Annotated in this window: 46 protein-coding genes and 1 riboswitch (2 of these 47 cut by a window edge); of the genes, 18 read left to right on the forward strand and 28 right to left on the reverse strand. The window is 55.2% G+C overall.

Going from position 1 to position 57,671, the window contains the following annotated elements; translation table 11 throughout:
* From uvrA to VH413_04140, 6 genes are all read left to right on the forward strand, one after another.
* Nucleotides 1-2,565, forward strand: the 3' portion of a protein-coding gene (uvrA, locus tag VH413_04115; protein ID HEX3797864.1) for an excinuclease ABC subunit UvrA. 366 nt of this gene lie to the left of the window's left edge; 2,565 of the gene's 2,931 nt are visible here — the last part of the coding sequence; its start codon lies beyond the left edge, outside the window; its stop codon occupies nt 2,563-2,565.
* A 7-nt stretch (nt 2,566-2,572) separates the two neighbouring features.
* Entirely contained in the window at nt 2,573-5,284 is a 2,712-nt protein-coding gene (locus tag VH413_04120) for a tetratricopeptide repeat protein (GenBank protein HEX3797865.1), read from the forward strand.
* Between the two features lie 87 nt (nt 5,285-5,371).
* Nucleotides 5,372-5,722, forward strand: a complete 351-nt coding sequence (locus tag VH413_04125) for an iron-sulfur cluster assembly accessory protein (protein ID HEX3797866.1) — start codon at nt 5,372-5,374, stop codon at nt 5,720-5,722.
* A gap of 155 nt (nt 5,723-5,877) precedes the next feature.
* Nucleotides 5,878-8,172: a glycoside hydrolase family 95 protein gene (locus VH413_04130; protein HEX3797867.1), complete on the forward strand. Its 2,295-nt coding sequence runs from the start codon at nt 5,878-5,880 to the stop codon at nt 8,170-8,172.
* Nucleotides 8,173-8,427: 255 nt separating this feature from the next.
* The gene (locus VH413_04135) at nt 8,428-11,253 is read left to right on the forward strand and encodes a glycosyl hydrolase 115 family protein (GenBank protein HEX3797868.1); all 2,826 of its coding nucleotides are present in this window, start codon (nt 8,428-8,430) and stop codon (nt 11,251-11,253) included.
* A gap of 20 nt (nt 11,254-11,273) precedes the next feature.
* Nucleotides 11,274-12,734, forward strand: coding sequence for an acetylxylan esterase (locus tag VH413_04140; GenBank protein HEX3797869.1), 1,461 nt, complete (start codon nt 11,274-11,276; stop codon nt 12,732-12,734).
* A gap of 12 nt (nt 12,735-12,746) precedes the next feature.
* On the opposite strand, the gene VH413_04145 is transcribed toward VH413_04140, so the two are convergent.
* Nucleotides 12,747-14,708, reverse strand: a complete 1,962-nt coding sequence (locus VH413_04145) for a sialate O-acetylesterase (GenBank protein ID HEX3797870.1) — start codon at nt 14,706-14,708, stop codon at nt 12,747-12,749.
* 165 nt (nt 14,709-14,873) lie between these two features.
* On the reverse strand, nt 14,874-15,950 hold the full coding sequence (locus VH413_04150) for a mannonate dehydratase (GenBank protein HEX3797871.1): 1,077 nt from the start codon (nt 15,948-15,950) through the stop codon (nt 14,874-14,876).
* A gap of 314 nt (nt 15,951-16,264) precedes the next feature.
* On the opposite strand from VH413_04150, the gene VH413_04155 reads away from it, so the two are divergent.
* The 5 genes from VH413_04155 (at nt 16,265) to thiC (ending at nt 24,974) form a co-directional block, all read left to right on the forward strand.
* Nucleotides 16,265-18,562 (forward strand): glycoside hydrolase family 3 N-terminal domain-containing protein, encoded by a 2,298-nt coding sequence (locus tag VH413_04155; GenBank protein HEX3797872.1) that lies wholly within the window; start codon nt 16,265-16,267, stop codon nt 18,560-18,562.
* Between the two features lie 17 nt (nt 18,563-18,579).
* Entirely contained in the window at nt 18,580-20,100 is a 1,521-nt protein-coding gene (locus VH413_04160; GenBank protein HEX3797873.1) for a glycoside-pentoside-hexuronide (GPH):cation symporter, read from the forward strand.
* A gap of 52 nt (nt 20,101-20,152) precedes the next feature.
* Complete coding sequence (locus VH413_04165) at nt 20,153-21,298, forward strand: endo-1,4-beta-xylanase (GenBank protein HEX3797874.1); 1,146 nt, start codon at nt 20,153-20,155, stop codon at nt 21,296-21,298.
* Between the two features lie 163 nt (nt 21,299-21,461).
* Nucleotides 21,462-22,844, forward strand: coding sequence for a magnesium transporter (mgtE, locus tag VH413_04170; GenBank protein HEX3797875.1), 1,383 nt, complete (start codon nt 21,462-21,464; stop codon nt 22,842-22,844).
* 48 nt (nt 22,845-22,892) lie between these two features.
* Nucleotides 22,893-22,993: riboswitch (TPP riboswitch) on the forward strand.
* A gap of 58 nt (nt 22,994-23,051) precedes the next feature.
* Nucleotides 23,052-24,974 (forward strand): phosphomethylpyrimidine synthase ThiC, encoded by a 1,923-nt coding sequence (gene thiC, locus VH413_04175; GenBank protein ID HEX3797876.1) that lies wholly within the window; start codon nt 23,052-23,054, stop codon nt 24,972-24,974.
* A gap of 65 nt (nt 24,975-25,039) precedes the next feature.
* Here the strand turns inward: thiC and VH413_04180 are convergent, their stop codons facing one another.
* The 8 genes from VH413_04180 to VH413_04215 all read right to left on the reverse strand — a co-directional run bounded on the left by VH413_04180 (nt 25,040) and on the right by VH413_04215 (nt 31,076).
* The gene (locus VH413_04180; protein HEX3797877.1) at nt 25,040-25,411 is read right to left on the reverse strand and encodes a hypothetical protein; all 372 of its coding nucleotides are present in this window, start codon (nt 25,409-25,411) and stop codon (nt 25,040-25,042) included.
* 87 nt (nt 25,412-25,498) lie between these two features.
* Entirely contained in the window at nt 25,499-25,750 is a 252-nt protein-coding gene (locus tag VH413_04185; protein HEX3797878.1) for a hypothetical protein, read from the reverse strand.
* A 93-nt stretch (nt 25,751-25,843) separates the two neighbouring features.
* Nucleotides 25,844-26,779, reverse strand: coding sequence for a methionyl-tRNA formyltransferase (gene fmt, locus VH413_04190; GenBank protein ID HEX3797879.1), 936 nt, complete (start codon nt 26,777-26,779; stop codon nt 25,844-25,846).
* Nucleotides 26,780-26,816: 37 nt separating this feature from the next.
* The gene (locus tag VH413_04195; GenBank protein HEX3797880.1) at nt 26,817-27,050 is read right to left on the reverse strand and encodes a hypothetical protein; all 234 of its coding nucleotides are present in this window, start codon (nt 27,048-27,050) and stop codon (nt 26,817-26,819) included.
* Nucleotides 27,051-27,056: 6 nt separating this feature from the next.
* Nucleotides 27,057-27,638, reverse strand: coding sequence for a nucleoside monophosphate kinase (locus VH413_04200; GenBank protein ID HEX3797881.1), 582 nt, complete (start codon nt 27,636-27,638; stop codon nt 27,057-27,059).
* 42 nt (nt 27,639-27,680) lie between these two features.
* The gene (locus VH413_04205) at nt 27,681-28,667 is read right to left on the reverse strand and encodes a hypothetical protein (protein ID HEX3797882.1); all 987 of its coding nucleotides are present in this window, start codon (nt 28,665-28,667) and stop codon (nt 27,681-27,683) included.
* Between the two features lie 57 nt (nt 28,668-28,724).
* The gene (locus VH413_04210) at nt 28,725-30,173 is read right to left on the reverse strand and encodes an NAD(P)H-hydrate dehydratase (protein HEX3797883.1); all 1,449 of its coding nucleotides are present in this window, start codon (nt 30,171-30,173) and stop codon (nt 28,725-28,727) included.
* A gap of 183 nt (nt 30,174-30,356) precedes the next feature.
* Nucleotides 30,357-31,076: an SGNH/GDSL hydrolase family protein gene (locus VH413_04215; protein ID HEX3797884.1), complete on the reverse strand. Its 720-nt coding sequence runs from the start codon at nt 31,074-31,076 to the stop codon at nt 30,357-30,359.
* 65 nt (nt 31,077-31,141) lie between these two features.
* Between VH413_04215 and nadC the strand changes: the two genes are divergently transcribed.
* Genes nadC through VH413_04240 form a run of 5 tightly spaced genes read left to right on the forward strand, consistent with a single transcriptional unit; the run spans nt 31,142 to nt 35,710 of the window.
* Nucleotides 31,142-31,999: a carboxylating nicotinate-nucleotide diphosphorylase gene (nadC, locus tag VH413_04220; GenBank protein ID HEX3797885.1), complete on the forward strand. Its 858-nt coding sequence runs from the start codon at nt 31,142-31,144 to the stop codon at nt 31,997-31,999.
* Nucleotides 31,996-32,973: a biotin--[acetyl-CoA-carboxylase] ligase gene (locus tag VH413_04225; GenBank protein HEX3797886.1), complete on the forward strand. Its 978-nt coding sequence runs from the start codon at nt 31,996-31,998 to the stop codon at nt 32,971-32,973. Before nadC ends, VH413_04225 begins: the two co-directional genes overlap by 4 nt.
* 4 nt (nt 32,974-32,977) lie before the next feature.
* The gene (locus tag VH413_04230) at nt 32,978-33,724 is read left to right on the forward strand and encodes a type III pantothenate kinase (GenBank protein HEX3797887.1); all 747 of its coding nucleotides are present in this window, start codon (nt 32,978-32,980) and stop codon (nt 33,722-33,724) included.
* Nucleotides 33,725-33,764: 40 nt separating this feature from the next.
* The gene (trpA, locus tag VH413_04235) at nt 33,765-34,565 is read left to right on the forward strand and encodes a tryptophan synthase subunit alpha (GenBank protein ID HEX3797888.1); all 801 of its coding nucleotides are present in this window, start codon (nt 33,765-33,767) and stop codon (nt 34,563-34,565) included.
* Nucleotides 34,566-34,579: 14 nt separating this feature from the next.
* Complete coding sequence (locus tag VH413_04240; GenBank protein HEX3797889.1) at nt 34,580-35,710, forward strand: sugar phosphate nucleotidyltransferase; 1,131 nt, start codon at nt 34,580-34,582, stop codon at nt 35,708-35,710.
* An 8-nt stretch (nt 35,711-35,718) separates the two neighbouring features.
* On the opposite strand, the gene VH413_04245 is transcribed toward VH413_04240, so the two are convergent.
* The 9 genes from VH413_04245 to VH413_04285 all read right to left on the reverse strand — a co-directional run bounded on the left by VH413_04245 (nt 35,719) and on the right by VH413_04285 (nt 44,436).
* Nucleotides 35,719-36,057 (reverse strand): hypothetical protein, encoded by a 339-nt coding sequence (locus tag VH413_04245; protein ID HEX3797890.1) that lies wholly within the window; start codon nt 36,055-36,057, stop codon nt 35,719-35,721.
* Nucleotides 36,058-36,095: 38 nt separating this feature from the next.
* Nucleotides 36,096-38,522 carry a phenylalanine--tRNA ligase subunit beta gene (gene pheT, locus VH413_04250; protein HEX3797891.1) on the reverse strand — a complete coding sequence of 809 codons (2,427 nt, stop codon included), beginning with the start codon at nt 38,520-38,522 and terminating at the stop codon, nt 36,096-36,098.
* The gene (locus VH413_04255) at nt 38,523-38,990 is read right to left on the reverse strand and encodes a HEPN domain-containing protein (protein ID HEX3797892.1); all 468 of its coding nucleotides are present in this window, start codon (nt 38,988-38,990) and stop codon (nt 38,523-38,525) included.
* Nucleotides 38,987-40,096 carry a DUF262 domain-containing protein gene (locus tag VH413_04260; GenBank protein ID HEX3797893.1) on the reverse strand — a complete coding sequence of 370 codons (1,110 nt, stop codon included), beginning with the start codon at nt 40,094-40,096 and terminating at the stop codon, nt 38,987-38,989. Before VH413_04260 ends, VH413_04255 begins: the two co-directional genes overlap by 4 nt.
* Nucleotides 40,097-40,155: 59 nt before the next feature.
* Nucleotides 40,156-41,187 carry a phenylalanine--tRNA ligase subunit alpha gene (gene pheS, locus VH413_04265; GenBank protein ID HEX3797894.1) on the reverse strand — a complete coding sequence of 344 codons (1,032 nt, stop codon included), beginning with the start codon at nt 41,185-41,187 and terminating at the stop codon, nt 40,156-40,158.
* Nucleotides 41,188-41,420: 233 nt separating this feature from the next.
* Nucleotides 41,421-41,819 carry a 50S ribosomal protein L20 gene (gene rplT / locus VH413_04270; protein HEX3797895.1) on the reverse strand — a complete coding sequence of 133 codons (399 nt, stop codon included), beginning with the start codon at nt 41,817-41,819 and terminating at the stop codon, nt 41,421-41,423.
* A gap of 12 nt (nt 41,820-41,831) precedes the next feature.
* Entirely contained in the window at nt 41,832-42,041 is a 210-nt protein-coding gene (gene rpmI, locus VH413_04275) for a 50S ribosomal protein L35 (GenBank protein ID HEX3797896.1), read from the reverse strand.
* A 208-nt stretch (nt 42,042-42,249) separates the two neighbouring features.
* Nucleotides 42,250-43,521: an ATP-binding protein gene (locus VH413_04280; GenBank protein ID HEX3797897.1), complete on the reverse strand. Its 1,272-nt coding sequence runs from the start codon at nt 43,519-43,521 to the stop codon at nt 42,250-42,252.
* A gap of 69 nt (nt 43,522-43,590) precedes the next feature.
* Nucleotides 43,591-44,436 carry an aminotransferase class IV gene (locus tag VH413_04285; protein HEX3797898.1) on the reverse strand — a complete coding sequence of 282 codons (846 nt, stop codon included), beginning with the start codon at nt 44,434-44,436 and terminating at the stop codon, nt 43,591-43,593.
* A 238-nt stretch (nt 44,437-44,674) separates the two neighbouring features.
* Here VH413_04285 and VH413_04290 point away from each other — a divergent pair, with 238 nt between their 5' ends.
* Nucleotides 44,675-46,174, forward strand: coding sequence for a hypothetical protein (locus tag VH413_04290; GenBank protein HEX3797899.1), 1,500 nt, complete (start codon nt 44,675-44,677; stop codon nt 46,172-46,174).
* Here the strand turns inward: VH413_04290 and pabB are convergent.
* The 9 genes from pabB to VH413_04335 form a co-directional block, all read right to left on the reverse strand.
* A complete protein-coding gene (gene pabB, locus VH413_04295; GenBank protein HEX3797900.1) occupies nt 46,156-47,676 on the reverse strand; it encodes an aminodeoxychorismate synthase component I in 1,521 nt (506 codons plus the stop codon). The genes VH413_04290 and pabB overlap by 19 nt on opposite strands.
* A gap of 298 nt (nt 47,677-47,974) precedes the next feature.
* Nucleotides 47,975-48,193, reverse strand: a complete 219-nt coding sequence (locus VH413_04300) for a hypothetical protein (GenBank protein ID HEX3797901.1) — start codon at nt 48,191-48,193, stop codon at nt 47,975-47,977.
* A gap of 62 nt (nt 48,194-48,255) precedes the next feature.
* A complete protein-coding gene (locus tag VH413_04305; protein HEX3797902.1) occupies nt 48,256-49,524 on the reverse strand; it encodes a pitrilysin family protein in 1,269 nt (422 codons plus the stop codon).
* Between the two features lie 5 nt (nt 49,525-49,529).
* Nucleotides 49,530-50,213: a TIGR00730 family Rossman fold protein gene (locus VH413_04310; GenBank protein ID HEX3797903.1), complete on the reverse strand. Its 684-nt coding sequence runs from the start codon at nt 50,211-50,213 to the stop codon at nt 49,530-49,532.
* Between the two features lie 43 nt (nt 50,214-50,256).
* On the reverse strand, nt 50,257-50,766 hold the full coding sequence (locus VH413_04315; GenBank protein ID HEX3797904.1) for a PD-(D/E)XK nuclease family protein: 510 nt from the start codon (nt 50,764-50,766) through the stop codon (nt 50,257-50,259).
* Nucleotides 50,767-50,936: 170 nt separating this feature from the next.
* On the reverse strand, nt 50,937-54,047 hold the full coding sequence (locus tag VH413_04320; GenBank protein HEX3797905.1) for a vitamin B12-dependent ribonucleotide reductase: 3,111 nt from the start codon (nt 54,045-54,047) through the stop codon (nt 50,937-50,939).
* Between the two features lie 406 nt (nt 54,048-54,453).
* Nucleotides 54,454-55,407, reverse strand: coding sequence for a hypothetical protein (locus VH413_04325; GenBank protein HEX3797906.1), 954 nt, complete (start codon nt 55,405-55,407; stop codon nt 54,454-54,456).
* Nucleotides 55,408-55,476: 69 nt separating this feature from the next.
* Nucleotides 55,477-56,415, reverse strand: coding sequence for a hypothetical protein (locus VH413_04330; protein HEX3797907.1), 939 nt, complete (start codon nt 56,413-56,415; stop codon nt 55,477-55,479).
* Nucleotides 56,412-56,735: a hypothetical protein gene (locus VH413_04335; GenBank protein HEX3797908.1), complete on the reverse strand. Its 324-nt coding sequence runs from the start codon at nt 56,733-56,735 to the stop codon at nt 56,412-56,414. Before VH413_04335 ends, VH413_04330 begins: the two co-directional genes overlap by 4 nt.
* A 200-nt stretch (nt 56,736-56,935) precedes the next feature.
* Between VH413_04335 and VH413_04340 the strand changes: the two genes are divergently transcribed.
* Nucleotides 56,936-57,671 carry the 5' portion of an MFS transporter gene (locus VH413_04340; GenBank protein ID HEX3797909.1) on the forward strand. The gene runs 512 nt beyond the window's last position, so only the first 736 of its 1,248 coding nucleotides appear in the window; its start codon is at nt 56,936-56,938; its stop codon lies beyond the right edge, outside the window.

Raw genomic sequence — 57,671 nt, forward strand, 5'->3', positions numbered from 1 at the left:
CCGATCAGCGGCGTGCCCATCGTGGCGCAAACCACGAGCGATATCGTGGACAGAATTCTCGCGCTGCCGCCCAAGACGCGCGTGATGCTGCTCGCCCCGGTCGTGCGCGAACAAAAGGGAGAATTTCGTGACGTCGTCGAACGGCTCGGCCGCGAAGGCTTTGTCCGCGCGCGCGTGGATGGCGAATTGGTCGAGCTTGCCAACAACGTCCGCGTGAAGCTCGATCCCAAGCAGAAACACACCATCGAAGCCGTCGTGGATCGCCTCGTCATTGACGACAAAATCCGCGTGCGTCTTAGCGACTCCGTGGAAACGTCGCTACGCTGGGGAGAAGGGCGCTTGGTCGCGTTGCATCAGCCGGGCGGGACTGAGCCCTCCAATACTTGGACCGAGACGCTTCATTCCAATCGCAATTATAGTCCCGCCACCGGCCTCAGCTACGAACCGCTGACGCCCAAACATTTTTCGTTTAATTCACCTGCCGGTGCGTGTCCCGTTTGTCACGGCCTTGGCCAGAAACTGGTGTTCGACGAAGGCCTCGTCGTGCCCGATCCGGAGAAATCACTTGAGCAAGGCGCCGTGTTGCCGTGGCGTCGCGGCGGCAAGCGCATGGTTGTTTATTATAAAAGTCTTTTGCGCGGACTCGCGGAACATTACCAGCAGAATCTGGAGACGCCTTACAAATCGTTACCCGATGATTTCAAGCGCGTGCTCATGTGGGGTTCCGGCGAAACCGAAGTCGGTTTTTATTTTTCGCGCGCGGGCAAGGTCAGCAAAATATCGCGCCCGTTTGAAGGCGTGGTTCCCAACCTTGAGCGCCTCTATCAGGAAAGCGAAAGCGAATTCACCCGCAACCGCCTCAAGAGTTTTATGAGCCCGCAATTCTGCGACGCTTGCGGCGGCCAGCGGCTCAAGCCCGAAGTACTTGCGGTGACGATTGGCGATGCCACTGTGCCCGAGGAATATAAAATTCCCAAATCAAAACCGCCAAATGTTCCCGGCCTTTCCATCATGGAAACGTGTTCGCTTTCGATCACGGCGGCAGACGAATTTTTTGCCGGACTCAAGCTCAGCGAGTTTCAGCAAAAGATCGCCAATGAGATTATCCGCGAAATCCGCGCACGCCTTGGCTTCCTGAAAAATGTCGGCCTCGGTTACCTCACCTTGAATCGCGAGAGTGGCACGTTGAGCGGTGGCGAAGCTCAACGCATTCGGCTCGCGACCCAGATCGGCGCGGGCCTGGTGGGCGTGCTTTATATTTTGGACGAGCCGAGCATCGGTCTGCATCAGCGCGACAACGAACGCCTTTTGAAAACGCTCGAAGGCCTGCGAAATCTGGGCAATTCGGTCCTCGTCGTTGAACATGACGAAGACACCATCCGCCGCGCCGATTACATTTTGGATCTCGGTCCCGGCGCGGGCGTGCGCGGCGGCGAAGTCGTGGCTGCGGGCACACTCACGGAAGTTTTGGCGACACCGCGTTCGCTCACCGCGAAATATCTGACGGGAGAATTAAGCGTCGCCGTGCCGAAAAAACGCCTCAAGCCCACCGAAGAGCGTGGCTGGCTGGAAGTCCTCGGCGCGCGCGAAAATAATCTGCGAAACATTGACGCCCGCATTCCGCTTGGAACGATGACGTGCGTGACCGGCGTGAGTGGTTCAGGCAAGAGCACGCTGGTGGACGATATTTTGCGGCGCGCCTTGTTCCGAAAATTTCATGGCTCGAAAGAACGCCCGGGTTTGCATCGCGAACTGCGCGGCTTTGAAAATTTGGACAAGGTTATCGTCATTGACCAGACGCCGATTGGCCGCACGCCGCGCAGCAATCCCGCGACTTACACCGGCATGTTCAATCACATCCGTGATCTGTTTGCGAAATTGCCCGCCGCGCGCATCCGTGGCTACGAAGCCGGCCGTTTCAGTTTCAACGTGAAAGGCGGACGTTGCGAGAAGTGCCAGGGCGATGGGTTGATCAAAATCGAAATGCATTTTTTGCCACCGGTGTATGTGACATGCGAGGCGTGCAATGGCCGCCGTTACAATCGCGAGACTCTGGAGATCAGTTACAAGGGCATGAACATCGCCGACGTGCTCGACATGACCGTGGACGAAGCGGTGAATTTTTTCCGCGCGGTGCCGCAGATTTATGATCCGTGCCTGACGCTCGCGGACGTGGGGCTCGGCTACATCGGCGTTGGCCAGGCGGCCACGACCTTGAGCGGCGGCGAAGCGCAACGCATCAAACTCGCGGCGGAACTTACGCGAAAAGCCACGGGCCGCACGCTCTACATTCTCGACGAGCCTACGACCGGCCTGCATTTTCACGACGTCGCGAAATTGCTCGAAGTCTTGTTCAAATTGCGCGCGTCAGGAAACACGCTCCTGGTCATCGAGCATAATTTGGAAGTGATCAAGACCGCTGATTGGGTCATTGACCTGGGACCGGAAGGCGGCGCGGGCGGCGGGCGCATCGTGGCGCAAGGCACGCCCGAGGACGTGGCGCGTTGCGCGGAAAGTTATACTGGCCAATATTTGAGTCGTATGTTGCCGGGGATTGTTGGATAAATATTTTGTGAAGCCGGATTTCCATAACTTCAAATTCACGCGCCCGGCCGGCGAATTTTTTTCGCCGATGGCCATGCGTCTGCTCGTGATATTATTTATCGCGCTGGCCAGCCTTCCCGCGGTGGCCGCAAGTTCAACTGAAAAACGCGCATGGGAAGCGGACCTGAAACATTTTGAAGACGCCAAGTCGCCATTGCTGTGGGCGATGGTCGAGACAAATTTTTCGCAGTTCATCAAAAAATTTCCCGACTCGGAACATTACGCGGACGCAGTGGTATTTGAATCGCGCGCGCTTTATGAACAAGGCAAATACGACGCCGTGATCTCGTTGCTGTCCTCGCAAACCAATCGCGGAAGCGGGGTAGCCGACCAGTTTGATTATTGGACGGCCAAGTCCTACGCGAAGAAACAAAATTATCAGCAGTCGGCGGACACCTTCGCAAGGCTCGTGCGGGAAAATCCGAATTCACCGCTTCGGCTCGAGGCGATTTTTCGCGAGGCCGAGGCACACGCAAAACTGGAATCCTGGCCGAAGGTGATCGAAGAACTGCGTGAGCCGTCCAGCTTGTTTCAACAATTTGCCCGCACGAACCAGAGCGACGAATTAGTCGTGAGCGGATTATTGCTGTTGAGCGAAGCCGAGCTGGCGCAAAAAGATTACGCCGCCGCCGGCAAAACTTTGCAGGGTATCGCCACGGAACATTTGCGGCCGGAGCTGGAATGGGAGCGGCAATTTCTTTTGTGCCGCGTGCAGATGGCCGATGGCCAGGCGCAAGCGGCGCTGGAAGCGAGCACAAATTTGCTGATGGTGGCGGAGGCGGCCAACCGGCCCGAACTCAAAGCCAAGAGTTTTTTCCTGCAAGGCCAGATCCATGAGCAACTCGACGACATGCCGTCCGCCGTGCGCAGTTACGAAATCAATTTGACGAATGATCTGCCCGCGGTACGGCGACAGGCGCTGTTGCGGATCGTAGACTTGAACCTGCGCCAAAACCAGACGGCGGATGCCGCGCAAAAACTCAGTGATTTTTTGAAAGACAATCCCAAGACCGCGGATTTTGAACTGCTGGTGCTCGGTGAATTGCGGTTGAAGGAATATTTTCAGCCGACCAATAACGCGAGTGTCATAAATCCGTTGCAATCCGCCGAAACAAATTTTGAAACCATCATTCGAAATTTTCCCAATAGTGAATATTTAGGGAAAGCCGAGTTGAATCTCGCTTGGTGTTTGGATGCCCAGGGCCGCACCGCGGAAAGCCAGGCGGCGTTCGGACGCGCGGGTGATTTGCTGCCATTTTCCGAGGATCAGGCCGTCGCGCGGTTCAAGCTCGCGGACACGCTCTATCAGCAAAAAGATTTTTCCGGCGCCGTGGCGAACTATCGCCTGGTGATTGAGAAATACGATTCGCTTCCCGCCGTCAAAAACGAATTGTTCGAGCCCGCGCTTTATCAAATGGTGCAGGCGAGTCTTTCGCAGAGCAATCTCGCCGTCGCGACCGAGGCGATGAATAAAATGCTCGAGTTATTTCCCAACGGCTCGCTTGCGGACGACAGCCTTCTGCTGGTGGGCCAGGCCGAGACACCGGCCAAGGCGCGCGAACTTTTTTCCCGCTTCCTCACGCAATATCCCAACTCCGATTTGCTGCCCGAAATGAAACTTGCCATGGCCCGCACTTATGAATCCGAAGCCAACTGGATGGAGGCGATCAACCTGTACGACAAGTGGGTGCAGACTTACACGAACGATCCGGCGCTGCCGCGCGCGGAATTTTCCCGGGCGTCGGCAAATTATCGCGCGGCACTGGCCGCGAATACGCCCGAGACGAATGCGTTTTATTTATTCACGAGTTTCGTGACGCAGTTTGCGACTAACCCTGTGGCCTTGAGCAATGATCTGCCGGCGCGCGCGCAGCATTGGGTCGGTGATTATTACTGGCGGCAGGAGGATTTTCAAAAAGCGGAATTGAGCTACAAGGAAATCTTCAGCGATTGGCCGAAGTCCAGCCTCGCGCTCGAGGCGCGCATGATGGCCGGACGCGCCGCGCTGGCCAACCAGAGTCCACAAGCGGCGATTTCCTATTTCACAAACCTCATCAGCCTGTCGAATTGCCCGCCCACCGTCATCGCGCAGGCCTTGTTCGCGAGTGGTGATGCCGCGCTGGCGCTGCCTCCGGCAACCACTCCCGGGAAATACCAGAACGCCATTTATTTTTTCCGCCTGGTCGTGGACACTTATACGAACACCCCGATCGCTATTCGCGCATGGGGTCGGTTGGGTGATTGTTATTTCGCGCTGCCGGAAAATCAGATGTCGCAATACGAAACCGCCAGCAACGCCTTCACGCTTATCATCAACGCGAACGCCGCGCTGGCGGACGCCACCACGCGCAGCATGGCGGAAATCCGGCTCGGGCAAACCTTGGAAGCAATGTCGCGCCTGCCCGGAGCCGCCGATCCCAAGGGACTGACCTTGCAGGCATTGAAACATTTTATGAACGTGCTTTACGGGAGCAATTTGCGGGACACCGAACAAGCCGATTTGATTTGGGTGAAAGAAGCGGGGCTGGATGCCGGCAAACTTGCCGAAGACCTGGGCGAGAACGCGCAAGCGGTACAATTTTATGAGCGATTGATTTCCATCGCGCCGCCGTTGCGGGCGACACTCGAGAAAAAAATCGCGAAGTTGCAGGAAAGCCAAAGTGCATCCGCAAAGAATTGATTTGGATCAGCAAATTATTTTAAAAAAGATTTTCCGCAGTTTGACACGAAAGTTTAAAGCGGTTAGAATTCATCCAGAGAGTCAAACATGAGCGCAGCCACTCCAACCGAATCAGTCATTAACCTCACAGAAAGTGCGGCCGGACAAATCCGGCATCTGGTCGAAAGTAACTCGGAAAACACCGGAAAACATCTGCGCGTTTATGTGGAGCAGGGCGGCTGCTCGGGCAAGCAATACGGCATGGTCTTCGATGAAAAGCGCCCCGAAGATTTATTTGTGGAAATGCACGGTGTGACCGTGCTGGTGGATCCAGTTAGCGCTGGTCATATCCAGGGCTCCATTCTTGATTTCAACGACGGGCTCAACGCTTCCGGTTTCAAGATCACAAACCCGAATGCCCGTCAAAGTTGCGGTTGCGGAAAATCCTTTGAGGCCTGACCGGGAATTGTCCCGCAGGCTGTACAACGCCGTCTCGTGCGATGCGAGACGGCTTTTTTTGCCCGCTTTTCGAGAAACGCTCGCCGGTTAAAATCAAAAAAATCCCAGCGGAGTTTTAATTGAAATACGCGGCTTCGCTCGAATAGGATTCGAGCGTGAAAACCCTCTCCCTCGTCTCGCTTATCGTTTGCGGCTTTGCCGCCAGCGCATTTTCCAGTGATTTGACCTTGTGGTATTCCCAGCCGGTGGGTTCGGTGGTCAGCACTATATTGACCACGAACCAGGGACAACCGGTGTTAAACATGGGTGGCGGCAAGGCTTCGTCTTTCATCAATGAGGCGCTGCCGATTGGAAATGGCCGTCTTGGCGCGTTGATCGCGGGCGGCACAGCGCGCGAACGGGTCGTGCTCGATGAAGACAGCTTGTGGACCGGCGACGAAAATCCCAGCGGCAATTACGACACGATGGGCGCTTATCAGATGCTCGCGAATCTGATCATTGATTTGCCCAGACACCAGGACGCCCTCGAATATCGCCGTGACCTGGACATCGGCGATGCCGTCGCGCATGTGAGTTACATATCGGGCGGAATAAGATTCACGCGCGAATATTTTTGCAGCCACCCGGACGGCGTAATGATTATCCGACTGATGGCCAACCAGCCCGGCAGTTACACGGGAAGCCTGACCTTGATTGATGGCCACAACGCCAAGGCAACCGTCAGCAGCAACCGGGTCGTGATCACCGGCGCGCTCGACAACGGGCTCAAATACGAGACGCAACTGATCGCGTTGCACGACGGCGGCGCGTTGCGGGCGAACACCACAGGAATCGAATTCAGTAATTGCGATAACCTCACGCTCATTCTCGCGGCGGGAACGGATTACGCCATGGACTATGCGAAGCATTATCGCGGTGAAGACCCGCATCTTCGCGTGACGAAACAAATCAAAGCCGCTGCCAGAAAAAGTTATGAGTCGCTCAAGGACCGCCACGAAAAAGATTTCCATGCGCTCTTCGATCGCGTCGAACTCACTCTGGGCAATTCATCGCCGAACCAAATCGCGATGCCCACCGACCTCCGCAAAGTCCAACCCGCGACAAACTTTGACCCGCAGCTTGAAGAATTACTATTTCAATATGGCCGTTATCTTTTGATTTCCTGTTCGCGCCCGGACGGTTTGCCCGCAAATTTGCAGGGGCTTTGGAATGACAGCAATAATCCGCCGTGGCACTCGGATTATCATGCCAATATCAATATCCAGATGAACTACTGGCTGGCGGAACCGGCGAACCTCTCCGAATGCGCCGAGCCGTTTTTTGATCTGGTCACGAGCCAGCTTGAACCCTGGCGCGCAGCGACGCGGGCCGCAAAGGAGTTCAACACCAGTGACGGCAATCCAGCGCAGTGCGGTTTTGCGATCCGCACTTCGCACAATATTTTTGGCGGCATGGGCTGGCGATGGGACAACACCGCCAACGCCTGGTACTGCTGGCATTTCTGGCAACATTACGCGTTTGATGGAGACAAGAAATTTTTGAAGACTGTGGCTTATCCCGTTTTGAAGGAAACCTGTGAATTTTGGGAAGACCATCTCAAGGCTTTGCCGAATGGACGCTTGGTCGTGCCGAACGCGTGGTCTCCGGAACACGGCCCGACGGAAGATGGGGTGAGTTACAGCCAGGAAATTGTTTGGGACTTGTTCAACCATTATATCGCGGCGGCGGACGCGCTGAATATGGACAAAAATTACCGCGATAAAATTGCCGCGCTGCGTGACAAGTTGGCGACGCCAGGCATCGGCAGTTGGGGCCAGTTGCTGGAATGGATGACCGAGAAACACGATGCGAAAAATCCTGAACTCGATACGCCGAATGATCATCATCGGCATACGTCGCACTTGTTCGCGGTGTACCCGGGTGAACAAATCAATGTGACCAAGACCCCGGCACTTGCGCACGCGGCAAAAGTTTCGCTCGATGCGCGCGGCGATACCGGCGACGTACGCGAGTGGTCCTTCGCCTGGCGCACCGCGTTATATGCACGGTTGCACGACGGCAATGACGCGCATCGCGAATTACAGCAACTGTTTTCGAATCGTAATACGTGTCCGAACCTTTTTGGTCTGCATCCGCCGATGCAAATTGACGGAAACTTTGGCATCACCGCCGGCGTTTGCGAAATGTTGATGCAGTCGCACGAAGGCGAAATCAATTTGCTGCCGGCTCTGCCTGACACATGGCCGGATGGAAGTGTAAGGGGCCTGCGCGCGCGCGATGGATTTGTGGTGGATGTGGCGTGGCGCGGTGGCAAGCTGGCGTTGGCCACAATCCATTCGCTGGAAGGAAATCCCTGCCGTTTGCGCCACGGCAAAACGACTCGTGAATTCAAAATAGAAAAAGGCGGCAGCTTGTGGCTGGACGAAAATCTGAACGAAATCACGAAGTGATCGCGCTCCTCACGGCGCAGGCCTCATAGGATCGTCCATCCATCTTAGAGTGTCGTCCATTGCCTCAAAAAGATGCGGCTGTTAGTTTCGTGGCGACCCCCCAAGGCATTGCCCGGCGGGTCACACAAGACCTTGAGACGTGTTTTGCTTTTTCTATTTGTTTGCGCCAGCGTTTTCTCACCGCTGAAAAATTGTTTTGCCCTCGGTAAGTTCCAATATGTGTCGGACACCAGCAGCGCGGGTGATTTTCCGTTAGTGAAAAAAAGGAGCGCCGCAGACATTTTCGTGGATACGAACGATTTTGTCGGTGTCGCTCGTACCGCGAATGATTTGCGGCAGGATGTAACCCGCGTCACGGGCATCGCTCCTAAAATAATTTCCGCCCGGGACAAGGCGGGAAGAAATGTGGTCATTATCGGCACGCTCGGCAAAAACGGAATCATTGACCAGCTTGTCCGTGAAGGAAAACTGGATGTGACACAAATTTCCGGCAAATGGGAGTCGTTCCTGATTCAGGTGATACCCAATCCTCTGCCGCACGTCGCGAGCGCGCTAGTGATTGCCGGAAGCGACAAGCGCGGGGCGATTTACGGCATTTATGATCTCTCGCAACAGATGGGAGTTTCGCCTTGGTATTATTGGGCGGACGTGACGGCGAGGCATCGCGCCGAATTGTTTGTGAAGGCGGGACGTTACGCGCATGGCCCGCCATCCGTGAAGTATCGCGGAATTTTTCTGAACGACGAAGCGCCGGATTTAAGTAATTGGGTGCGGGAAAAATACGGCAGCTTGAAAGGAATGGACGGCGACCCGGCGAATTATGGACACGCATTTTACACTAATGTGTTCGAGCTGATTTTGCGGCTGAAGGGAAATTATTTGTGGCCGGCGATGTGGAACAACGCTTTCAACGAGGACGACCCGGAGAACACACGGCTGGCGGACGAATATGGAATTGTGATGGGGACATCGCACCAGGAACCGATGATGCGCGCGCAAAAGGAATGGGACCGGCGCTATCGCAAGACGCTGGGAAGCTGGAATTACGCGAAGGAGCCGGACCTGCTGGGACAATTTTGGCGCGAAGGCATCGAGCGAAATAAAAATTTCGAGAACATCATCACGCTCGGTTTGCGTGGTGCAAATGATACGCCAATGGCTGAAGGCGGTCCCGAAGCAAACAAGGCTCTGTTGGAAAAAATCGTGGATGTGCAGCGCAAGATGATCGGCGACGTGATTAATAGCAACGTCGCGCAGGTGCCGCAAATGTGGTGTCTCTACAAGGAGGTCATGGATTTTTACAATGCCGGCATGCGCGTGCCGGACGATGTGACGCTATTGTGGGCGGAAGATAATTGGGGGGATGTGCGGCGGTTGCCGACGGCGGATGAGCGCAAGCGCAGTGGCGGCGCGGGAATTTATTATCACTTCGATTATCACGGCGGCCCGCGCAGCTACCAATGGCTCGACACGAGCCCGCTCCCGAAAATCTGGGACCAGATGTCGCTGGCGAAACAATACGGCGCCGACCGCATCTGGATTGTGAACGTGGGACATCTCAAAGGTTATGAATTGCCAATGGAATATTTCATGGACCTCGCGTGGGATTCCGACAAGTGGACCAACGATAATTTAAGCGATTACGTGCGCTTGTGGGCGGCGCGCGAGTTCGGGCCGGAGCACGCAGCGGAGATTGCCAGCATCGTTGCCAAATACACGAAATACAACGGACGCCGCAAACCGGAATTGTTGGATGCTAATACGTATAGCGTTGTGAATTACAATGAAGCGGGAAAAGTCGTCGCGGATTTTGAAACGATTGCGGAACGGGCAGAAAAAATTGCGCTAACTTTGCCTAAAGAATCGCAAAACGCATTTTATGAACTGGTATTGTTTCCAGTCAAAGCCTGCGCAGTGGTGAATGAATTATATTTCGCTGCGGCGCGAAACGAATTGTATGCACGGCAGGGGAGGGCGAGTGCGAACGACGAAGCGGCCGAAGTGCGTAGCAAATTCACGGAGGACACAAACCTGATGAATTATTTCAATCATGATTTTGCCGGAGGCAAATGGGATCACTTCATGGACCAGGCGCATCTCGGATATCGCGGCTGGGCAGACCCGCCATCAAACAATTTTGGAGCGATTAAATTAAGAGAAATCGAGGTCCAGAACACGGCGGCAATGGGCGTGGCCATCGAAGGTTCGGAAGCGGCGCGGCCGGGAACAAACGGCGATGCGGTTCTGCCACAATTTGACGCATTGAGCCGGCGACAACATTACATCGAGGTTTTTAAAAAAGGAAAAAGAGATTTTGAGTTTGTGGCTTCGGCCAGTGAGCCGTGGATTGTTTTGAGCGAGCGAAAGGGTTCGGTGGGAAAAGATAAAAAGATTTGGGTGAAAATAAATTGGGAACGTGCCCCGAAGGGAACAGCGACTGGAACAATCAAAATCAAAGGCGCCGGCACGGAAGTAGCCGTAACCGTGAATGCACTGAATCCGATTAGGATCAGTCGAAAAAATTTGCGCGGTTTTGCGGAAGGTGAGGGGATCGTGGCAATCGAGCCAGAACATTTCACGCGGAACAGAGATGCCGGGTCCAACCGCTGGATTCGGATTGAAGATTACGGACGGACATTGTCCGGCATGCGCGCGACCGGGCCCACGGATGTTAGCGCGACACCGGGCAAAGATTCTCCCTGTTTGGAATATCAAATGTATTTGTTCGACGCGGGCCCTGCGGAAATCGTCACGATCACCAGTCCGATTTTAAATTTTGTGCCAGGTCGCGGAGTGCGGTTCGCGGTTTCGTTTGACGACGACGTGCCGCAAGTCGTAACGCTCGTGCCGGAAAAATATAGCGCGCAAAATGGAAACCAGGATTGGGAGACATCGGTGAAGGACAATGCCCGCTATGCAAAAACAACCCTCAAATTGGCAAGGCCCGGTTATCACACATTGAAGTATTGGATGATTGATCCCGGCGTAGTGCTGCAAAAGGTGGTGGTGGATATGGGCGGGTTGAAGCCAAGTTATTTGGGGCCGCCAGAAAGCTATCATCAGGTGCCTTCGGAGAAGTAAACATGGGCGAATTTCAATCTATGAAAAAGATCAATCGCGGGTTGTTTTCAATCGGCCTGGGCGGTTCTTTGCTGGCGGTTTCGTCATTACCCGCGGCAGATGCGCAAGAGCAAAAATCACCGCGCACGGCGGAACAGGATCATCAGGAGATGATGGAGCAGTTGCATATCACATCCATCCGGCGCGGGCGTGACGGCATGAATCCCAGTTCGAAGAACTACGCAAATTATGATGAGGCCAAGGCGAATCCTTTTCCCGACTTGCCGGATCCATTGACTTTGAATGATGGAAAGAAAGTAACGACGCCGGAGATGTGGTGGACGCAGCGGCGGCCGGAGATCGTGGAGTATTTTGATCGCGAGATTTATGGCCGCGTGCCCGCGCATACGCCAAAAGTAAATTGGGAAGTCACCAGAAGGACCAACACGACAACTGGCGAAATTCCGGTCATCACCAAACAACTCATCGGGCATGTGGATAATCCCGCAGACCCAGACATCACGGTAAATATTCAACTATCGCTCACGACACCAGCCAATGCGAAGGAGCCAGTCCCGGTGATGATGCAATTTGGCTTCGGGAATTTTGGTTTTGGCGCGTTTGGACGGCGCGGGGCGAACGCGCCAGGCGGCACGAATAATTTTGCATTTCGCGGAACCAATCGGCCGGGAGGCACAAATAACCGGCCCGGATTTAGCGGAGGTTTTGGAGGATTTGGCGGGCCGGATTGGCGTCAACTGGTGCTTTTGAACGGCTGGGGTTACGCGGTGATTGTGCCAAACAGCGTGCAGGCGGACGACGGCGCGGGGCTGACGCAGGGGATAATCGGCTTGGTGAATCATGGGCAGCCGCGCAAGCCGGACGACTGGGGTGCATTGCGCGCATGGGCGTGGGGCGCGAGCCGCGCATTGGATTATTTTGAAACCGACCCGGCGGTGAACGCGAAAGAAGTCGGACTCGAAGGCCATTCGCGCTACGGCAAAGCAACGCTCGTGGCGATGGCGTACGATCCGCGTTTCGCTATCGCGTATGTGAGTTCGTCAGGCGAAGGCGGCGCGAAATTACATCGGCGTGATTGGGGTGAAATCGTGGAGAACGTAGCGGGCTCGGGCGAATATCATTGGATGGCGGGAAATTTTATCAAGTACGCGGGGCCATTGCATTGGAATGATCTGCCGGTGGATTCGCATGAACTGATCGCGTTATGCGCGCCGCGGCCCGTGTTCATCAGCGCGGGCTCGACGAACGGAGACGCATGGGTGGACGCAAAAGGCTCGTTTCTCGCCGCCGTGGCTGCGGGTCCGGTTTACCGGTTGCTCGGCCAACGTGATTTAGGCGCGACCGAATTTCCACCGATTGAAACGACCTACATCACTGGCGAAATCGGATTTCGCCAGCACAAGGCTGGTCACACCGATGCGCCGAATTGGCCAACGTTCCTGAAATTCGCGAACAAATATTTAAAAGAGCCCGCGCAGTAGGAAAATTTTGAATCACCAGGGCTTGTGATTATCGGTCACACCCGGCCAATCATCCGTGCGGAATGGAACAGCGGGCAAACCCGCGCCGTTGAAAAGTGTGGCGGCGGGGTTCGCCTGCCAGGCATAACGCGCCGCTACGGGTTCGGGCACTTCCAGCGACGAAACGATTATAGAATCGCCGTCAAGTTTTGCTTCAGCCCAATGCCATTTGCGATCCTTCCCCGCGACCGAAAATTCTTCGAGCCTATCGCCCTTCACCGTGAGACCGCTCTCGGTATTTTTGAAATGCAATTTGAGCGCGCCGGGCAAATGATCAACCGATGCGAATGTTGGCCCGGCGAAAGGAATGTCTTTGCCGTAATCTTTTGCGAGTGCGCAGAACGCGAGGCGTTCACCGACAATTTTTTTATCGGGCGGATGGATATTGTCGGCATCGCCGGTGTCAACCGTCACGGCGAGACCGGAATGCGCCACATTTTTGGCGGTGAGAAATTGCGCTTCACGCAGTTCGGCCCAGGAATCGTCGCCGGGTTGCGCGCGGCGGTGCATGAACGCGGGCAGGCTGACGATGTAAAACGGAAAATCGCCCTCGTGAAAAAGTTTTCGCCAATCGCCGATCATCGCGGGAAGCAATGTGCGATACGGGCGAGCGCGCTCGAAATTCGCTTCGCCTTGATACCAGATGGCGCCACGGAGCGAAAGCGGCGCGATGGGTTCGATCATGCCTTCATAAAGAACGATCGGCATGGTGGGATAATTCTCGAAACTGAGCGGGAGCGGATGCGGCGGCCGAGCGTCCGCGCTGAGCGCGCCCTTCCAATCGCCGCCGAGCGGGATCGCCAATTTGTCCCCGAGGCTGAGACGAAGCGTGTCGGGCTTGGCGAGAAATCCGCCCTTGGGTTTCATTTTGAAGACGCGGATGGCGATCACATTCCGGCCGGGCTTGAGCACATTGTCGTTGACGAAATAGACCCGGGGATTTTCGACCCAGGAACTTGCGCCGATCCAATGGCCATTGATATAAGTCGTATCCATTTTTTCAATCGAGCCAAGAAACAGCATGGCTCTGTTCGTGCCCAAAGGATCGGGCAAAGTAAATTCTTTGCGGAACCAGCAAATGCTCGGAGCGTCGGGCACGCCGAGTTGTTCAAAGGCGTTCGGCAACTGAACAGTTTTCCACGACGAATCATTGAAATCTAGCGATGCCCAGTTGTTGCTTTGGCCGACGTCGTATTCGTCAAGCCAGTGCATGAGAAAACTGCCATACTCGGGGCCGCCTTTGGCGTGAAGACGCTCGATCTCGGTGAGAACGGGATCGAAATCGTGGAGTTTATGAAGCGACTCGGGACTCATCCAACTCTCCGCCGGCGTGCCGCCAACGCAGTCCTGAACCAATCCGATCGGGACATGTAATTGCTCCTGGAGCGCGCGCCCAAAATAATAGGCGACGGCGGAGAAGCCGCCATTCTCGGCGATGGTTTGCGGCGAGCAAATTTTCCACGAGCCTTGCGGCGCTGCCGTGGGCGCATAGGAAACGTGTTGCTGCACTTTGAACAAACGAATTTCGGGATGGTCGGCGGACTTGATTTCGTCAGCGCCGTTGCGCGTGCGGGCAAGGCCAAGCTCCATGTTGGATTGCCCGCCACAGAGCCAGACTTCGCCAACCAAAATTTCGTGCAGGACAATATTTTGATTTGGGCCTGCTACGGTCATGGTGTAAGGACCACCGGTTGGAGGCGCTTCAATTTCGGTTTGCCAGCGGCCGTCCGCGCCAGCGATGGCTTTCGCAGTGTAACCATTGATTTCGACGTGGATGACGTCGCCGCTGTTTGCCCAGCCCCAAATGCGAATGGGTTTGTCACGCTGGACGACCATGTTGTCGCCGAACATGGGACTGAGGAGTGGCGAGGTCTTTTCAGCATGCAGGGAAGCGGCGGCGAAGAGAGCGATCAGCGAGATGATTGGAAAGCGCATAATTCAGAATTAAAATTCGAAGCCAGCATTGAAACTTATGAACTCATATTTGTTAACGCGCAAATCCGTGTAGATGCAACCTTAGCAAAAAAAGTTCTGTTCGATTTTTTCTAAAATCCATTACCAGGGCCGTTTCGCCGTCCAGAGAGAATGGATTCGAGATGCTCATGCCGATCCTTTTCCGATCATTTGCAGGGCCGCGCGCATATAGCCCATCGCGTAAGCCATGCCTGCGTGCCAGGGTGCGTTGCAGGCCATTTGCGGTGTGTGATCGGGAATCAGCACACCTTGATAGTCGTTTTGTTTGAGTATGCGCAACACGCGCAGCATGTCCACTTCACCGTCGTCAATAAAAGTTTCCCGATAATTGGGGACCTTGCCCTTGACGTTGCGGAAATGCACGTAGCCGATGCGATTTTGACGGCTGTAATTTTCCACCGTCTCGTAAATATCCCCCTCAGTCATCTCCGCGAGTGAGCCCAGGCAAAATTCCAGCGTGTTCGCCGGGCTGGGCGTGAGATCAATCAGGCGCTGGTAAAGGCGCGGCTGATATACAAGTCGTGGTTGTCCACGCATGAAGGGCATCGGCGGATCGTCGGGATGCGCGGCGAGTTTGACGCCCGCTTCCTCGGCCACCGGCGTGACTTCGCGCAGAAATTCTCCAACGCGATTCCACAGCTCATCATGGGTAATACCCGGCACATCGCCTTTCGGCGCGTGGGCATCATAAACCATGTTCCACACCATGCCGTTTGGCATCGGCGTATCGAGCGAACCTTCCATACCAACCGACATCGCGTCGCCGCGCGCATAAGGCGCGTGAGTGCGGCCGCAAACGCCAGCGATGCTAAAGTTATAACCCATGATGGGAATGCCCGCCTGGCCGAGACGGCGAATAATGGTCTTCACATTTTCCAACTGCCGGCGCTTTTTCGGACCATCCAGCAGGATGTCGTGCCAATGCGCCGGATCAAAATTCTCGATGGCTTCGATCTCGAGCCCGGCGGCGTTGGCCTCTTTGCGCATCGCGACCAATTCTTCCAAGGTCCAAAGCTGATCGGGATCGCCGGCAAGACCCCAGCCTTGATCAGTGCCGGTCGGCTGGTTATCGCGGGGATTCTTCGCGCCGCCTTTGAAATAATCCACGAGGTGGACGACCAGATGCGTAGCCCCAGCCTGCCGCGCGAAGAGGAAATTATCGCGCGTTAGCATGTGACGATACAAACCCAGGCCAAGTTTCATTTTTGGGCCGCGTGGAGTGGCGTTGCCTGCTTATTCATTCCCCCTGATGAGTGGTTTCTCAAGTAGCATTTGCGCTTTAGTAGGATTCTCCATGCGATTCGTATTTTTCTCCATTCCGCCGCTCCTCGCCGCCTGAAATACTGGCGGCAATGATTCAAACCCCGGACGCTACCGTGCGAAATTTTTTCCGCAACTCGCGCTTTGCGAGTAAACGCGTCCCGCGATAATCTTTCGTCCAACCCATGAACAAACTCTCATCCCGCAAGTACTCTGCGCGATCTTCCAAAGCAAAACTCTCTTCGCGCAACTCTGCGGTGAAAACCGCCACGCTGTTGCCTTATAAAAATACGAAGCTGCTCATCGCCAAACGCGTGCAGGATCTTCTCTCGCGGATGTCGCTCGAAGAAAAAGCCGCGCAAATGATGTGCGTGTGGCAGAAGAAGGCGGAAACCCTTCTGGATGCGGATGGAAATTTCGATTTCGCCAAGGCGAAAAAAAGTTTTGCCGATGGACATGGCCTGGGACAAGTCGGACGTCCAAGCGACGCGGGCAAAGGCAAGAACGCGCGCGAGATGGCGGAGTTGACGAATGCCATCCAGAAATTTTTTATCGAACATAGCCGGCTCGGCGTGCCAGTTATTTTTCACGAAGAATGTTTGCACGGCCACGCGGCGATTGGCGGCACGAGCTTTCCGCAGCCAATCGGTTTGGGCGCGACCTTCAATCCGGACCTGGTGCAGAAATTATTTGCGATAACCGCGTGGGAAGCGCGCGTGCGCGGTACGCACCAGGCATTGACGCCGGTCGTGGATGTCGCGCGCGAACCGCGGTGGGGCCGCGTCGAAGAAACTTACGGTGAAGATCCATATCTCGTTTCGCGTTTGGGAATCGCCGCCGTAATTGGTTTCCAAGGCGATGGTTCATTCAAAAATAAACGCCACGTCATCGCGACGCTGAAACATTTTGCCGCGCACGGCCAGCCGGAGGCGGGGATGAATTGCGGGCCGGTGGATGTGTCGGAACGGGTGTTACGCGAAACTTTTTTGTATCCGTTCAAGGAAGCGTTGCATGTCGCGGGGGCGATCAGCGTCATGGCTTCGTATAACGAAATTGACGGCGTGCCGTCGCATGCGAGCGAGTGGCTGCTGCGCGATGTACTGCGCAAGGAATGGGGCTTCAAGGGTTTTGTGGTCTCGGATTATTATGCGATTTGGGAACTGGCTCATCGCCCAGACACGCACGGTCATCACGTCGCGAAAGACCGTCGCGAATCCTGCGTGCTCGCAGTGAAGGCAGGAGTGAACATCGAGTTGCCGGAGCCGGATTGCTATTTGCATCTCGTGGACCTCGTCCGCAAACGCGAATTGCAAGAGTCGGATTTGGACGACCTTGTTGCGCCGATGCTGCATTACAAATTCAAGCTGGGTTTGTTCGACGATCCTTACGTTGACCCGGTTGAGGCGGAACGCGTCGTTGGCAGCGCGGCGCATCGCGAGATTGCACGACAGGCGGCGCGCGAAACGATCACGCTGCTCAAGAACGAAAATAATTTAGCGCCGGTTAACCTAAAGAAGCTCAAGACGATTGCGGTCATCGGGCCGAATGCCGATCGCAGTTTGCTCGGCGGTTACAGCGGCATGCCAAACTATAATGTCTCCGTGCTGGCGGGCATCAAGGCACGCGTGGGCGAAGCCGCAAAGGTTCTGCACGCCGAGGGTTGCAAAATCACGATTGGCGGCTCGTGGAATATTGACCAAGTCATTCCTGCCGATCCCGCGGAAGATGAAAAATTGATCGCCGAGGCCGTGAAGATCGCGAAACAGGCGGATGTGGTCGTGCTCGCCATCGGTGGCAATGAACAAACTTCGCGCGAAGCCTGGTCGCTCAAACATCTCGGCGACCGCGCAAACCTTGAATTGCTTGGCTGCCAAAATAAATTGGTGGAGGCGATGGTTGCGACTGGAAAACCCGTCGTGGCGTTTCTATTCAATGGCCGTCCGCTCGCTATCAAGCATCTCACCGACCATGTGCCGGTGATTTTTGAATGCTGGTATCTCGGCCAGGAAACGGGCGACGCGGTAGCAGAAGTTTTGTTTGGCGATTTCAATCCCGGCGGAAAATTGCCGATCAGCATTCCGCGTTCGGCAGGGCATGTGCCGGTGTTTTATAATCACAAGCCTTCAGCGCGGCGCGGCTATTTGTTTGACGACGTTTCACCGCTGTACGCCTTTGGGCAGGGGTTAAGCTACACGCAATTCACCTTCGACAAACCGCGCCTGGAAAAAAATAAGATCCGGCGCAATGAACGCACGCGCGTGAGCGTCCGCGTCACGAATAGTGGCAAAGTCAAAGGCGAAGAAGTGGTGCAAATGTATATTCGCGACGTGGTCAGTTCGGTGACTCGCCCGGTAAAAGAGTTAAAGGGGTTTCAGAAAATTTCTCTCGCGCCTGGCCAAAGCAAAACCGTTTCGCTCGACATCACGCCGGAGTTGCTTTCCTTCTACGACGTTAAAATGAATTACATCGTGGAGCCGGGCGAGTTCGTGATCATGGTCGGAAATTCCTCACGCAACGCCGATTTGCAGAAAGTGATTTTGACGGTCGAAAAATAAATTCCACGACCAAAATTATGCCCGACAATTCCGAAAAACTTTCGTTCGTCGAGAAGGCCGGTTACAGCGCGGCGGATGCCGCCGCGAATTTCGTCTTCATGACGATGATTCTTTTTCAGACGAGTTTCTACACGGATGTTTTTGGCATTAGCGCCGCCGCCGCCGCCGCGATTCTAATGTCGGCGCGGTTGTGGGATGCATTTTTCGATCCGATTGTCGGTATGCTGGCGGACCGCACCAACACGCGCTGGGGCAAGTTTCGCCCCTGGGTGCTGTTCACCGCCGTTCCGTGGTGTGTGGTGATGGTGCTGGCATACACGACGCCGCACGGCTGGAGCATGCATTCACTCATTGCCTACGCCACCGTTACGAACATCATGCTGATGACGCTTTACTCCGCGAATAACATGCCATACTCCGCGCTGGGCGGCGTGATGACCGGCGACGTCAATGAACGCGCCAAATTGAATTCGTTCCGCTTCGTCTCGGTCAACATCGCGCAATTCATCGTCGGCGGATTCACGCTGCCGCTGGTCGCGAAATTCGCCGCCGGTCATGACCGCCAATACGGCTGGCAAATCACGATGACGATTTGGTCAGTTTTGTGTCTCGTATTGTTCCTCATCACTTTCGCCACGACGAAGGAACGCATCAAACCGGAGCCGCAACAGAAATCCTCGCCGTTGCAGGATTTTGGAGACCTCTTCAAAAACAGTCCCTGGGCCGTGATGTTTTTCATGACGCTGATTCATTTCGCCATCCTTTCGTTTCGCGGCGGCGCGCTCTACAATTACTATCATCACTACGCGGACAAGGCGGCGCTCTATGACTGGGTACAGAAGTTCGGTTTGACTGCGCCGCCGCTTACGCAGGGCGCGCCCGCGGCGAGCGGCATCTTTGAATGGCTTGGTTACATTGTCCATGCCGACAAAGCGAATTTGGAAAATTCAAATGTCGCAGACGTGGCCAACAGCATCATCAACATGATCGGAACCGGCGTGACGATCGTGGTGATTTTGCTTTCACCATCGCTGTCGGAAAAATTTGGCAAAAAGGCGGTCGCGGTCGGCGGCTTCGCGCTGGCGACGATTGGGACATTCGCATTTTATATGCTTAGTCCGACCAATATTTCGGGCATGATCTGGCTGACCGTTTTCATCGCGGTTGCTTATGCGCCGACGATTCCGCTGGTATGGGCCATCTATGCCGATGTGGCCGACTATTCAGAGTGGAAAAATGGACGACGCGCGACGGGAATTATTTTTGCCACTATTGGGTTCGCGCTTAAGTCCGGGCTGGCGCTGGGTTCGGCGTCCTTCCTATGGATCATGGCGGGATTTTTTAATTACGACACCGTCCAACCGCAAACCGCCGACGCGGTGCAGGGTTACCGGATGACGAGCACGATTGTTGTGGGGATTCTCTTTGCAATCTGCACGTGCCTGCTTGCGGCGTACAAATTGAACAAGCAAAAGACGATTCAAATCGCGGATGAATTGGCGGCGCGCAGAAGGAAGTTTTCAACCCAAGCGGCTTGAAGTCTCAGGTTGTAGCGGCGGTCATAGCCCACCGCTACAGAAAAAATATTTTATGGAAAATTATTTTAGATTGGGGAACGCCTGGCGGTCGGTAGCGTGCCTATTGCCGACGGCGGGGTTGCTGGTGAGTTGCGCCAGTGCCGGGCCGGAAAATGCGGCGACTTTGAAGGCGGCATTTAAGAACGACTTTCTCATCGGCGCGGCGTTGAACGAAAATCAATTCACGGAGCGCGATGCCGTCGGCGCTAAAATCGTGAGTGAACAATTCAACAGCATCACACCCGAAAATATTTTGAAGTGGGAATCCGTGCACCCCGAGCCAGACAAATATAATTTTGCGCCCGGAGATGGATACGTCGCTTTCGGCGAGAAGCACCACATGTGGATCATCGGCCACACGCTAGTCTGGCATAACCAAACTCCCAACTGGGTTTTCGAGGATGACAACGGAAAACCCGTGGATCGCGAAATCTTGCTCAAGCGATTACACGACCATATTCAAACGGTTGTAGGCCGTTACAAAGGCCGCATCAAAGGCTGGGATGTGGTCAATGAGGCGTTGAATGAAGACGGCACGATGCGCCAGACTCGGTGGTTGAAAATCATTGGTGACGATTACATCGTCAAAGCTTTTCAATACGCTCACGAAGCGGACCCCAACGCTCAACTTCATTACAACGATTACTCGCTGGAGAACGAACCCAAACGCCGCGGGGCGATCGAGTTGATCAAAAAGCTCAAGGCGGCGGGTGTGCCCATCACCGCCGTGGGTTTGCAGGGCCACGACAAAATGGATTGGCCGACCACGCAACAGGAGGATGAAACGATTGCCGATTTCGCGAAGCTGGGCGTTGCCGTGATGATCACCGAACTGGACGTGGACGTGTTGCCATCGCCGTCGCGCAATCAAACCGCCGACATCACCCTGCGCCTGGAGCAACAGTCGAAAACGAATCCTTACACGAACGGTTTGCCGGACGAAGTGCAGCAGCAACTCGCCAAACGCTATGCCGATTTGTTCAGGGTCTTTGTGAAACATCGCGACGTCGTGAAGCGGGTGACGTTCTGGGGCGTGTGCGATGGCGATTCGTGGTTGAATGGCTGGCCGGTTCGTGGCCGCACGAGTTATCCGTTGCTCTTTGATCGCGAAGGGAACCCCAAGCCTGCCTTTCAGGCGGTGATCGAGACGGCAAAGTGATGGGTTCGCCTAGCGCAAAACATCCTATCCCCACGAAGCATTGCCAAAATAAAAAACTGGTCTTGTTCGCAGACCGAGGTTAAGAATGCTATTAGATTCGGCAGCGCGCCGAATCCGGACGCCAAGGGCGTCGGTCTGCAATGGCGGCAAGATTAGTTGAATCATGATTGGCAACCTGCTCCAACCTGAATTAGCCGAACTCATTCGGCAGCGAAACTTCACGCAACTCCGCGAAATTCTTTGTGGTTTTTCCGCCCAGGAAATCGCCGAGATTTTCACTGACCTCAAGCCCGATGATGAGGTGGTGTTGCTGCGCATTCTCCCGCGCGAAATCGCCGCAGAAGTTTTTGAATATCTGCCCGCGTACGATCAGGAAGAAACCTTGCACGCGCTCGGCAATGAAGGCGTCGCGCAAATCCTGAACGATATTTCCCCCGATGATCGCACGGCCTTGCTCGAAGAACTTCCCGCCGCCGCCACGCAAAAATTACTCGACCTGCTTTCGCCGGAAGAACGCAAGGTTGCCCAGCAGTTGCTCGGTTATCCGAAGGATTCCATCGGTCGCCGGATGACGCCGGAATACCTGGCCATCCAGCAGAGCTGGACGGTCGCCGAAGTGCTGGACTATCTCCGTCATGAAGGCCGCAAGCGCGAATCGCTGAACCAGCTTTACGTCGTGGACGACAAGCGCCGGTTGGTGGATTGGGTGAAATTGCGCAGCGTGGTTGTCGCTGATTTGACGACGCCCGTAGCCGAGTTGCTCGAGAACCGCAACCTCGCGTTGTCGGTCACTGACGATCAGGAAGTCGCCGTGACCGCGTTCAAAAAATATGACGTGACCATCTTGCCGGTCGTGGATTCGCATAATGTTCTGCTGGGCGTGCTGACCGTGGATGACGTACTTGATCTTGCGGAAAAAGAAGCGACCGAAGACATGCAGAAAATGGGCGGCATGGAAGCGCTCGACGCGCCGTATCTGAAGATCACGTTATTTGATATGATCAAAAAACGCGCGCCGTGGCTTGCCATTTTGTTCGTGAGCGAAATGTTCACCTCCACGGCGATGAGCCGTTATCAGGATGAAATTGAAAAATGCGTGACGCTTTCGTTTTTCGTGCCGTTGATTTTGTCGAGCGGTGGAAATTCGGGCTCGCAGGCGACGACGCTGATCATCCGCGCGATGGCGTTGCGCGACGTGATGCTGCGCGACTGGTGGAAAGTTTTTAAACGCGAAATCTCGGCGGGATTTTTGATGGGCTGCGTGTTGGGATTGCTTGGCATATTCCGCATTTTTATTTGGCAGGCAACCGGGCTTAAGGATTACGGTCCCCATTACATGCTGTTGGCATCCACGATCGGGGTGAGTTTGATCGGCGTGGTACTGTGGGGAAGTTTGATCGGCGCAATGCTGCCGATGCTGCTGCGTTACCTGCGGCTCGACCCGGCGACGTGTTCCGCACCGTTCGTGGCGACGCTGGTGGACGTGACGGGCATCGTGATTTATTTCACCGTGGCATTTCACTTTTTGCACGGGACGCTGTTGTAGCGACGCTTGACGCAGGGCGGCGTTGGTTTTAGTCTTTCCCTGTAATCACGGGGAGCCGACCGGTCCTGGCATCAGGGCGAAGGCTGAGAGTGTTGTGCGGGAGCGCAGCAGACCCTTTGAACCTGCTCCAGGTAATGCTGGCGAAGGGAGCCACCCGGTGGCCACGATTCCTTCCCCGCATTTCCCCGAGCGCACAGAAGCCATATTATGATCGCATCCAAAGAAGCGTTTGAACCGCAAAGCAGCGACCGCCTGCCCAATTCCACCAAGGTCTATGTCCCGGGCAAATTGTATGCCGATGTGCGCGTGCCGCTGCGCGAAATCAAGTTGAACGATACAAAAACTTTCACCGGCAAGGTGGAAGCGAACGAACCCGTGCGTGTGTATGATTGCAGCGGGCCGTGGGGCGATCCGAATTTTCAGGGTGACGTGACCCAGGGTTTGCCGGCCTTGCGCGAGGCGTGGATTCGCGCGCGCGGCGACGTGGCGGAGTATGATGGTCGCGCGGTGATGCCGATGGATAATGGATATCTCTCGCAGAACCACGCCGAGTACGCGAGCCATGCGGAGAAGAACCGTTTGCTGCAATTTCCGGGGCTGAAACGCAAGCCGTTGCGGGCGTCGAAGGGGCATTCGGTTTCGCAGCTTTGGTATGCGAAGCAGGGTATCGTCACGCCGGAAATGGAATTCATCGCCATCCGCGAGAATCTGGGACGCCAAATGGCGATGGAGCAGGTGGAAAATAAAATGGGCGATCGCCGCGTGTTGAACCAGCAGCATCCGGGGCAATCGTGGGGCGCGCGCATTCCCGCGCACATCACGCCGGAATTTGTGCGCGACGAGGTGGCGCGCGGTCGCGCGATCATTCCCGCGAACATCAACCATCCCGAACTCGAGCCGATGATCATCGGGCGGAATTTTCTGGTGAAGATCAACGCGAACATCGGCAACTCGGCGGTGGCTTCGAGCATTGAAGAGGAAGTGGAAAAGATGCGCTGGGCGACGAAGTGGGGCGCGGACACGGTGATGGATCTTTCGACGGGAAAAAATATTCACGCGACGCGCGAATGGATTTTGCGTAATTCACCGGTGCCGATTGGAACCGTGCCGATTTATCAGGCGCTGGAAAAAGTTGGCGGCAAGGCGGAGGAATTGACCTGGGAAATCTATCGCGACACGTTGATCGAGCAATGCGAGCAGGGCGTGGATTATTTCACGATCCACGCGGGCGTGTTGTTGCGCTTCATCCCGATGACGGCGCGGCGCGCCACGGGAATCGTTTCGCGCGGCGGCAGCATCATGGCGAAATGGTGTCTGACGCATCACAAGGAAAGTTTTCTCTACACGCATTGGGACGAGATTTGCGAATTGATGGCGGCGTATGACGTGAGCTTCAGCATCGGCGATGGCTTGCGTCCCGGTTCGATTGCGGACGCGAACGACGAAGCGCAGTTTGCGGAATTGAAAGTGCAGGGCGACCTGACCAAGCGCGCGTGGGCGCACGGCGTTCAAGTGATGAACGAAGGCCCCGGCCACGTGCCCATGCACATGATTCAGGAGAACATGGAGAAGCAACTCGAGTGGTGCAGCGAGGCGCCCTTCTACACGCTCGGACCACTTACGACAGACATCGCGCCGGGTTACGATCACATCACCAGCGGCATCGGCGCGGCGATGATCGGCTGGTACGGCTGCGCGATGCTTTGTTACGTGACGCCAAAGGAGCATCTCGGCCTGCCGAACAAGAAGGACGTAAAGGACGGCGTCATAACATACAAAATCGCGGCGCACGCGGCGGACTTGGCCAAGGGGCATCCCGGCGCGCAATATCGCGACAACGCATTAAGCAAGGCGCGGTTTGAATTCCGCTGGGAAGATCAGTTTAATCTCGCGCTCGATCCGGAAACCGCCCGCGAATTCCATGACGAGACGCTGCCGCAGGACGGCGCAAAGACAGCGCATTTTTGTTCGATGTGCGGCCCTCATTTTTGCTCAATGAAGATAACCGAGGATGTCCGCAAATATGCGGCAGAGCAGGGCGTGAGCGAAGAACAAGCGCTCAAGCAGGGCATGGACGAGAAGTCGAAGGAGTTTGTCGAGAAGGGCGCGGAAGTTTACGGGAAAATTTAATGAATGGCTCGGTCGCGACAAGCGGCCGAGTTGCATTCAACTTGCGTGATTAAGCTTTGTTTTCGTCAGGGCTTAACCAGACCGGCGAAATTGGCGCGATAGCGCCATAATAAAAAGAGCGCCAGCGCCGCGACCACACTCGCCATCGGCAAGCCCGAGGGATCGAGGCAAATGTGGAAGATGAGGATGTTGACGACGACGGGGCCAAGGAGCGTCAAGCCCAGCGGGACGAAGCGGCCCAAAAGAAGAATCAATCCGCCGACAACCTGGAATACGCCGACGACGCGCATGTAGCCAGATTCAAACATAGGTTTCATCCACTCGGCGACGAGGCCGGTTTGCGGCGGCATGGGCAGAAATGGATGGAGAATATTCAGACCGAAGACAACGAACATCAGTCCCAGTAGAATCCGCACGATGATGGTTGCTATTTTCATACCGAAGTATAACGCAAGTTCGCTTTTCGCCAAGTGACCTTGTGATTACAGACCGAGCCCGCCAAAATCCAAAAACGCGGATTTTTCTTATGAAGCCGGTGTGTCGTCTGTCACTTCAGCCGCGGACGCCTGCGTGCGCGATTGGCGAATCTCTTCGGCGCTGAGCAGCACGGCGTGTTTGATGAGGCGGCAGAATTCTTTTTTGCTGACGTGATGGTGCGAGCCTTTGCGCGCGGCCAGGTTCTTGAAGGACTTGTATTCCACTTCAAGCCGTTCGAGGTGAAGGATGAGAAAATATTCGTCGCCCGAATTCCAAATTTGGCCTTGCAGCAATTTCACGGGGTTAAATTACTTCGCGAGTGCAATGATAGCGAGTGATTTTGTGTTGAGGGTTTGCGTTGCAGGTAAGGCGGAATTAAAGGAGCGGCCCGGCTAAGGAAATTTTTCGCCGCGTTCCAAAGGATTGCCGGCGAGAAAATCCTGCACGCTCATACGGCGGCTGCCTTCGCGTTGAAGTTCGGTGATGCGCAAAGATTCGCGGCCGCACGCCACGACGACGCCGGATTTATCGGCGGACAAAATGTTGCCGGGTTCGCCCGTGGCGTCGGCGACTTCGGCGCGCCAAATTTTTAGCAGCGTGGGCGGTTTCGGAAGGTGAGTGAACGCGCCCGGCCAGGGGGTGAACGCGCGGATGCGATTGAGCAGCGTGGCGGCGGGCTGCGTCCAGTCGAGCCGCCCGTCTTCACGAGTGATTTTGCGGGCGTGGCTTGCGCCTTCGGTGGGCTGCGGACGCGGAATTATTTTGCCCGCGATATAATCGCGAATGGTCGGAATGAGCAGCTCCGCGCCGATTTGCGCGAGGCGATCGTGAAGCGTTTGAGAATTATCGGTCGGCGCGATGGGCGTGGTTTGTTGCGTGAGGATGTCGCCGGTATCCATGCCCACATCCATTTTCATGATGGTCACGCCGGTCTCGGGTTCGCCGTTGAGAATGGCCCATTGAATGGGCGCGGCCCCGCGATATTTCGGCAGGAGAGAGGTGTGGACATTCACGCAGCCGTGGCGCGGCAATTCAAGAATTGCGGACGGCAAAATCTGGCCGTACGCCGCGACCACAATCAAATCCGGCGCAAGCTCGCGCAGTTGCCGGATGAAATCTTCATGGCGCGCACGCTCCGGTTGCAGCACGGGCAACTGCGCCTTGAGCGCAGTTTGCTTGACGGCGGAAGGCTGCAATTTGAGATCGCGTCCCTTGGGGCGATCCGGTTGCGTAACCACGGCGAGCACGCGAAAATCCGGCTGGCGCACGAGCGCTTCGAGGCTGGCGCAAGCCAGTTCGGCGGTTCCCATGAAAATGATGCGTAACATGGCGAGAGTGGCGAACGCGGACGATCCCGCGTTTCGCTTAACGCAAGAGACGCCGAGGTTTGGGGTTGCGCGGCAGCGATTGAGAAATCGGCGCGACGGGCGGCGCGGTCACTTCACGACCGCCCAGAGAAGTGGCGCAACGCGAGCAGAGATACTCATGCAACTCGCCGGTCGGCAGCACGAGCAGAAGCTTCTCGCGGACGGGTTGCGAACTTTTACACTTCGGGCAATAAAGTTCGCTGGCGCTGAAATCTCCGAATTGTTGCGGCATGCAAAATTACATTTTGGCGATGTGACCCAAAATATCTCTCAATACTTCGACGGGCGTTTGGGTGGAGTCAATCTCGTGCACGATATTTTTCCCATAGAAACGGAGCACCGGCTTGGTTTCGCGTTCATAAGTTTTGAGGCGGTCCTTGATGATGCTAAGATTGGCGTCATCCAGGCGGTTTTCCCGGAGCGCGCGGCGCTGCAAACGCTCGACGAGTTTTTTCATGTTTGGGCAGCGCAGATAAAAAACCGCGCCCACATCGAGCGTGTCCTTGAGCATTTCCGCCTGGTGCGCGTTGCGCGGAATGCCGTCGAGGACGAGCGTGTCCTTGGCGGGTTGAAAGCGCCCGCTACGCTGGCAATTATCAATGAACTGGCTCCACAGTTCGACCGTCGGTTCGTCGGGAACAAGCTGGCCGCGGCTGGAATAATCAATGAACACGCGGCCCAGGGGATTGTCGGTGGTCAGGTTGCGGAACACATCGCCGCAGGCGCAGTGAAAAAAAAGCGGGATCGAGCCGAGGATTTTTCCCTGCGTGCCCTTGCCCGCTCCCGGGGCGCCGAACAAAAGAATGGTGCGAAATTTCATAGTTCAGGTTGATGGATTCTGTGTGACCGGACAAACGCCCCGTCACACTTCTTTATATTTTATCTGCACTTCCTGAATTTCAACGAACGGAATGGTGATGTCTTCAAAAGCGGGCCCTTTCTGCACCTGGATTTGCAAGTCATTTGCCGAGAGACGGCTGATGCGCTGGGCGATGAAAGTGTCGCGATTGGAACGTATGAGCAAATCCTTGTCTTTATCCGCTTCGGGCCGCGTTATGGCGGTGAACGCATTTAATTGCGTCTCGAAAAAGCGCCGGTTGAAAGTGAACTGGCCGCGGAGAAAAACTTTTTTGGGCGGCTCGGGCGCGCGTGGGGTGGCAGCGGCGGCGGAAGCATCAGGGGCAGCGCCGCCTTCAACGGCAGCTTCCGCGTGCTGTTCGACCGGCACTTCCTGTTCCGCGGCGATGGCAGCGGCGACGCCCGGCTCCAACTTTTGTTCTTCCGGCACATTCCAATCCGGAGACTTCGTCTTGATATTCGAAGGCATCGCGAGAAAAATTATCGGCCCGATCACGGGAGCGACCGCGGACACGCCGCAAACCAACCCGGCAGGTTGCGCGCGAAAAATAGAAATTTCATAACCGGCGTAAAGATTGGCCGCGTATAGGAGAAACAAGGTAAATAATCCCGTGCTCGAAGTGAACAGCGCGCCGATCAAGGAATGTCCCGTTGGCCGGTCGAAGTGCGGGACTGGCTTTACTTCAATCACTGGACGCGGAGCACGCTCGGTGCTTTCCTCGATGAACGGCTCGACGAAGGGGGCGGCCTTCGGATTGTTTTGATCGAGATCCTTCAAGTCGGCCTGCGAAACTTTGCTCCACGGAAGGCGATCCGCATAACTGCCATCCGCCTGTTTCAGGATGACGCCCTTGTCATCCATCGAAACAATTTCTCCGGAAATAGTTGAATTATCAGTGAGATGAAAGGTGTCGGCGCGGGAGATTCCAGCCATAAGGCCGAACGACAGCAGAATCACGGTGAGTATTTTATGCACGATGGATTTTTCCATAACAAATCGGCGATGGCAAAGGAAGAAAATTCAGCGGCGGATTCCGCGCAATCGGCATCACGCGTTCTGCCAGGCGGGGGAAGGTTGAGTCGGCGGTGAGCCGTTGCCGAGTTCGTCGGCAAGGTCTTCGACCACCCAGTTTTTCTTTTTGTGGTTCAATCGGTCAGCCGCGGCGCCGTGCTCCCAAACCGCATAGCGAATGGTCTTCAACGGATCGGCTTGCAACGCGCATTGCGCCAGCAAACCGGCGATGTAACCCGAAAGGACATCGCCGCTGCCGCCTTGCGCGAGTTCAGGGTTGCCCGAGGGATTGACGAATAACGGCCCTTCGTGGCGGCCAATCAGTGTTTGCGCGCCCTTCAAGACGACCCAGCAATTTCCCAGCCGCCGGGAGATTTCGCGCAAGGCCGACGGACGATTCGCCTGCATCTGATCGGCGGAAAGCCGCAGCAACCGCCCCGCCTCGCCGGGATGCGGAGTGATGACGCGCACCATGATTTCCGGCAGCGGGCCGACGGGAATCCAATCGAGCGCGCTGGCATCAATCACCAGCGGCACCGGGGATTTTTGCCAGAGCAATTCGGTGGCGTCGCGAATTTCTTCGGGCAAATCTTTCGCCGCCAGGCCGGGGCCAATCAGCACGGCATTATTCTTGTCGGGCAAATCAAGTTTGGGATGCCATTGATGTACCATCACCGCCTGTAATTGCGACGCGACGACCGGATAAACACTCGGCGGTGTATGGAGGGTGATCAAGCCGGCCCGGGCGCGTTGTGCGCCGCGCGAGGTCAGCACCGCTGCGCCATGATAACCGGCACTGCCCGCCACGATCGCAAGACGGCCAAAATCTCCCTTGTTCGCAGCGACGGAACGTGGCGGCGGAAAATTATAAAAATCTTCGCCCAGGGTCCAATTAATCGGGCTGGTAAACGGATTGGGTATAAGGCCGATTTCCGGGGCGACTTCGAGGCGGCCGACGTATTTGCTCGCGGCGGGAGAAAGCAAACCTTGTTTGGGCGCGCCAAGAGTGAGCGTGATCGCGGCCTGAATCGCTGCACCTTCGGGTTCGCCGGTATCGGCATTCAATCCCGACGGCGTGTCCACGGAAAGCACCCGCAACTCGGCATCGTTGATTTGCGCGATGAGCCGCTGCCAATGCTCGTCCAGCGGGCGGTTGATGCCGATGCCGAACAAACCATCCACGACCAGCGCGGGCCGTTGCTCAAGCAGATGCGTGATTTCAACCAGAGATTTTTCCGGATCATTTACTTCGCAAAGGCGCACCCGCAAATCGGAAAGCTTGTCTTTGGCCGCGCGAGTGTCGTTTCCATTATTGCCCTTGCCGGCGATGATGAGAACGAGATCGTCGGCGGTGACCAGTTGGCGGACGCGGCGGGCAATGATTTCGCCGACGCGCGCGATGACTTGGGATTCCGTCGTGCCCAGCGCCCAGGTGCATTTCTCCCACTGGCGCATCTGGCTCACGTTGATGACGGGTGAGGGCATAGGAAATTGTGTGCGGTTACGGCTTCAAAGATTTGTGCGGCCAGTGGCAGCCGCATTTCGCGATGATGTAAGCCATGCGAGGTTAAGATGACCCAAAGATCTAAATCCTCAAATCAAATTTCAAAAAGATGCTATGCCAACGGGAGGGCGAGTGTACTCGCGAGCCGTATATTTATTCTGACTTCAATCCAAATACGGTCTAATAATCCCCGTCCAAAGCGTGTAACACTTGTCGCTTGGATGCAGCCGGTCGGAAAGAAATAAATCCGGCTTCGGCTGGCCATTGTCGCCAAGCATGGGGGTATAGACGTCTATGAATTTTAACTTATCGTTCGACATACCTTTGATCGCGGTGTTCACCGCGACGATTTTATCGCGCAAATTCCAGCGCAAAGGACAAGGCTTGATGGAGAGATAAGCGATGACTGTATCCGGCAGGCGCGCGTGGACTTTTTCCACAAATTCGCGGTAATCGGCGATCACTTGCTCCGCCGAACGGCCGGCGGCGAGGTCGTTATCACCCGCATACATGACGACCAGGCGCGGGTGATACGGAAAAAGAATGCGGTCGGCGAGCGCGGTGGAATCGGGGATTTGCGAGCCACCGAATCCGCGGTTGATAATCGGCTTGCCAGGGAAAGCATGCACGAGATTCGTCCACTTGCGGAAACTGGAACTGCCGATAAATAAAATCCCGTTTTGTGGCGGCGGGTTGGTGCGGTCACTCGCCTCGAACGCGCGGATTTCTTTTTCCCATTGCGAAGTGTCGTGTTTGGCCTGCGCTTTTACATTGAAACAAGCGAACGCGAGCACGAGACAAAAAATGGAGCGAAAGATTTTTTGCATGACGCCAGCGTGCAACGATTGTGAACGGAATAAAAGAAAAAGTTCGGCGGATTTCATTTTTAATGCTTTGCGATTCAGCGGTTCAAATTGACTGTCTGCACGAATCAAAGCATGCTGGCCGTATGGATCCGTTGAGTCAGGAAGAGATTCGTCACGCGGTGCAGTTCGCGCTCGCAGAGGACGTCGGCACTGGCGATGTCACCACGCTCGCGACCGTGCCGGATTCCGCCATCGCGCGCGCGACGATGAAGGCACGGGAAACGCTCATGCCGGCGGGACTGGAATTTGCCGCAGTCGCATTTCGCGAACTTGCTTCCAATCTTAAAATTAAACAGCTCGCCGCCGATGGTCACGCGGTGCAGGCGGGACAGGATTTGTTGATTGTTGAAGGTTCGGCGCGCGCGATCCTTTCGGCAGAACGCGTCGCCTTGAATTTTGTACAACGGCTTTCCGGCGTGGCCACCTTGACGGCGCAATTCGTCGCGGCAGTGCAGGGGACGCGCGCGCGCATTTTGGACACGCGCAAAACCACACCGGGGTGGAGGCGCTTTGAAAAATACGCCGTCACTTGCGGCGGCGGGCAGAATTATCGCATCGGTTTGTATGACATGGTGCTCATCAAGGACAATCACCTCGCGGCCTTGCGACATGAACTGCCGAATGCCATCGCCGTGGCGGTGCGGCGCTCGCGCGAGCGCTATCCTAAATTGAAAGTGGAGGTTGAAGCCGACACGCTGGAGCAAGTCGAGCAAGCTGCCGCGGCGGGCGCGGACATTATTTTGTTGGATAACATGAACCTTGTGCAACTGCGTGACGCGGTAAAAATCGTCGGGAGCCGCGCGCAAACGGAGGCAAGTGGCGGAGTGAATATGGGAACCGTGCGCGGCATTGCCGAGACGGGCGTGGATTTGATTTCGGTCGGGAGTATTACGCATTCGGCCCGCGCGGTGGACATCGGTTTGGATTTCGAGGAATTGTGACGATAGACACGAAAATTCTCACTGCATTGCGCGTCGCCAGCGGCGGCGTCTCGGGCACAGAACTTTCACAAACGCTGGGCATCAGCCGAGCAGCGATATGGGCGCGCATCCAGGAATTGCGTTCGCTCGGTTACGAAATCGAGGCGAGCCCGCATCTGGGCTATCGCCTGTTGAGCGCGCCGGACTTGCTGCACGCGGATGATTTGCTTTCCGGTCTTGGCCGCACCAAGGTGATCGGGCGCGACATCCAGGTTTTTGAGGAGACGACTTCGACCAATGATGTTATCGAAAAATTGGCGCGTGACGGGGTGAAGGAAGGCGCGGTGGTATTTGCGGAATCGCAGACCCAAGGGCGCGGGCGAATGGGCCGCAAATGGGTCTCGCCGCCGCGCAAAGGACTTTGGTTTTCGATTCTGTTGCGCCCGGCGATGCGTCCGACGATGGTGACGCAACTAACCATCGCCGCCGCGACCGGCTTGTTCCGCGCGATCCAGGCCCAAACGGGAATCACGGCGGAAATAAAATGGCCGAATGATATTTTGATTCGCGGAAAAAAAGTGGCGGGCATTCTTACCGAATTGAGCGCCGAACTCGACACGGTCAAATATGTCATTCTCGGCATGGGCGTGAGCGTGAATTTGAGCGCAAGTGATTTTCCGGCGGACGTGCGCAAGATCGCGACGTCGCTGCGCATCGAGACCGGCCAGCGGCTCGACCGCGCGGCGCTGGCGATTCGGATTTTGCAGGAACTCGACCGGGATTATCAGCGCATCGCAGCCGGAGAATTCGAATCGGTCGCCAACGAATGGGAAGAACATTGCGCCACGCTCAGGCAAAATGTGGTGATCAATATCGGCGGTCGCACGCTTCGCGGAACTGCCGAATCGTTGGACACCGACGGCGCGCTGCTGCTGCGCACGCAACATGGGCGACTCGAACGAATCATCGGCGGCGACGTCACGATTGAAAAATAATCGTATGATTCTGTTACTGGACATCGGCAATACGCACACGCATTTGGGGTTGGGAAATTCGACGCGGGTTTTCAAACAACTAAATATCCCAACGGCGGCATGGTTTGATGGCGGCGCGGCGAAATTGATTTCAAAATTTGTTGGGCGTGCGTTGTTGAAAGGCGCGGCCTTGTGCAGCGTAGTGCCGCATGCGACACCGCGAGCGGTTCAGATGATCCGGCGCGAATGGGATTTGGTTTGCGTCATCCTTTCACCAAAAACTTTGCGCGGCGTGGGCATTGATTACCCGCGGCCAAAAACGATTGGGCCGGATCGCCTCGCAAATGCGGTCGCGGCGAAAGAGCATTTTGGCGCGCCATCCGTCGTGGTGGATTTTGGGACGGCGGTGACATTCGACGTGGTGGACCGCGCGGGAAATTATGCCGGGGGCATCATCGCGCCCGGCCTCGCCGTGATGACGGATTATTTGCACGAAAAAACGGCGTTGCTGCCGCGCATCAAAATCCGCGAGGAACGCGCGGTGATCGGAAAAAATACCGAACAGGCCATGCGCATCGGCGCGGTCCATGGGTATCGCGGATTGATTCGCGAACTTATTGGCGAGTTAAAACGCGATCTGGGCGTGAAAAATTTGCCGGTAGTTGCGACCGGTGGTTACGCAAAATTAATGGCGGCGGAATTGCCGGAGATTACCGCGATTGACCCGATGCTGACGTTGGAAGGCTTGCGGCTGATTTGGGAACGGCGATGAGTCTTGAGCTTGGCAGAAATTATTGGCAATCTCCGCGCGAATGAACCGCATTGTTGAACGATTCGCGCGCCTCAAACAAAACCGCCAAAAGGGTTTTGTGGTCTATATCGGCGCGGGCGATCCCGATTTGGAAGCAACCCGGAAATTGGCGCTCGCATTCGACCAGGCGGGCGTGGATGTGCTCGAACTGGGTGTGCCCTTCAGCGATCCGCTTGCGGATGGTCTCGTGAATCAACTCGCGGCGCAACGAGGCCTTGAATCGGGCACGACGCCGCCGAAGGTCCTCGAAACGGTGCGATTGATCCGCCAGGACTCACAGGTGCCGATCGTTTTCTATATTTATTTCAATTTGCTCCATCGCTACGGTTTCAAAAAATTCATCGAGGATGCCGCGCGCGCGGGCGTGGACGGTTTGCTGGTGCTCGATTTGCCGCCGGAGGAATCGGAAAATTACGAAGCGATGATGCGCGAGGCCGGCTTGTGCGTGATCTACCTGGTTGCGCCGACGACGCCGGATGAACGCATCGGATTGATCGTCAAGCGCGGCACCGGATTTATTTATTATGTTTCGCGCGAAGGCGTGACGGGGATGCAATCGAAAGTCTCAACCACGATTGCGGACATGACGGCGAAAATTCGCGCGCACACGCAGTTGCCCATTGCGGTCGGTTTTGGAATCTCGAATCCCGAGCAGGCACGCACAGTTGCCGCGAGCGCGGAAGCGATTGTCGTGGGCAGCGCCATCGTCAACCAGATCGCGCAGCATGGGCGCAGCCCGGAAATGGTTCCGCAAGTGACGGCATTTGTGAAATCGCTGGGCGATGCAGTGAAGACATTATGAAGCGAACTGTTACTATGAAAAAGAAAAACGAGATGAATGACCGCTACGTGATCATCATGGCGGGGGGCAAGGGCGAGCGTTTTTGGCCGATGAGCCGCGAGAAGACGCCGAAGCAGTTGATCACATTATTGGGCAAGCGTTCATTTTTGCAGCAGGCGGTGGATCGCGTGTTGCCGCTGGTGCCGCTCAAGAATATTTTGATCATCACGAATGCCGTGCAGGCGCCGGAAGTGCGGCGGCAGCTGCCGAAGCTGCCGAAGCAAAACGTGATCGCGGAGCCGTGCGGACGCGACACCTGCGCGGCGGTGACGTTGGGCGCGGCTATTGTCGGCGCGCGTTCGACCACGGCGGTGATGGCAGTTTTGCCGGCGGATCACGTCATTCCCGACGAGAAAAAATTTCAACAGGTACTTGCGGATGCCTTTGATTTGGCGGGGCGCGGGCAGGCGATTGTGACCATCGGCATCAAGCCGACGGAACCGGCGACGGGTTATGGTTACATTCATGTTGGCGAACCGTTGCCTGCGCCTAAAGGTGTGAAAGGATATAAGACGACTTTCTTTAAGGCAGAACGATTCGTTGAAAAACCGAATCTCGAAAAGGCGGTCGAATATGTGAACAGCGGGCATTATCGCTGGAACGCGGGCATGTTCATCTGGTCGTTCGTGACGGTGACGGAAGGTTTGCAGAAGCATCAGCCGGAAATGTTCGAGGCGTGCCAGCGCTGGTTCAAGGTCGCGAACACGCCCGCGAAGCTGGACAAGGTGCTGGCGAAGGAATATCCCGCGATCAAAAAGGTCTCGATTGATTTTGCCTTGATGGAGCACGCGCAGAACGTGGTGGTCGCGGATGGTTCGTTCGACTGGGACGACCTTGGTTCCTGGACGGCGCTGGCGCGGCATTTGAAACCGGACGCGGAAGGCAACTGTGCGGTGGGAGATTTCGTGCATGTGGATGCGGCACGAAATATTGTCTTCGATGCGCGCACGAAAAATCGCACGCCGATTGCCATCGTCGGATTGCGTGATTCGATCCTTGTGCAGACAGACGACGCAACGCTGGTCGCGCACAAAAGCCAGGCGCAGAAAATTAAAGAACTCGTCGCGAAACTCGCGAGCACGCCGGCTTATAAAAAGTTGGTGTAAACGCCAGACTAGGGATTTTGGCCTTGGACGATGGGCGGGGGCGCGGTCAAAAAGCTAGTGACATCCATTCCGCCAAACAGATTTTTATAAAGCGCGATAGGTGTTCCGACGAGCCCCGGAATGGACCACCAGCCGAACATAAAGCACCAGAGGGCGTGCTTGCGGCCCGCCGCGCGATGGCTGGTGGTTGGTGGCACCCATTCAAAAACAGACGACGTGTGAGAAAAAAGGATGACCGAATAGATGCGCCGATATTGCACAATCGAGCCGCCGTGCTGGTGATAAAGTTGCAGCAACTCAGGCAGGTTGCGAATGGGCACTTTGTGATTCCACCAGAGCGGGACCATGATTCCTCCTTTATTTCATAGCGTTATCGGCAACATATTCAACTTTCGCGCAAAGTGGCGTTGAGCGTTCGCTTGAATGCTTCGACCAATTTTTCGTGGGCGGCGTTCACTTCATTGTCGGTCAGCGTGCGCTCGGCGTTGCGATAAGTGAATGCATACGCAAGGCTCTTTTGACCAGTGGGGACGTTCTGGCGGCGGAAAATATCGAAGAGTTCCACGTTCTCGAGGTTCGCGGGTTTGACTTGTTTCACCGCGCCGAGAACAGCCTCGTGGGTTGTGGCTTCGGGCACAAGCATGGCGACATCCCGGCGGATGGTGGGAAATTGCGGCAATGGCTTCAACATGCGCGACGGATTTCGGCGTGCGAGCAGAAGATCGAGATTCAATTCGGCGATAAGCACGGCATCGCGCAGGTCGTAGCGCCGGGCAAGCGCGGGCAGAAGCTGGCCGAGTTCGCCGAGGGAATTTTTTCCAAGTTGAATCGTGCCGGACTCCAGCAGCAGAGTGGTGCTTTGCTCGCGCCGCGCGAAGGTGTAACCGCGCAGGCCGAATTGCTCGAGAAATTCTTCGAGGACACCTTTTAAATCGTAGGTGTCGAACTTCGCGGCGCGATCTTCGCCGGACCAAAATGGAACCTGGCGCTGGCCGGTGAGGATGATGGCGACGCGCCGTTCTTCGCGCACCTGGCCATTGTTCGGTGCAAACACGCGACCGATTTCAAAGAGTGCGACATCGTGATTTTTGCGATTGAGATTGTGGCGGAGGGCGTCGAGGAGGCCGGGAATGAGACTGGGGCGGAGGGCATCCATGTCATTGCTCAAGGGATTTTGCAAAGCGACGGATTCGCCGGTGAGCTTGGCGGACGCGCTCGAAATAAGCGTCTGGCCCTGGGCTTCGCTGAGGCCGAGGCCGGTGAGAATGCGGCGCGCTTCGGCAAGTTGATCGTGAACGGAATCGAAGGCGTTGGCACCAATCGCGCCGCGCGGAGGCGTCGAAGGAATATTTTCGATGCCAAACAGGCGTGCGACTTCCTCGATCAAATCCACTTCGCGTTTCAAATCCACGCGGAAGGTGGGAATACGGAATGCGGGCGTGGACGAACCGGCGTTGGTCAATTCGAGGCCGAGACTTTGCAACGATTTGATTTGGCGATCGGCGGGAATTTCGATGCCGACAAGTTGCGAGGTTTTTTCGGGACGCAGCGAAATGGTTTTCGGTTCGGCAGGTTGCGGGTAAACATCCACGACGCCTTCAGCCAATTCACCACCGGCGGTTTCGAGAATTAATTGCACGGCGCGGCGGCTTGCCCAATCGCAGATGCCGACATCTCCACCGCGTTCAAAGCGGTAGGAGGAATCCGTGCGGAGTTCCAATTTCTTGGAAGTCGCGCGAATATTTTGCGGCTTGAAATAGGCGCTTTCGATCAAAACGTCTTTGGTGTTTGAAGTGATTTCGGAATTTTGGCCGCCCATGATGCCAGCGAGTGCGATGCCCTTGGTTTCGTCAGCGATGAGCAAGGCTTGATTTGTGAGCGTGCGTTGCTGGCCGTCCAGGGTGGTAAATTTTTCACCTTCGCTCGCGCGGCGGACGACGATGGTGGGACGCTGGCCGTTCGCGGCGGTGACGAGATGATAATCGAACGCGTGAAGCGGCTGGCCGATTTCGAGCATCACGTAATTGGTGACGTCCACGACATTACTGATGCTGCGGATGCCGACTTTCTCGAGGGTTTGCTTGAGCCAATCGGGACTGGGGCCAACCTTGACGCCGCGAATGATGCGCGCCGCGTAGCGCGGACAAAGTTCGGCGTCTTCTATTTTGACGGCGATGAGTTCGGCAGTTTTTGCGCCGGACGCGGGGAGATTGCCAGGGTTCGGAATTTTGAGCGGGTTGCCGGTGACAGCGCTGATCTCGCGAGCGATGCCGATGACGCTGTTGAGATCGGGACGATTGGGGGTGATCTCGAGATCGTAAACGACGTCGTTGCCCGCGCGGCCAAGATATTCGGCGAAGGGCTGGCCGACCCTGGCATCGGGCGAAAGAATGAGCAGACCATCCACTTGGTCGGGCAGGCCAAGTTCCTGAGGGGAACACAGCATGCCGTGAGATTCGACGCCGCGGATTTTGCCGACCTTGATGGTGAAGGGTTCTTTGTCGCCGGGTTTGGGGGGCAGGGACGCGCCGGGGAGAATGAGCGGGACTTTATCGCCGGCCTGAAAATTTTGCGCGCCGCAAACGATTTGGCGTTCGCCGGTGCCGTCGTTGACGCGGCAGAGGGAAAGTTTGTCGGCGTTGGGATGTTTGTCTCGGGTGATGACCTGGGCGACGACGATGCCTTCGAATTCGCCGCCAATTTTTTGGACGCCCTCGACCTCGATGCCAATCATGGTGAGGCGCTCGGAGAGTTCGGCGGGCGACCAGTTGAAATCAACGTATTGCTTGAGCCAGTTAAGGGTGACTTTCATTTAGATTAATTGGTTTTCGATAAATTCTAATACCTCTTCTGCTTTGTTCAGATAATTTGAAATTCGCGCAATAGTGATGTCGGAATTTTGGCCATGCGCAATTTGGTGTCGGTTCGCCATAATTGCATCAATCGCTTCTCTTCTACCGTTTAGATCGACAAATGTTTCCAAGTCTTTGGCCCATGATTCTTTGAATGATCCTGAGATTTCTAAGAATCTTTTGGTCTTAGGGTTTTGAATTTTACCAAGTTGGATTGAAGCGTAATCGCCGATTGGTTTTGGTGCTATTCTTGTAACAAAATTAGTATACAGAGCAATCACCGCATTTTCTAATAATCCCGCTGTAAGCACACATGCGTAGCGCGCCCAGTGAGATTGCAATTCTAAGTCATCAGCAGTGGCGGAAGAACTGTTCAACACTAGCGCGCGAATCGAGGCAAGCTGCCTAGCGATGTCAGCGTTTCTCATTTTATGTGTGAGAAGGCGGCTGTTGCTAATTTAATTCGTTTTTCGACGTTTGGTTTATCTGATGTCGCATCAGTTACGGCGGAGAGATATTCTGGGTTGGTGGTGAGTTTTTTATACGATGCCTTAATTTGATCCGTTTGAGCTATTTTCCCGCGACTCAATCTTTTTGCCAAGCCGATCATCACGGAGTCAAACACCGCCGCGTTAAGAGCTCTTTCCGGCCGAAAAGCTTCTGCTCCGAGGATTTCAAAAATCAGTTTAATTGTCGAAATGAATGTCTCGCGGAACAATTTTAATTCTTCGGCGGTTGGGTTGCGGTTCTTGAGGGCAAACTTGCTTAAAAATTCTGCAAGTGGACGTTCGTAAGAATCCGCATTGGCGTATAAAGCAAAAAAACGCAAAATGAGCTCTCGATCTTTTAACCGAGGATGAGGTTTTCCAAAAACCTGTCGCCATTCGCGAATTTCATTCAACTCTTCAATGAGGTCTAATAAAGCACCTCGATAAACAGCCACACGGATTTCTTGAGCCGACAGACGTTGGCCGGTTGTATTCAATCGTTCAAAAATGTGATAGATGCTTGTGTCATCATTTGTCGGTTTTTCTTGTTTTATGATCGTAGCGTGAATTACGTAATCATTTAAATTTCTTCTTTGCGCATCAGATAAAGCTTTGTATGTCAACCCTTCAAACCTTTCTGATACTTTAGAAAGTTTGAATACTTTTTGATTCTTATCCCCCTCTTTAGGATTAAAAATACCTTCTACAAAAAATTGAAGAGTTTTGAGTCGTTGCTGCCCGTCAATTACCAGCAGCTTGCTCGATTCAACTTCCTTCGCAAGGAATACGCCCGGTACTGGCAGTCCCAGAAGGATTGATTCAACAAAACGTGACGCTTCAGGGAGCCTCCAAACGTAGTCCCTTTGAAACGGTGGTATGACAATATCATCGCGTTGCAAACGTGCGACGAAACCAGCAACATCATAGTCCGCACCATAGCTCGTTATCTCGTAGCGGACGTTCGGGGTCGTATCGTCATTTTCTGCCTCATCAATTACTTCCGCCACATGTTCGGACTTTTGTTTGCTCAGTTTGCTTATTTTCATTTTTTTCAAGCGAAAAGTTTTTGATGGCGTTTGGTGAATGAGAATATGAATCAGCTATTTTAAAATTGTTTTAGAAAACGGACATCATTCTCGTAAAACAACCGAATATCATTGATTTCATAGCGGAGCATGGCGATGCGTTCGATGCCGAAGCCGAAGGCCCAGCCAGTCCAGATTTCGGGATCGTAGCCGACGTTCTCGAAAACTTTTGGATGCACCATGCCGCAGCCGGCGAGTTCGAGCCATTCCTTGCCCATCTTGCGAACCATGGGGCTGGAGAAATCTATCTCGAAGCTGGGCTCGGTGTAGGAAAAATAATGCGGGCGGAAACGCAGCTTCACGTCTTTGCCGAGGAGTTCCTTGAAGACGAATTCGACGGTGCCTTTGAGGTCGCCGACGGTGACATTTTTGTCCACGTAAAGGCCTTCGATTTGCTGGAAGGTCGGATTGTGGGTGGCATCGGCGTTGTCGCGGCGATATACGCGGCCCGGCACGATGATGCGGATGGGCGGCGGTTGTGATTCCATCACGCGAATTTGCACGGAGCTGGTGTGCGTGCGCAGGAGAAATGGTTTTTGCGCGGGCGCGCCAGGTTGGGCGGTGGCGGACTGAACGTAGAAGGTGTCCTGGGAGTCTCGCGCGGGATGATCGGCGGGAGTATTCAAGGCGTCGAAGCAATGATATTCGTCTTCGATCTCGGGACCGTCGGCGACGACGAAACCGATTTTGCGAAAGCTGCGGACGATGTCTTCGGTGACTTGCGTGAGCGGATGCAATTTGCCGAGGGCGCGGCGGCGTCCGGGCAGAGTGAAATCGGTGGGCTCTTTGGGCAGCGCGGCTTTGAGTTCGAGTTCGGCGCGGCGTTCGGTCAGGGCGGCTTCGAGTTCGCCTTTGGCGACGTTGACGAGTTTGCCGGCGGCGGGTTTTTCCTCTTTGGGCAGGGAGCCGAGTTGTTTGAGGAGCGCGGTGAATTTGCCGGCGGCTCCGAGGTAGTTGCCCTTGGTCTGTTCCAGGGCGGCGAGGTCGGGCGCGGCGCGCAATTCCGCGATGGCGGCGTTTTTAAGCGGTTCGATCTGATCGAGAAATGACATAGGCGAGCGGTATTATGAGAAAACGCGGCGGGGGCGGAAGTTTAAAGTTTGGGATTCGATGGAATTTGTGAACGGCGGTTTGCAGGTCTATTTGACGCAGAGGCGGGGAGGCGCAGAGGCGCAGAGGGGGAAAAGATTTTAGGATGGGACGGAATCGGAATTGGATTGAGGGAAATAAAAAAACGGGCGTCATTGCTGAGCGCCCGTTTGAGAGATTTTGGTATCGCGTGGATTTAGGCTTTAGCAGTCTTCACGGCTTTGACCGCTTTGACGCCTTTGTCTTGCAATGCCTTGACAGCGACTTTGACGAGTTCGCCGAATGCGGCGTTGTCGGTGGCGGCGATGTCAGCGAGGACCTTGCGGTCGAGGGTGACTTTCGCGGCTTTGAGGCCTTCCATGAAACGGCTGTAGGTGGTGCCGGCAGCGCGGGCGGAGGCGTTGATGCGGACCTGCCAGAGCTGGCGGAAGGTGCGTTTCTTCACCTTGCGATCGCGGAAAGCGTATTGCTTGGCGTGATCGGTGGCGTCGGCTGCGTAACGGTAAAGTTTCGAGCGGCGGCCGCGGAAGCCCTTGGCGTCTTTAATTGTACGGATACGGCGCTTGCGTGAAGCGGGTGCGTTAGTAACTCGCATAAAATTTAATGATTAATGGCTGAAAGGAAGGTTCTGGGTGATGCGATAGGCATCGGTGTGATCCACCTGTTTGGCGGTGCCGAGGCTGCGGCGGCGCTTGGCGTTTTTGGAGGCGAGCAAATGGCGTTTGCCGGCGCGTGAGCGCATGACCTTGCCGGTGCCGGTGATTTTAAACCGTTTGGCGACCGCTTTCCGAGTTTTGATACCTTTTGGGCGTCTCATAATTTCAAATTCGTTACAAAAGAGCGGGCACTATATAGTTCACCAATGGATGAAGCAAGCGGTATTTTGAAATTTTTGGTGAGCCGGAGAAGCCAGTGGAACGGCTGGGAAAATGTCTAATGAGTTTGCGATTAGCATATTAGGAGTGGCTAGTGGTCAAGTCTCAGGTCGAAGGATTTAAATTCTGCGAAAAATGAAAGATTTCCGATCAAACCTTCGCGGTGCGGTTCAAGTAATCATTGAGGCGGCTATTCCACTGGCTGGGCGCGGGTCCCTGGGCGGGAAGCGTGAAAAAGAATGCGGCGCCCTTGTTCAATTCGGCATCGGCCCAGATACGACCGCCGTGTTTGCGGATGATGCGCGCCACCGTGGCCAAGCCCACGCCGGTGCCTTCGAATTCCTCAACGCGATGCAACCGCTGGAAAACCCCGAAGAGCTTGCCGGAATATTTCATGTTGAAACCGACGCCATTGTCGCGGACGAAGAAGGCCACATCGCCATTGTTTTTTTGCGCTCCCACTTCGATGACCGTGTGCTCGCGCTGGCGGGAATATTTAATGGAATTGGAAATCAGGTTCGTGAAAACCTGGCGGATGAGGCCGGGGTCGCAATCCACTTCCGGCAATTCAGAGATTTTCCATTCGATATTTCGGTCGCCGGCCTCGACCTTGACATCGGCGATGACTCCCTCGACAAGCGGACCCAGCGCGACATGCTGACGGGTCAATTCTTTTTTGCCGACGCGGCTGAGGTTGAGCAGATCATCCACCAGCCGGCCCATGTTCTGGCTGCCTTGGCGAATCTTTCGCGCGAACTTCTGCGCCTCGGGAGACATTTGCGGGCCAAATTCCTCCTCCAGAATTTGCGCGTAGCCATCCACGTGGCGCAACGGCGCGCGCAGATCATGGGAAACGGAATAGGTGAATGATTCCAACTCCTGATTGCTGGCGACGAGTTCCGAGGTGCGCACTTCCACGCGCAATTCCAATTCGGAATTCAAACGGCGCACTTCGTCCTCGACGCGTTTGCGCTCGGCGATTTCGCTTTCCAGTTGCTTTTGATTTTCAATCGCTTTGTGCGCGTGGGCATTGGCCTTCTCGCGCGCCACGTGCATGGAACGGCTGAAAAGAATGATCGTGATGCACACCAGAATGGGCGGCAACATGGTATCCAGATATTGATGCGGCTGGACGGAAAACGAATATTTTGGATCGAGAAAAAAATAATCCGCGAGGATAAAGCCGCTGATGAAGGTCAAGATGGACGGAACAAGACCGCTATACCACGCCACGGCGGTCGTCGCGACGATGAACGTAATGAAGACATGTTTAACCGGACTGTTCTCCAAGAGGGGGTCGAGCGCTTCACGGATGAGAAAAGCGACTGCGACGGCTACGAAGGCAAACAGATAACGCTTCGCCGGTGAACGGCTATCGTGCATGCCTTTAACGGAAAGCGTTTCGTCCGCAGACTCTTTCATTGATTGACTTACGAATATGTAAGCCAAATAAAGCGGAATTGAAAGCATTTAGTTTGTTCTTCAACGGCATCAAACTATTTCATTTGTCATTCGATCGTAGGCTGCGCGAATTTTTGCCGATAATGGAGAGCGTGCGATTGGATGCTTGTCCAGCGAGGCGACTTCGACAATTCCCCACGAACTCATGGATAGAAAAATACCTTCGGCGCGCAAGAGTTCCGCGGGCGTGAGGCTGGTTTCTAAAATCGCCAAACCCAATTCGCCGCAAATCCTCGTGACGACCAGGCGCGTGACGCCGGCGAGAATTCCGCTGTTCAAGGGCGGCGTACAAACCGTGCCATTCGCGATCCAAAAAAAATTGCTCATCGAGGCTTCCACGATTTCGCCGTTGGTATTGAGCAGGAGCGCTTCATCTGCGCCAGCGGCATCGGCTTCGGCGCGCGCAAGAACTTGCGGAAGTTTATTGGCGGTTTTGAATTGCGCGAGCGGTTCGCCGGCGGGCAGGCGATACGATGCAGTCACGACGTGCCACGCGGGTGGTCCGGCGCTGGCATCCGGCGCGGAATGGACGGACATGGTAAGGGTCGGGCGGTCTGCGCCGCGAGGCGAATATCCGCGCGGGCCAACGCCGCGTGAGAGAGAAATGCGCAGAAGCGATTCAGGCATCCGATTGCGCTGGATGAGTTGCGTGGCGTGGCTGAGCAATTCGTCCGGGGCAAAGGGAATTTTTATTTTCAGAAATGCGGCGCCGCGCTCGAGGCGTTCGAGGTGTTCGGCCCAGCAAAACAATTGACCGCGAAAGACGCGCAGGGTTTCAAATAAGCCATCGCCGTAAAGAAACCCGCGGTCAAAGATGGAGACGGTAGCTTCGGTTTCGGGGACAAATTTGCCGTTGAGAAAGACGATGGCGCTCATAATCGGGAAAAGATTATCGGGGGGCGGCGATTTGAAGCAAGCAAACGTGAATTGGATTTCAAGTTAAGAGATGGTCAAAATCTGCCGATTTATTCGAGAGGATGGTTAGGGGACATGAGAGTGACCACTGTAACCGCCAACTTATCAATGCCTGAACTGCCGAATGTAAAAATGAAAAAATGAAAAGACCGAGGAAAAAAAGAGCGGCCGTTTTTGGGCGCGCTTGCTACGTGGTTCGGTGGTTGCCGAACTTTCGGGCGTACTTTCTTCTGGAGACTCGCGGGCGATTTCAATCGCCCATCCAATTATGAGATGGATTCCCGAATCCCAGCCGAAAATGCCCGCGGCGCCGAATGAAGGCAATTTAGCCATCCTGGATAAATTGTGGATCGGTCCCGAAAAATTGAATATGCGGCGTGCAGCCATCGTGGTTTTTTTTGTTGTGGCGGCCTTGTTGTTCATTCGTCAGCCCGCGGCGATATTTCAGGCGGGCTTTTACGGTGAGGATGGCAAGATTTTTTTCAAGCAGCAGTACGAAATGGGTTTTAGAGATTCTGTGATAACGCCGTATGCCGGCTATCTTCCTACCGCTCCGCGAATTGTTGCCTGGGCGTGCAGTGTCCTGCCGCTGGAGTATTTGCCGTTTGCATACGCAATGATTTCGCTGCTAGCGGCGGCGGGTGTATTGGCATTTTTTTGTTTGCCGAATTTTCGGCACGTTATCAAAAGTGACTCACTGCGGATTACACTCGTGATGGTGTTTACTTTGATGCCCAATGCCGAACCGCTCATGAAGGCGGCCTTTTTAGGCTGGTATCTATTATTTTTCCTGGCGTTGGTGACGCTCATGGAATTGCCTCAGCGATTGCCGGCGTTCTGGCTGCTGCTTTTGCCAGCGGTTCTGACCGCATGGACAACTCCGGTCGCGATTGTTTGTTTGCCTCTTACCGTGCTGCGGGCGTGGATGACCAAGGATGTCAGGGAGCGTGCATGGTGGAGCGTGTTGACCCTGGCCCTCATTACATATCCGCTGATGGCGGAGCGGCCGCCCGGTCTGATGGCCATGTTGCTGCACGATTCAGATTGGAAGCTGGCTTTGGTCCGGTGCATCGGATATCGCGTTTTCTGCTTTTTCTTTTTTGGCCAGACGGCCATGTATCCTTTCCCGTCCGAGGGATGGAATGTGATACTGGGAATTTCCCTCGTGCTGGCGGTCATTTGCGTTGCCATCGCGATACGTTTGGCGAGGCAACATTCAAGAAGCGGGCTTTCCCGATGGTCTTCGATAATTCTGCTCTATTTGATACTTGGTTTGCCGGCGATGTTCGTCCTGCGAACACAATGGCTGCGATATTTTCTCCCTTGGGACGAAGCCTGCTGGGAATTCAATGGGCGATACTTTTTTTGTTCTACACTTTTGATGGGGGTGTTTTGGGGCGTGGCGTATGAGAGACTTTGGTTCGAGTGGTTCACAAACAAAATTTCCAGACGCCAATGGGCGACGGTCTTGATGATAGCCTGGTTGAGTCTGCACATCGCAAGTTTCCGGCTGGATTCCTGGAATATTCACACTCCCTGGAGTCACTTCTCAGAACAGATTCGAGCGGCGCAAGTGCGAGCCGACCAAAGTGGAAAGCGGGAACTGGTTTATGTGGCGACGCGAGCCGCAGGGTTTGATTTCGATCTTGTCGTCAAACCGAAGGCGCCGAAACCGGCGGATCAGTCCTCGGCCAGATAATTCGATTTGACTCGTGATTGTCCGAAACGCAAGGCGGTGAGAAAACCGGCGGCCTTGGCAAGCGTTTCGTCGTATTCGGCGGCGGGGATGGAATCGGCGACGATGCCGGCACCGGCGTGAAACCAGGCGCGGCCTTCGCGGCAGACGGCGGTGCGGATGGCGATGGATAACTGACTTTCGCGATTGAAGCCAAGGTAGCCGAGCGCGCCAGTGTACGGGCCACGCGCGACGGGTTCCAGTTCGTCTATGATTTCCATGGCGCGAATCTTGGGTGCGCCGGTGATGCTGCCGCCGGGAAAGCAAGATTGGAACGCGGCGAAGTGCGTGACGTCTTTGCGCAACCGGCCTTCGACGGTGGAGACGAGGTGTTGCACTTGCGGGTAGCGTTCGAGCCGCACGAGTTCGGGCACTTGCACGGAGCCGTATTCGCAAACACGGCCAAGGTCGTTGCGCAACAGGTCGGTGATCATCACCAGCTCGGACATTTCCTTGGCGCTGGTTTGCAATTCGTAAGTGAGTTGGGCGTCGCGCATGGCGTCGGCGGAGCGCGGACGTGTGCCTTTGATGGGGCGGGTCAAAATGTGCGGGCCGCTCAAGCGCAAAAAAAGTTCGGGCGATGACGAGGCGAGTTGAAAATCTCCACAGTCTATATAGGCGGAAAAGGGCGCGGGCGAAACTTCGTTCAAGCGTTGAAAGAATTCCCAACCGGTGACATGGCACTCCGCGGAGAGGCGCTGGGCGAGATTGACTTGATAGATGTCACCCGCGCGGATGTAGCGCTGGATTTGCTGGACGCGCGCGATGAATTCATCGCGGGTGAGAGTGGATGTGGGCGGTGGTGGGGAAACTATTAAAACAGTTTCTGGTGTGTGCGCTGGGATTTTCCCCCGGCTGAAGCCGGGGGTTAATGAGAAGTCCTGGGTGGTGTGTTGGCGCTTGAGTTGGTTGGTGTCTGATGTGGTGACGAGTAGTGCTGTCCACCAATCTAACTGCATGCGGGCGCGCTGTTCGGTGCGCGAGGCATCGGCATCCAGGCCGGTGGAGATGATCCACGTTTTGCTGAGATGATGATCGAATACCACGAGGCTGTCGTAGAAACCGACATTGCAATCGGGCAGTTCGAGATCGTTGATGGCGCGGCGCGGTAGGCGCGGTTCGACGAAATTTTTCAGATCGTAGCCCCAGTAACCGAAACATCCGCCCAGCGGGCACGGCAGGTCCACTTCGTCGAGCAGTTCGTAGCGGGCCATGAGGCTGTCGAGAATGGACCATGGATTGCCGAATTGCGGTTGGGAAGTGTTGGTGCTGTGATTGGTCAGTTCGCCGTGTGAGCCGAAGGAGCGAAAAGTAAGAAATGGCCGCGCAACGATGAAGGAATAACGCGCGGTGGAAGATTCAAACAATGCACTGCGCAAGAGCATGACGCCACGTTCACCGCGCAGTTGCTCAACGAGCGATTCGGGCGTATGCTGGGTGGGGATTGGTTGGATCAGCGGGTGCATGTTGTTTGTGGCAGGCCTGAGAGGAAAAGTAGAACCAAATTAACGAGATCCCGCTTAATCTCCTTCCACATGCGTTTGCTTCAACGAAGCCGCGCGTTGTTTAGAGCAAACAGGTAGTGTCTCAGTTTCTTTTGGCATAATTTTAATTAGCTTCAACGAGGCTGCGTGTTGTTTAGCGCGGAGAGCTGTCGCGTAAAAATTCAGCGTCCCATCATCCGCCTCGCTTCAACGGGGCCGCACTTTTTTGCGCGGAAAAGCACACCAGCGTGCCGGTGACTTCGCTGGCGTACGGTTCACTTCAACGAGGCCGGGTAATCATCCGCCATAACCATTCATCCGCTTCTTCGTGAGTTTTGAAACGATAGACGCCTCTTGGGACACGCACACCACCCAGAGCTTTTTGCCAGGCAGTCGCGTTGGCGATATTGCTGTGGGCCAGGGAAAGAGCGGGCTTTTTCGTGCGGCGGCCGACGACTCTTTCAATATTTTCTTCGATATTAATCAATGGTTGTCCCACGGCATTGATACTTTAGCTCGCACCGATGCGCAAAGCAAGAACGTCGAACTCCATCGTGACCATCAATGCGCGACCTTCAGCAGCTTCACCAAACCCTGGTCCGATTTGAGCGGGCTGACGAGGGCGAGGTTCAGGCGGTCGGGGCGGAAGAAATCGCGGGCGACGCTGCGGATTTCACTCGCGCGGACTTCGCGGATGTGTTGCTTGATTTCTTCGGGGGCGATGGTTTTGTCGTAGCCGATGAGTTGTTCGCCGAGCCACATCATTTGGCTGTCGGTGCTTTCGAGGCTCAGATCAATCTGGCCGATGACGTAGTCGCGCGCGCGGCGAAGTTCAGCTTCGCTGGGGAGTGATTTGGCGAGCACGCTCAACTCACGCATGATCAATTTCAAAGTCTTCTCCAGGTTCGCAAGGTCGAGGCCGGCGGAAATCGTGAGCGTGCCGACGTCGTCGAAATAACTGAGCGAACTGTAAATGGAGTAGGCGAGTCCGCGGTCTTCGCGAATGACTTGAAAGAGGCGCGAACTCATGTTTTCGCCGAGCATGGTGTTAAGCAGGCGCAGGGCGAAGCGGCGATGGTCATGGCGCGAGCAGGTGCGGATGCCCAGGGCGAGTTGCGTCTGCTCGGTTTCCTTGGTGAACAGATGCACACGCGGCTGGGTTTGCTCGGAAACGGCGGGCGCGAATTGCGGACGCCGGCCTTGCGGAAAACGCGCGGCGAGGCGCGACACGGCCTGGACGACTTGCTTATGTTTGAGTCGCCCGGCGGCGGCGAAGATGACGCGGTTGGCGACGTAATTCGAGCGTTGATAATTGACGAGTTGCGCGCGGGTGAGGGCATCGAGAGTTTGCTCGGTGCCGGTGAGGGCGCGGCCGAGCGGTTGATGCGGCCAGAGCAGTTCGTTGAGAAGTTCCTGCACGCGATGTTGCGGCTGGTCGAGATACATCGCGAGTTCTTCCTTGATGACGCTGCGTTCGCGGGTGATGTCCGCCGGGGCGAAACGCGAATTGAGAAACATGTCGCTCAACACGTCGAGCAATTCGCCGAAACGGTCGTGGCACGCCTTCGAGTGGTAACAGGTCATCTCCTCGCTCGTGAAAGCGTTGAGGTAGCCGCCCACGCCTTCGACATCCTGCGAGATGCGGCGGGCGCTGCGGCGGCGCGTGCCTTTGAATAGCATGTGCTCGATGAAATGACATACGCCGCTGACTTCGGCGGATTCGTAGCGTCCTCCGACGCCTACCCACAAGCCCAGGCTCACGCTGGTCATGTGCGGCATTTCGGCGGTGGCGATCGTGAGGCCGTTCTTGAGCTTGGTGACGTTATACATGCGAATTATCTGAAGGCCTTTGGAACGATGTCTGGCGGCCCTACGCGGCGTTCGTAGTCGAGGATGAGATTCACGGCGATGGCGGGATCGTCGGTGACGGTGACGAGGTCGAGGTCGCCGGGACTGATGTAAGCGCCTTTGCCCATCGCATCGGCCATCCAGTCGAGAAGTCCCTGCCAATATTTGGGGCCGAAAAGTATCAAGGGGAAACGCGGGATGCGCTGGGTCTGCACGAGCGTGAGGACTTCAAAAAATTCATCAAGTGTGCCGAAGCCGCCGGGCATGAACACGAACCCGACGCTGTATTTCACAAAGCAAACTTTGCGCGAAAAGAAGTAGTGGAAATTGACGGGGATGTTCGCGTAACGATTTCCGTTCTGCTCAAAGGGGAGTTCGATGTTGAGGCCGACGGATTTGCCTTTGGCCTTGGATGCGCCGCGATTGGCGGCTTCCATGATGCCGGGACCGCCGCCGGTGATGACGGCGAGGTTGTGCTTGGCGAGGTCTTTGGCAAGCTGCATGGTGGCCTCATAGCAGGGATGGCCGGGCTTGGTGCGCGCGGAACCGAAGATGGTGACGGCCGGGCCGACGCGCGAGAGGGTCTCGAAGGAGTCCACAAATTCGGCCATGATGCGGAAAATGCGCCAGGGATCTTCCTTCAAAAAAGTGTTCGGGGCACCGTTGCTCATGCAGGGACGATACAAGAGGGGGAACGAAGGTTACGAGGCATTTTTAACCGCGGAGACACGGAGGTCCTTGCGGACGGCAACTGGGGAAGAGGAATTTTGGCCACGGATGGCCAAGATGCTCGAGGTAATCTTTGATTTGATCTTCTTGATCGGGCGAATCCACTTTGTTTTCCATCGCAATACATACAGCGGCATCAATCATTACATCAATTCTTCTTCTGAATTTTGAAATGCCATAAGTTTGGGTTTCTCGATGTATTTTTGCTGCCACCAACAACTGGGGATCAGCGTCTATTTGTAAACTTTTAAAAAAGAGTTGCAGAAACAATGCGCCTTGACCATGGGTGCCTTTGGGATCCAATAGGTCTTTTAAAATATCCGACAATTTATTTTCATCAGGATCAATGAGGGAAAATATGTTAAAGCGCGTCGCTTTCCGCAGATCAATTTTTTCCTTCCGCTTTCTTTCGTTTTCAACTCGGATGCCGACTGCAGAAAAAAATATTTCCAAGTCGTGCAAACTAACAGCGTTGGTGGATGTCAATTGAGTCATATACGAATTGGTTTATCGTTACCCTAGTTTGTGATTCGGAATCGGCTCTTTGCACAAACATCATAAAGTAAGAGCGAGGAGTGGCGGAAATAAAATAAGCTAACGATCTTGCTATCGTTAGCTTATTTAAAACAGCCAAGTTGGCTGGATATCCCAATTTTCTTATTTAATTATGAGCAACCCAAACTCTCCCCGCAGTTGAGGCATTTATAACACGCGCCGTTGCGGACGGCCATGTGGCCGCAGCTTGGGCAGGTGGGGGCGTCTTTTTGGAAGTGGTCAATCGCGTCGCTGAGGGTGGCGATGACTTTTTTGGCGCTGGGTTTGTGGCTATTACCGTTGCCATTGCCGTTGCCTCCGTTGGTCAGGGGGACTTCGACGGTGTCGGTGTCTTCGGAGATCGCGAGTTCGGGCACGGGGCGGTTGATTTGTTTTTTTACTTCCTCGAGCAGGCCGGGCATGGCGAGTTCGGGCTGGTTGCGATTGATGGTGTGGGCTTCGCGGTAGCCGGAGATGAATTGGAACGCCATCCAGCGGAATACGTAGTCGGTGATGGAGGCCGCGTTGCGCACTTCAGGGTTCTTGGTGAAGCCGGAGGGCTCGAAGCGTTGGTGCGCGAATTTGCGAACGAGCGCCTCAAGCGGCACGCCGTATTGGAACGCCATGCTGGTCAAGGTGCCGATGCTGTCCATAAGGCCGCCGATGGTGGAACCTTCCTTGGCCATGGTGATGAACAATTCGCCGGGTGTGCCGTCTTCAAAGAGGCCGACGGTCAGGTAACCTTCGTGACCGGCGATGTCGAACTTGTGCGTGACGGCGGTGCGGGTATCGGGCAAGCGGCGGCGCAAGGGCTGGCCAACTTCTTCGCGGAACTTGGCGATCTGGTCTTCGAGTTCCTTGATGCGGCTGGAATTTCCCTCGGCGGTGGGCGCTTTGTCGCCGCCTTCGGTGGTGCGCTTGGTGTTGAGGGGTTGGGAACGCTTGGAGCCGTCGCGATAAATGGCGACGCATTTCAAGCCCATTTTCCAGGCTTGCACATAGGCATCGCGAATGTCCCCGACGGAACATTCGTGCGGCAGGTTCACGGTCTTGGAAATGGCGCCGCTGATGAAGGGTTGTGCGGCGGCCATCATTTTCAGATGCGCCATGTAACCGATGCTGCGTTTGCCCTGGTACGCCTTGAACGCGCAATCGAACACGTCGAGATGTTCCGCGCGCAAGCCGCTGCAAACGATCTGGCCATTGTCGTTGACGTCTTCGATGGTGTCGTATTTCTCGATGTGCGCGATGATCTTGTCAATGTCCACGGCCTTGTAACCGAGGCGGCGCAGGGCTTCGGGCACGGTGCGATTGACGATCTTGAGCAAGCCGCCGCCGGCGAGCAGTTTGTATTTCACGAGCGCGATGTCGGGCTCGACGCCGGTGGTATCGCAATCCATCAGGAACGCGATAGTGCCGGTGGGCGCGAGGACGGTGACCTGGGCATTGCGGTAGCCGAATTTCTGGCCGCGGGCGAGCGCGCGGTCCCAGCAGTGGCGCGCCTCGGTTTTCAAGTAATGGAATTCCTGGCTGGGCTGGATGTTCTCGACAGCTTCGCGATGCTGTTTGATGACGTTGAGCATCGGCTGGATGTTGTCTTTCGCGATGGGTTTCGCGACGTGCGCGCAACTGGCGTCGGCATAGCCTTTGAATGCGCCCATCGCCCCGGCGATTTCAGCGGACTGCTCGTAGGCGTGGCCGGTCATGACCGAAGTGATGGCACCGGCGAGGGCGCGGCCTTCGTTGGAATCATAGGGAAAACCGTAGCTCATGATGAGCGAGCCGAGGTTCGCGTAGCCGAGGCCGAGCGTGCGGAAGATGTGGGAGTTCTCGGCGATTTCCTTAGTCGGATAGCTGGCGTTGTCCACGACAATTTCCTGAGCGGTGATGAAAATGCGCACGGCAGCTTTGAAACGCTCGACGTCAAACATGCCGTCTTCGCGTTTGAACTTCATGAGGTTCAGCGACGCGAGATTGCAGGCGGTGTTGTCGAGGAACACGTATTCGGAGCAGGGATTCGTGGAGTGAATCGGCTCGGTGCTCTTGCAGGTGTGCCATTTCTGGATGGCGCCGTCGTATTGAAGGCCGGGGTCGCCGCAAATCCAAGTGCCTTCGGCGATTTTGTTGAGGAGGGTGTTGGCGTCTTTTTTCTCGAGCGGTTTGCCGCTGGTGACGGCTTTCGTCCACCATTCCTTGCCGGTCTCGGCGGCGGTCATGAATTCATCGCTGACGCGGACGGAGAGATTTTCATTCTGGTACATGACACTGCCATAGGCGTCGCCATTATAAGAACCGTCGTAACCCTGTTCGATGAGCGCCCAGGCTTTCTTTTCTTCCTTCTGCTTGGCGTCAATGAATTCCTCGATGTCGCCGTGCCAATCGCGGATGGTATTCATCTTGGCGGCGCGACGGGTCTTACCACCGGACTTCACGACGTTTGCGACCTGGTCATAGACTTTGAGGAACGAGAGCGGGCCGCTGGGGCGGCCGCCGCCGCTGAGTTTTTCGCGGCTCGAACGCAAGGGCGTGAGGTCGGTGCCGGTGCCGGAACCATATTTGAAGAGCATGGCTTCGCTGTAGGCGAGGTGCATGATGTCTTCCATGTTGTCCTTGACGGACTGGATGAAACAGGCGCTGCCCTGGGGATATTCGTATTGAGTGGAGGCGCGCTCGGCTTCGCCAGTCTGGCGGTTGTAGAACCAATTACCGCGGCCGGATTTTTTGCCGACATCGTATTGATGATGGAGGCCGACGTTGAACCAGACGGGCGAGTTGAACGCGCCATATTGGTTAAGGCAAAGCCAGACGAGTTCGTCGTAATAAATTTCGCCGTCGGCCTTGGTGAAATAACCATCGGCGACACCCCAATCGGCCATTGTGCGGCAGATGCGGTGAATGAGTTGGCGGACGGAAGTCTCGCGCTCGGAGGTGTTGAGTTCGCCGTAAAAATATTTGGAGACGACGACTTTGGTGGCGAGGACGGACCAGTTCTTGGGGACTTCGACGTCGGTCTGGCGGAAGATGACCTTGCCAGCGTCATCGGTGATTTCGGCGGTGCGCTTTTCCCATTGCACCTGGTCGAAGGGCTTTATTTTGGCGTCGCTGAAGATCCGCTGGACTGGCAGGGATTTTTTGGAGGCGGCGGCGGATTTGACGGAACGACCGGCGGGGGCGCCGTGAGCGGGACGGCGGGATTTGCGCGCCGCGCGTGAGGACAGGACTTGATCATGCGTGTCTATCATCGGTTTACCTTTCGAGCAGAATTTAGTGCTAACTTTTTAGATCCAGACGCCCGGGCATTTCATGAAGACAACGGGGGCGATAAAACTCTTAAAAATAGGCCAATTTCAGGGCTTTTTTGCGCTTTTATCAGATCAAAAAACCCCTTTACGTTGGGGATGTCGAAAAAATACCACTACCCCTAGTGGTTACCAAGTAATTTTTTCAAAAAAGTTACGCTAACGATATTCCCCAATAAAAATGGGTGAAAATGGCTGGGGGAAAAGAGGTTTTGGGAGTTGTTCGCAGGGAGGCAAAATGGCTTGTGAATAAGTTTGGGGAAAGGACGTTAGGAAAGCCGTTTTAAACGCGGAGAGGGAATATGGGGAGGGTGAACGTGCTCGCGAGTCCCAATTATTCGCCGATCATTTATTTCACCGCTGCGGTGACATTGAGATTGGGGGCGAGGGTATGAAGAGTGTGGATTATCATGATGCGACGCGGGCGGTTGGTGGGATCGTTGGGATTAGGCATGGTGCGCAGCATTTCCAAGAGAACGGGCACGGCGTTTGAAGCCTGGGCCTTGTGGGTGTCGAGGAAGGCCATTGAAAAGGGAAAAAATTCTGGATCCATGTGAGGCAAAATCTGGACGAACTGCGGCATATAATGTTCGGGGTCATCGTTCAAATCGCTTAGAGAAATTACGATCATCGTGCGGAAGAAGGTGTTCGTCCGGATAAGTTGCTGTTCGAGGAGCGGGATGATGACTTGGGCGTTGGTTTCCATTTTTGACAGCGTCCGTGCGGCGACGGCGGCGGCGAATGCATCGTCGTTAGTCAGGACGGCCAAGAGCGGAGGGATTGCCTCGGGTGCAAGATACGGCAGCGCTTCATAAGCCACTTCCTGTATTCCGCTGGGCGCATCTTTTGGATGATGTTCGTCTTTGAGCATTTCGACGAGGGATTGGACAACGATTTTTTTGCTTGCAGGATCGAACTCGGCGAATGCCTTCTCCGCGGTCTCGCGGCGGTTCAGCCGCTCAGACGAGTTATCGTCCGAGAAGACGTGATGCGTTCGGAGCCAATCAATGGCCGCTGATTTTACACGGTCGAATGAGGTGACTGGCTTTTGGTTGGCGGACTTGCGCACCCAGCTTAGCAACATAGGAATGTGATTGGTGCCGAGTTGCCGCACAACGGCGCGGGAATATTCTTCTTGTTGAGGCAAATCCATCTTCTGTACCCATTCAGTGAGAGTGTAGGCTTCAAAAGATGGTTCCGCCTCGTAACGGATTGCGAAGGTTATGGCGCTGAGCAGGCAGAGGACAAAGAGGAGGACAATCAAACGAGCATGGGGATGCCGTTGCGCGCGACGTTTGTTCAAAGAATCTTCCGCCATGGATAGGTATGGGATAACAGGAAATGGCGGAAGGGAACAGCCGGGAAATTCGATTTATTTTACGGCTGCGTTGATGTCCATTTCCGGCGCGATGGCATGGATGGTATCCACGAGTTGGGCGTGATTGGTTGTGCTGGCGGTATCGGGAGGAGTGTGTTTTAAAATATTTACAAGTTCTGGAATTGCCGGACGTGCCAGTTCTTTGTGGCGGACTAGAAAATCCAGAGTCCAATCCAGGTAATCTGGTTTTATTTCCGGCAAAGCTCGAATGAAAACTGGAACAAATTTTTCTGGAGGGCCACCGATTTTATCGAGTGCCTCAACAGCGCAGATCCTGACGCTGGAATCTTTATTCCGAAGGTTGGCTTCAAGACTCGGAATGGCGGCCTGAACATTGGTACCGATATGTCCACTCAACACGTATTCCGCATCAGCAACTATGGCGTTGTTCTGATTCGTTAGCAAATCAACCAGTGAGTTGATTGATTCGGGTGCAAGTTCGGACAAAACGGAGATTGCGTTGGCGACGGGCCAGTCAATGTTTGTTTCCTGGCTCTTCGCTTGAACCATTTCAACAAATATTTTGACCATTTGTTTTTTATTGGCAGGGTCAAATTCGCTGAAAGTCCATTCGGCAGTGATAACATGTCCGACATGAGAATATGGGTTTTCAATTAAATGATGCACGGTGAGCCAATACTCAATTTCCCATCGTAATTCCCATGTGTAATTATTAAAAGGCGGTGCGGGAGGTGGACTTTCGCGTATCCAAGCCAATAACATCGGAATCGAATTTGTTCCCAACTGCCGGGTGATCGCGCGGGCGTGTTCCTTTTCCGGTCCTGACCGTGCCGTGCGAATTTGCCAAACCCATTCGGACAAGGTGCGGCCCTCAAAGGAGGGCTCTTTTGGCGTCAGGCTGTGAATGGCGATGGCGATGGTCACGCAGATGACGGGCAGAAGTATCAGCGAGAGGCGCTGGCGCTTTTTCATTTTACCGACCGGCGGATCAGGATGCGCGTCGTCTCGAGCGTCACTGGCTGCCAGCCGTCTTTGGAGACGTGATTGAGCGCCCAGACCATCGAGGCTTCCTGATTGTAATCGGACGCGTTCAGGCCGGACGTGAAGGCCCGCACCGATTGAACGCCGGTCGGCAGGACGAATTGGATTTTGTCGGGCGTATCGTATCGGATGATGCCGTATTCGTAGGTTGGAGTGGTGGCGTAGGAACGCTCCTGGGCATCGCTGGTCCGGGTGAAGTAAATGCCAGCCAAGGCCGCGATGATGATAAATGCTAAGAGAAGTTTTTTCATAATGGTTGCTTAAATGGACGTCCTCGCGACAAGAGGTATTCGGTTTTAGGGGGAATTGCAAGCGTGTGATTGGGGGCAATTTTGAACCGCGGAGGCACGGAGGCGCGGAGGTGGGAGGGAATGATAGGTAACAACCATCGGCATTTATTTTTGTTCGCCGAGGTGGATGATTCCGCGTAGCGTTCATGGCGCAACGAATCATGAATCGCAAACTCAGCCCAGCGTGGACGCTCGCCATTCTTACCGGGCTGAATCTTTTTAATTATCTCGACCGCTACGTGCTCTCGGCGGTGCTGGCGCCGTTGCAAAAGGATTTGCACATCAATGACGGCGACGCGGGGCGGATCATGACGGCGTTCATGATCGGATATTTCGTGACGTCGCCATTTTTTGGTTATCTCGGCGACCGGTTTCCGCGCAAGTGGCTGATCGCGGGCGGGATTTTTGTCTGGAGCATTGGGACGGTGTTGACGGGATTCGCGGCGACGTTTGGGGTGTTGCTGGGTTATCGCGTGCTGGTCGGCCTGGGCGAGGCGAGTTATGCGACGATCAGTCCGAGTTTGATTTCGGACAATTACGAAACGAAACGCCGCAATAATGCGCTGACAATTTTTTATGTGGCGATTCCCGTGGGCGCGGCGCTGGGAAGCATCATCGGCGCGCAGATCGCGGAGCATTATACGTGGCGCGATGCCTTCATCTGGGCGGGTGCGCCGGGGCTGGTGCTTGCGCTGGTGCTGCTGCCGTTCAAGGAGCCCGAACGCGGCGGCAAAGACGGTACCAAAACTTCGGAGACGCCCACGGTGAAAGACATCCTGAATCTCGTGCGCATTCCCGATTACATGTTGGTGGTGGCGGGCTATTGCGCCTACACATTTGCGCTGGGCGCATTTGGACTTTGGGGGCCGACATTTCTGGTGCGCGTTCACAATGTGC

Source organism: Verrucomicrobiia bacterium (assembly GCA_036268055.1).
Lineage (GTDB): Bacteria > Verrucomicrobiota > Verrucomicrobiia > Limisphaerales > Pedosphaeraceae > DATAUW01.

What these genes read in the sequence shown, in the direction of transcription:
- VH413_04145 (HEX3797870.1), bottom strand. Translation starts at nt 14,708, where the DNA reads ATGCGCTTTCCAATCATCTCGCTGATCGCTCTCTTCGCCGCCGCTTCC.
- rplT (HEX3797895.1), bottom strand. Translation starts at nt 41,819, where the DNA reads ATGCGAGTTACTAACGCACCCGCTTCACGCAAGCGCCGTATCCGTACA.
- VH413_04180 (HEX3797877.1), bottom strand. Translation starts at nt 25,411, where the DNA reads ATGAAAATAGCAACCATCATCGTGCGGATTCTACTGGGACTGATGTTC.
- VH413_04205 (HEX3797882.1), bottom strand. Translation starts at nt 28,667, where the DNA reads ATGGAAAAATCCATCGTGCATAAAATACTCACCGTGATTCTGCTGTCG.
- VH413_04195 (HEX3797880.1), bottom strand. Translation starts at nt 27,050, where the DNA reads ATGCCGCAACAATTCGGAGATTTCAGCGCCAGCGAACTTTATTGCCCG.
- VH413_04330 (HEX3797907.1), bottom strand. Translation starts at nt 56,415, where the DNA reads ATGAAAAAGCGCCAGCGCCTCTCGCTGATACTTCTGCCCGTCATCTGC.
- VH413_04160 (HEX3797873.1), top strand. Translation starts at nt 18,580, where the DNA reads ATGCCCGACAATTCCGAAAAACTTTCGTTCGTCGAGAAGGCCGGTTAC.
- mgtE (HEX3797875.1), top strand. Translation starts at nt 21,462, where the DNA reads ATGATTGGCAACCTGCTCCAACCTGAATTAGCCGAACTCATTCGGCAG.
- VH413_04210 (HEX3797883.1), bottom strand. Translation starts at nt 30,173, where the DNA reads ATGCCCTCACCCGTCATCAACGTGAGCCAGATGCGCCAGTGGGAGAAA.
- VH413_04315 (HEX3797904.1), bottom strand. Translation starts at nt 50,766, where the DNA reads ATGACTCAATTGACATCCACCAACGCTGTTAGTTTGCACGACTTGGAA.
- fmt (HEX3797879.1), bottom strand. Translation starts at nt 26,779, where the DNA reads ATGTTACGCATCATTTTCATGGGAACCGCCGAACTGGCTTGCGCCAGC.
- VH413_04125 (HEX3797866.1), top strand. Translation starts at nt 5,372, where the DNA reads ATGAGCGCAGCCACTCCAACCGAATCAGTCATTAACCTCACAGAAAGT.
- VH413_04260 (HEX3797893.1), bottom strand. Translation starts at nt 40,096, where the DNA reads ATGAAAATAAGCAAACTGAGCAAACAAAAGTCCGAACATGTGGCGGAA.
- VH413_04280 (HEX3797897.1), bottom strand. Translation starts at nt 43,521, where the DNA reads ATGAAAGAGTCTGCGGACGAAACGCTTTCCGTTAAAGGCATGCACGAT.
- VH413_04245 (HEX3797890.1), bottom strand. Translation starts at nt 36,057, where the DNA reads ATGGTCCCGCTCTGGTGGAATCACAAAGTGCCCATTCGCAACCTGCCT.
- VH413_04320 (HEX3797905.1), bottom strand. Translation starts at nt 54,047, where the DNA reads ATGATAGACACGCATGATCAAGTCCTGTCCTCACGCGCGGCGCGCAAA.
- VH413_04200 (HEX3797881.1), bottom strand. Translation starts at nt 27,638, where the DNA reads ATGAAATTTCGCACCATTCTTTTGTTCGGCGCCCCGGGAGCGGGCAAG.
- nadC (HEX3797885.1), top strand. Translation starts at nt 31,142, where the DNA reads ATGGATCCGTTGAGTCAGGAAGAGATTCGTCACGCGGTGCAGTTCGCG.
- VH413_04150 (HEX3797871.1), bottom strand. Translation starts at nt 15,950, where the DNA reads ATGAAACTTGGCCTGGGTTTGTATCGTCACATGCTAACGCGCGATAAT.
- VH413_04140 (HEX3797869.1), top strand. Translation starts at nt 11,274, where the DNA reads ATGAAAAAGATCAATCGCGGGTTGTTTTCAATCGGCCTGGGCGGTTCT.
- pheT (HEX3797891.1), bottom strand. Translation starts at nt 38,522, where the DNA reads ATGAAAGTCACCCTTAACTGGCTCAAGCAATACGTTGATTTCAACTGG.
- VH413_04165 (HEX3797874.1), top strand. Translation starts at nt 20,153, where the DNA reads ATGGAAAATTATTTTAGATTGGGGAACGCCTGGCGGTCGGTAGCGTGC.
- VH413_04285 (HEX3797898.1), bottom strand. Translation starts at nt 44,436, where the DNA reads ATGAGCGCCATCGTCTTTCTCAACGGCAAATTTGTCCCCGAAACCGAA.
- pheS (HEX3797894.1), bottom strand. Translation starts at nt 41,187, where the DNA reads ATGTCATTTCTCGATCAGATCGAACCGCTTAAAAACGCCGCCATCGCG.
- pabB (HEX3797900.1), bottom strand. Translation starts at nt 47,676, where the DNA reads ATGCACCCGCTGATCCAACCAATCCCCACCCAGCATACGCCCGAATCG.
- VH413_04305 (HEX3797902.1), bottom strand. Translation starts at nt 49,524, where the DNA reads ATGTATAACGTCACCAAGCTCAAGAACGGCCTCACGATCGCCACCGCC.
- trpA (HEX3797888.1), top strand. Translation starts at nt 33,765, where the DNA reads ATGAACCGCATTGTTGAACGATTCGCGCGCCTCAAACAAAACCGCCAA.
- VH413_04335 (HEX3797908.1), bottom strand. Translation starts at nt 56,735, where the DNA reads ATGAAAAAACTTCTCTTAGCATTTATCATCATCGCGGCCTTGGCTGGC.
- VH413_04215 (HEX3797884.1), bottom strand. Translation starts at nt 31,076, where the DNA reads ATGAAATCCGCCGAACTTTTTCTTTTATTCCGTTCACAATCGTTGCAC.
- VH413_04230 (HEX3797887.1), top strand. Translation starts at nt 32,978, where the DNA reads ATGATTCTGTTACTGGACATCGGCAATACGCACACGCATTTGGGGTTG.
- VH413_04240 (HEX3797889.1), top strand. Translation starts at nt 34,580, where the DNA reads ATGAAAAAGAAAAACGAGATGAATGACCGCTACGTGATCATCATGGCG.
- VH413_04310 (HEX3797903.1), bottom strand. Translation starts at nt 50,213, where the DNA reads ATGAGCAACGGTGCCCCGAACACTTTTTTGAAGGAAGATCCCTGGCGC.
- VH413_04255 (HEX3797892.1), bottom strand. Translation starts at nt 38,990, where the DNA reads ATGAGAAACGCTGACATCGCTAGGCAGCTTGCCTCGATTCGCGCGCTA.
- thiC (HEX3797876.1), top strand. Translation starts at nt 23,052, where the DNA reads ATGATCGCATCCAAAGAAGCGTTTGAACCGCAAAGCAGCGACCGCCTG.
- rpmI (HEX3797896.1), bottom strand. Translation starts at nt 42,041, where the DNA reads ATGAGACGCCCAAAAGGTATCAAAACTCGGAAAGCGGTCGCCAAACGG.